Here is a 56,223-nt window from a genome sequence, read left to right as displayed (position 1 = left end):
TTGCGGGTCGGCCAGGCCGCGGTCCCGGTTGTCGCTGACGCCGTCGAACTTGAGCAGCCAGTAGCCGAAGCCGTCGCCGGCATCGACCTGACCGGACCGGACCTCGTTGGTCGCCGGATTCCAGGCGATGATCGCCTTGGCGCGGGCACCCCCGGCCGAGGCGCCGACCTGAAGAATTTCCCGCAGCGCGTCGGCCTTGTCCGGGTCTCTGAACGAGACCTGCAGGGTGTTGCGGTTGGTCAGCACTTCCGAGGCCAGCTCGACGAGGGTCTCGATGTGAACTCGCTCGGACTTGCGCGTACGTGGGCCGGCGGCGGGCGTGAACTCCAGGGCGCCCATGCCGCGAGAGGCCATGTAGCAGAGCCGTTCGACTGCGTCGGCGCTGTCCGGGGTTCGCCCCTGCGTCGCCAGCCAGGCGTTGATCAGTGTGTGGCCGTAGCGGTCGGGCAGGGCATCCGCGAGCATGCCTGGCAGGCCGTAGAAGCTTTCGGGGTTCAGGCCGGGAAAGCTGTAGATTCGGTCGCTGAGCGGCATGGACAGCGGCGCCACCTCGATCTGCGACCGCAGGAAGGCGGGTTCATAGGCGAAGGTCGCGACGTCGGCGCCCTCAGCCAGCGAGACGGCCCCGATCCGGCGGCCCCACAGATTGACGGCGGCGATGGTCACGCTTCGTCACCCCAACGCCAGGGTTGGGTCGCGTCGTCGTCCGGGCGCGCGTCAGGCCGGGCCCGTTGGCGAACCTTGCCTTGCCGCTCCAGCAGGTCGATCGGATTGGCCGGCGCATCCGGAAGGAACCGGTCGAGACCGTCCAGCTTCTCCAGCACCCGAAGCGCGCGAACCAGATTGATCAGTTGGACAGAGTCTCCGGCCTCAAGGCGCTCTACTGTGCGCTTCGACACCCCTGCGGCCTCAGCGAACTTCGATTGGGTCATGTGGCGTTGCAGGCGGTAGTCCGCCATCCTGCGACCGACCTCGGTCAGAACCGCCTGATCTGTGGTAAGATTGGTTACCTTCATAATTCGCCACCTTCGGCGACTTATATACCCCTTAAGGGGTTAATTCGTCAACAATGGCGACTTATAAGTAGGAAGTCCTTTCCTTCTAACTCGTCATAGATGGCGACTTCTGGTCGTTTAAGCCCTTAAGTCGCCAAGTCTGGCGACTTAAGGGACGTGAAAGCGATCAATGGGTCTGTAGCGTCCTGTCGCGAGCGGTTGTCTTTGGCCTTGCCTGTCAGGATGTTGGCGTCAGGGATGTTGGCGTCAGGGAGGACAAGGCGCCAAGCGCGATGGGAACTGCGGCGAATGGGGCAATCGGCAGGGCATCGGCGCCGTGGTCGATGGCGATGCCCCCGCCCGTGGAAGTCGCGGCGAACGCCACCGCCACTCCGATGAGACCCAGGCCCGAGTGCCGCAGCAGGATGGCGCTTTTCGTGACCCCTCTTCGTGCTGGGCTCAGAGGCTGGAGCTTGTCAGTGAACGCTCCCTTGAGTTGACGGGCGGTCGAATGGGGGACGGGCCTGGAACTTCTGCGAGGAAGCCCGGGGTTTCAGGACCAGCCGCCGCCGACGCCAAGCGTCCCCCGGCTCTCGGTCGGCCCCTATCGTTCCGGAACCCGTCGCGGCCAGCCTACAGGGTCGTGGCTACGACGCAATCGACGGCGCGGCTCTGAATGACGCATCGCGGGAATCGGTTCGATACGATAGGCGAAACAGCCGGACCGCGACCGACCTCGCGCCCGGCCGCGGTCCCGCGCCGACCCGCCGTCGGCCGGGCCGCACCCTTCCCGGCGAGGACCTCGAACATGAAACCCCTCATCGCGCTTTCACTCTCGGCTATCGTCCTGTCCGGATGCATCGGCATGACGCCGAACCGCGATAGGGGGAGCCTCAAGGTCGCGAGCTGGAATATCGAGCACCTCGCCGAGCGTGACGGCGAGGGCTGCAGTCCCCGTACCGAGGCGGACTACGCCCGACTGCGCGATCATGTCCGCGCACTGGACGCCGATGTGATCGCCTTCCAGGAGGTTCAGAACAAGACCGCTGCGGAACGGGTGTTCGACCCGGCGATCTACGACGTGGTCATGTCCGGCCGCCCGCCCAGCACGCGCAGCGGCGAATGCCGGGGGCAGCCGGGCCTGTTCATCCAGAACCAGGCCGTCGGCTTCGCGATCCGCAAGGGCGTGCCCTGGACACGCCACCCCGACCTCAACGCGCTGGCGCTCGGAAGTCCGGACCTGCGATGGGGCGTGGATGTGACGGTGTCCCGGGGGCGACCGGTTCGATTGCTGGCGGTGCATCTGAAATCCGGCTGCAACTCTGGCCGCGAACCGACGGATCCTGACTGCCCTGTCCTGTTCGACCAGCTCCCTGTGCTGGAAGGATGGACGGCGGCGCGGGCTGCGAAAGGCGAGGCCTTCGTCGTACTTGGGGACTGGAACCGCCGTCTCGCGAGCAGGAATGACGCCTTCCTGGCCGATTTAAACGATAGCGAACCGGCCGGATCGGGGCTTACGCTGGCCTCCGGCCAAAGGCCGGCGGGCTGCAAGGCCCGCTATCGTGAGTACATCGACTTCATCGCGACCGGATCGGTCGCGACCGCACGCGTAGAGCCGGAGTCATTCGAAGAGTATCGCTATGGCGGGATCGCGGAGACTGAGCATCCTTCGGACCACTGCCCGATCTCGGTTCGCATCACAGGCTGAGGTCCCGCAGAAATCAGGGAGCCGCGCTTTCAAGCGCATCCAGGTAGCCATCGCAGCCCGTGAAATAGCCATCTACGGCGTTCATGACATCGGCCAGGGCGACAAGGTCAACATGGTCCAGGGCGAGCGCGATTGGGCGGCCCTTGGTATCGACCGGATAGCGGTGAGAGAACGAGCCGGGATCTACGACCGCGAACTCCGCGACGATGCGGCCGACCGCCTCGTCGGCGCCGTCGGCGCCGTCGGGGTCGGCGACGCCGAAGCCCTCGACGACCGTCCTGAACCGCGTCCAGAGAACGGAGAGGTCGTGAGATTTCCAGATCGCCTCGACCTCGACCGAGGGGCCATAGGTCGCGGTCAGGTACTTCAGCGACAGCTCGATGAACTGGCGGTAGTTGAACAGGATCGGAAACACGAGCGTGTCCCGATCGCAGCGGTCGTCAGTGGCGTGGGCCACCATCAGCTCCGCCGCCCGCTTGTAGCCGGTCATCATCAGAACCATTCGGCTGTGAGGCGGCTTCACGAGCGTGGCGTTGCCGTCCCAGTCTGGTGAGACCGTGAACAGTCGATCACCGGCCTGTGGCCAACGGAATGGTTTGCCGAGAAGCGCTTCGAAACTCATCCTGTCCTCCTGTCGAACCTTCGCGTCATAATGCGGAAATGGATCTTATTCCGGAGAACATGCTCCGCATCATCGCCCTTGCCCTGCCGGCCGGGCACGGTTTCGGCGACCGTGTGCCCATCGGCGCCTGGGGCGATCCTGAGGGAGCCACCTGCGGGATCGTGACACGGCATGCCGAGACCGGCGAACTCGGCGTCATCGCAATGCGGCGTCGCGTCGATGACGTCTGGACCGAGACGGCGCGCGAGCTCGGATTTCGATCGCTCAAGCATGCGCAGGAGCGCCTTGAAGCCCTGCTGCGCATCGGCGCGCCTGCCGAACCGCTGCCGGCCAACACCGCCCCACGGGCAGGCCTTCACGACCTTCAGGGCCGTACCCCCAGTCCCATCTTCGACTCCCTGCGCACGCCGTCGCATCATCTGGCCGCGTGGATACTAAACCAGCTCTACCTCGCTCTCCCCAATCCGGACTGGAACTGGGCCGGAGATTGCCAGACCGGGAATTTCCATACCCGCATGTGGGAAGCCCAATTGCTGGCGGCGTTTCGAGAGCAGGGCCTGCATGTCACCCAGCCGTTCGAGTCTCCGGACTTTCACATTCGCAATCGCTACGGTGGCGAGGCCTGGGTCGAGGCCGTGACCGCCAACCCTGAAAAGCGTTTCGACCACCTCAACGCGCCCAGGGTCGCGCCGCCAGCCGACCGGGATGCCCTGTTCTTCGGCCCGGCGGCGCTACGCTTTGCCAAGACCATCGGGAACAAGCTCCAGCGGCGTTATGACCAGCTGCCGCATGTCGGGGGCAAGCCCTTCATGCTCGCTGTCTCGGACTTCCACGCGGCCGGCTCGATGCGTTGGAGCCGGGAGGGCCTCGCGGGCTATCTTTACGGCGAAGGCGCTGAGGTCGTCATCGAGAATGGACGCTCCGTCGCGCGCGCGACGCATGCGACCCATCTCCGGGGTCCTTCCCGATTCCCTGCGGGTCTCTTTGCAAACGCCGACCACGCGGAGCTTTCGGCCGTCATCTTCTCCAATGCCTGCGCGATGTCGAAACTCAGCCGCGTGATGGTGTCGGCCGGCGCCGACCCAAAGGGGATGCGGTACACGCGGATCGGCAAATTCTTCAACCGCACCGAGGGCGCGCTTCAGGGGAACGACTTTTGCCTGGACGTCGCCAGCGCAGCCTATCGCGCCCTATGGCCTCAGGGCTACGAGCCCTGGTCGGCGGAGATGGAGGTTTTCCATAATCCGTTCGCTCACCATCCCGTACCGCATGCGTTGCTGCCGGAGGCGACCCACTGGTTCGATGTCGGCGGCGAGAGGATTTGCAGCTCGCACTACGCGACCGGGATCCTGTGGTCGGAGACCTGGATCACCGACGCCGCCAACCCTCCCATCCGGCTCGAAGACATCCTGTCCGGCAACGGCGCTGCGTTGCAAAAGAGCCTAAGGGCTCCGCCCTCGCGCGGGTCAGGGTGAAGCGGCTTCGCCGCCGGATCGGCCGGTCTCCCCGGCCTTCCGCGCCGGCGACGTCTGCGATGTCCGCGATCGATGAGAGGCTTGTGCAGGCCGGGCGATCCCCCTCCGGCCGATCCGCCCTGGCCCTTGCTACCCCGGTCTCGCCGACGGGCAGGGTTTCAGGCGCGCCTTTCGCGTGCCTGCAACCCTTGCCCAAAGGAGGCAGACATGACTGCTCAATCCACCCAAACCCGTATCCCTGCGGCGGCTGACGCCGCCGCGCCCGGAGCGGAGCCGGTTCACGGCGCGGAGATCGTGGTTCCGCTGAACCGGTTGAAGGCGTCCCCGAAGAACGCCCGGAAGACGCCGCACAACGCGGCGACCATTGAGGCCTTTGCCGCCTCCATCAAGGTCAAGGGGGTGTTGCAGCCGCCCGTGGTCGAGATCGAGCGCGGCGAGGACGGCGCAGCGACGGGAAACTTCCTCGTGACCATCGGGGAGGGGCGCCGTCAGGGGCTGCGGCTGCTGGCCAAGCGCAAGCAGATCAAGCGGACTCATCCGGTGAAGGTGATCGTCGATACCGAGAATGACGCCCATGAGATCAGCCTCGACGAAAACACCACCCGCGAGGCCATGCATCCCGCCGACCAGTTCGAGGCCTTCAAGCGGCTGGCCGACGAAAAGGGCTACGGTCCCGAGGAAATCGGCGCCCGGTTCGGGGTGACGGCGACCATGGTGCGTCAGCGGCTGCGGCTGGGCGCAGCGGCGCCGGAATTGATGGCGGCTTACCGGGATGGAGCGATGGCGCTGGATCAGCTGATGGCCTTCTGCGTCAGCGCTGATCAGGACCGGCAGCGGCAGGTGTTCGAACAGATGGGCGACTACCGCCCCGTCCACGCCATCCGTCGCGCCATGACCGAGGCCAAGGTGCGGACCGATGATCGTCGCGCGATCTTCGTCGGCGTCGTGGCCTATGAGGCCGAAGGCGGGACGGTGCTGCGCGACCTGTTCACCGAGGACGGCGGCGGCTGGCTGGAAGACCCGGCCCTGCTGGACCGGATGGTCAGCGACAGGCTGGCCGGTCTGGCCGAGGAGGCGCGCCAGCGCGAGGGCTGGAAATGGGCCGAGGCCGTGTCCGACTATGCCGAGGTGAGCGCCCTGGGCCGGGTCTATCCGGTCGAGCTCGTCCGCTCCGAGGCCGACGCGGCGCAGATCGCGGTCCTGTCCGAGGAGTATGACGCACTCGTCTCGGGATCGGATGGGCAGGAGGTTTTGCCGGACGCGGTGGACGCCCGGCTGGAGGAAATCGACAAGGCCCTCCAGGCCTTCGGCCCGGACTTCGACTATACGCCCGAGGTCAAGGCGCGGGCCGGGGTCATGGTCCTGCTGGGCCATGACGGGCTGGCCCGGTTTGAGCGCGGTCTGGTGCGGGCCGAGGACGCCGTGGAGGAGCGGCGCGCCGATCCCGAAGCGCCGGAGGGTTGGTCCAAGAGTGACGAGCGGGAAGGGGAGGCGCCGCCCGCCCCGGAAGTCGAGGCCGACGAAGGGCTGGCGCCCCTGTCGGAGCGGCTGGTGATCGACCTCACCGCTCACCGGACCATGGGACTGCGCGACGCGGTTCAGGCTGACGAAAACATCGCCCTGACGGTGGTCGTCCATGCTCTGGCCCTGCAGGTCTTCTATCCGGCGTGGGGAACGTGGACACCCCTGCAACTGCGCATGAGCGTCACCGGTCTGGAGCGGTTGGCGCCGGGGGTTAGCGACAGCCCCGCCGGGCGGCGCGTGGCCGACCGGCTGGAAGCGTGGGGTGCCCGTCTCCCGGAAGAGGCTCGCGACCTCTGGGGCGTCCTGATCACCCTGCCGCCTTCGGAGCTTCTGGACCTGATGGCCTGTTGCGCGGGCGTGGGGCTCTACGCCGTGCGCGATCCGCATGACCGCAAGCTGGACGCCCTAGCCCATGCCGAGGTGCTGGCGACCATCACCGGTCTGGATATGACCGGGACGTGGTCAGCGACGGCGTCGTCCTACTTCTCCCGCGTGTCCAAGGCGCGTGTGCTGGAAGCCGTGATCGAGGCGACCACGGCCGAGGAAGCCGGGCGGATCGCCGGGTTCAAAAAGGGCGACATGGCAGAGGCCGCCGAGCGGCTGGTCGAGGGTAAGGGCTGGCTGCCGTCCGTGCTGCGCACCACGCCGGCGGTTGATCCGAACACCCCGGAGCCGGAAGAGGAGGCGACGGAGCCGCCCCAGCCTGACAACGATGCCTATCGGTTCGCCGCCGAATAGGCGACGGCAAGTCCGGAAACTCGCCGCGCGCCCTTTGAGGGCGCGCGGCTTTTTGTGTCGCGAGCGCCGGCCACCCTTGGCGAACACGGGAATGTCTCCCCATCTGCGCAAAGAGCCATGCTGGCTCGTTTCTCAGTTCTCGGAGCCAGCCATGCCCGGACACGTCCGGTTCGTCGTCGACACCAACCTCTTTCACGAATTCAAACTGCTGAGTTCTCCGGACATTGTCTGGAGCCTGCTCGGCGATTTCGATGAGATCGAACTCACCGTCTGTGATGTCGTACAGAGCGAACTCGACCGGCAAAAGAAGGATAACCGGTCACGCGTGAAGAAGCGCGCGATCGAGGCTGTCAGGTGGTTTCGCGGCATGCTGCTGGCCGGGGCGTCCGAACACGTCTTTCGCGAAACCGGCCCCCGGGTGGTGATGACCTTGACGCCCACGGCGGCTAGCCGCGACCATCCCGAGGTGCTCGATCCGTCTGTGGACGATGACCGCATCGTGGGCGTCGCCGTCGCGCTGCGGCAGGCAGATGCCTCCGCCGACATCCGGCTGCTGACGGACGACACACGCCCGGCCGCAAAGGCGAAGACCCTCGGCATTCCCTTCCAGTTCATCCCGACGCCTTGGGCGCGGGAACCGGAACTCGACGATCAGGCCCGCGAAACCGAGACCCTGAGGTCTCAGCTCGCCGCCATCAAGGCGACCCACCCCAAACTCGGCGTCTCCGCCGACGGGGCGGTGAACCATCGCGTGACCGTGGACCGCGCGGCGTGGGCAGCTGTGACGTCCGACGAACGGGCGACGGCTCGGACGGTGGTCGCCGAACAGTTCCCGCTGTCAGCCCTCGAAGAGCGGTTCGCGGCGGATGCGATCCGCCGGAGGCCCAGCACATGGCAACTCGGCCGGGGCCAGGTCACGACGGTTCCGGTGCCGCCCGGCGCGCTGGCGAAGTATCGTAACGTAACCTATCCCGATTGGCTGGACGCCTGTGTCAACGCCGCCGAAACTCTTCCAGACGCGTTCAACCCGGCGATCGCCGGTGCCCCGATCACCGTGCGTCTGACCAATAACGGGACCCGGCCAGCGGAGAATGTGCGTATCCGCTTCCGCGCCCGAGGCGGGTTCCGCATTGCGCCCGAAGGGGTCGAAGTGGCGCCCGACCTGCCCAGCCTGCCGAAGGCTCCCGCGCCGCCCGAAGAATCCTATGTCTCCGCAGATGGCAATCCGATCGGCAGGGTCACGGCTATCCACCCCCTTCAGTCGCCGTTTGACAGCCTTATGCCCCTCACCCGATTTCCAACGCCCCACGAAGAGGAAGACTGGTACTACGAACCGGGCAGGCCGACCGAGCCGACCGACGTCTACGATCTCGTCTGCGCCCGATTCCGGCACGGCGGCGAGGAAGAGACCTTTACGTTGCTCGTCTATCCCCATCAGCAGCAGGACGTGGTCGCCGCATCGCTCGAAGTCGAGATCAACGCCTCCAACCTCCCTGAACCGGTCAAACAGGTGTTCCCGATCGAGATCGCCACGCGATTCCTGCCGTCCGGTCCCGCCATCGAAGCGTTCATCAGGGACGAGGATCCGATCGGCCGTGCGTTGAAGTCGCCCTGAAGCCTGACGCCTGCTGGGCGGTTTGGTGTTCAAGACGACGCTCCTCAGAATTGAGCGCCTGTCTAACCCTGATGCAGGTCCGCGATCTCTTCGGCGTTGAACGCGAGGAATTCGAGCAGCTCTTTCAAGGCCTCGATGAGCGCCTTCATTCCTGGTATCTCGTGCATCGCTTCGAGAAGACTGCTGACAATCGCGGCCGCCAAGTCGAAATAGCGCTGCCAGGCCCGAAACCGTTCGCCGAGTTCCTGCAGTTCCTGGCGAACTGAGTTTCGGCGACCGGCCATGCGGGTCTTGTAGACGACAGGTTGTCCGGTCAGGCCAACGGCCGCCAGTTGCGGTTGGCGCAGCGGATAGTTCTCGGTCAGGTCACGGATGAGCACCTTGACCCGCGGTCGCGCATCCTCGAGGGCGAGCTGACCGCCCATAAAGGAAAGCCCCCCAAGTCCCGGGAAGGCGAAGTCATAATCGACATCTTCGAGGTTCTGGAGCTCGCCGCCGACCTCGCGGAGGGCCACGTCCAGATCGACCAGAAAGCCGATCAGACCGCCGCCTTCGTCCTCCGGACGCTCCGGGCCACGACCGCCACCACCGCCGTCGTTCCCGCCGTCGCCGAACGCGCCGAAGTCGAGGTCCACTTCATCCGGTTCCATCATGATTGCACTCTCCCCGCGAATCCGCCTTTGAAAGAATAGGGGGATAGGCGTCATGCAGCCAGAAGCGCCGACTATCGGTAGTCGCACCACCCCTGTCGATCATCGTCGATGTCTTTACATCATCGGCAACGGCTTCGATCTGCATCACCAGATACCGTCGAGCTACGCTCACTTCGGGGCGTATGTGAGAGCGACCGACGCTCGCCTCGCCGACACTGCCGAGGATTTCATTCCAGCGCCGGTCGGCGAGACCCTCTGGTCGCGGCTGGAGGAAAACCTCGCCTGGCTCGATACCGACCAGATCACCGATCAGGCCTCGATCTTCCTGAACAGCCCCGGCGCCGACGACTGGAGCGACGCCGACAACCATGCCTACCAGTATGAGGTCGAGCAGATCGCCACGGCCCTGTCCTCACGGCTGAAAGCGAGTTTCCAAGCCTGGCTGAGGACGCTTCCGATTCCCTTGGGCGACAGCTGGAGCGGACCGCGTCTCGCGATTCCGACGGCGGCGCGCTACCTCTCTTTCAACTACACTCCGACCCTGACCAATCTCTATGGAGTGCCCGAAGATCGCATCTTGCATATCCATGGACGCACGACGGATCCGGAAGATGCCGTCATCCTAGGTCACGCGAGAGAGTATGAACCCCGCAAGCGGTCGGAAGCCGACGCCGACATGGATTTCCGGGTGCTGGAGGGTGAGGACATCCTCGACCGCTACTTCGCGGCGACCTTCAAACCGGCCGAGACAATCCTGTCCCGGCACTCGGAATTTTTCGACGCATTGTTTGACATAGAGGTGGTCAGGGTGCTCGGTCATGCCCTGTCCGAGGTCGATTTCCTTTACCTCCTTCGGATTCGGAGCGCTGCGCCGAACGCCCGCTGGCGCATCAGCTATTACCAAGACCCGCAGCCAGTGGCGGAGCGCGCTGAACTGCTCGATCTGGCCGGCGACCAGCTGGACCTCGCGCCGATCGAGGAGATCGCCCGTGACTGAATCGTATTGGTGGATGCCACGCGGAAGTTGGGTGGCCGATAGGCGGGCTCTTTCCTGAACACGTAGCGAGGTCGCACTTCGTCGCGACCTGGTCGTCACCCTCTCAGGCGATCCCGGGGGCAACGTCCTTCAGGGCAGGGAAGTCCGCAATACAGGCGCGGGCGCTTGCGACCAATTCCGCTTCCGCCGATGTATGAGGAGCCACAAACAGATATCGCATTCCGTCAGCGGTTCTGGCGAAAACCAGATGCTCGCCAGTGAGTCCCCATCGCGGCCCCTTGGCGCGCTGCGCGGCGCGGCGCTCGAAGCTATCGGTGACGAAGGCTTCGGTGATCAGACCCAGATCCTCTTGGGTGAGCCGTCGTCCATCGACAGCGGCATAGGATCCGTGACGCCTGATGAGCTTGCGATAGATCGCGCCAGGTCCTGCTTTTCTGCTCTCGTTCAGGAGGTTCTGGGCCATGAAGCTGGCCTGGAAGAAGTGTTTGTACTCAAGGCCTCGTAGAGGGCCCTTCGTGAAGCGGGACGGACCCTTGGTGATATCCCGACCGCCCTTGCCCTCGAGGACTTCGATGGTCTGGCAGATGGCGGCGGGATCGTAGAGATAGCGATCGTTCGCAGGCCCCATGGCCACGTCGGCGGCGAAGACCACCATCTGATTTCGTAAAAGCCTGGAGGCTCGGCCTCGACGCAGGGCGCGTGACAGCAGAACGTCGACGTAGACGCAGTCCGCCGGAAAATCTCGCTCGATATCGAGCTCTACTGTTTGTCGCGTTTCGCTGGACATCGTTGCCTAAGAGCCCCGATCTAGAGTTGGCGGCAAGAAAGCCGCAGAAATCTATTGCCGCAAGAGGCTGGCTCGGGGAGACTCATACTGTGAAGAAGACCCTTGATCATCTGCCGCTGCCCAAGCAATCCGAGCTGCGTCACGTCGTGGGCGTGATCCGCGCCTCCTTCGAGGAAGCGATCGCGACGCGCCGCGCCGAGCGCCTGAAGAACGGCAAGATTCTCAAAGTCATTCTCTACGGATCATATGCGCGTGGCGATTGGGTGCACGATCCGGTTGGCCGCTACTTCTCGGACTTCGACTTGCTGGTCATCGTTGATCATGAGGACCTGACCGACGGCGAGTTCTGGTTCGACGCGACCAACCGGACGATGCCGGGCGAGGGCGAGATTCGAACGCCGGTCAGCATCATCGTTCACAGTCTTGATGACGTGAACGAACAGCTCGACCGGGGCCGCTACTTCTTTGCCGATATCCTTCGCGACGGCGTTCTTCTCTACGACACGCCTGGCGCCAAGCTGCACAAGCCGGCTACTATCAGGGCTAAGGCCGCGCTTCTTGAGGCTGAAGGCTTCTTCTCGAAATGGATGCACAGCTCAAAGGAGTTTCAGGCCGGAGCTGCCTTTTACGCCCATCGCGAAAGTAACAACCTTGCGGCGTTCAGCCTGCATCAAGCGTCCGAGCACCTTTACCATTGTGTCCTGCTGGTGGTGACCCTCTACAGCGGGAAGGCGCACAACCTCGCTTTCCTCAGGAAGAAAGCGGAAGCGATCGACCCCCGCTTGGCTAAAGCTTGGCCGCGAGAGACCAAGTTCGAGCGCCGTTGCTTCGAGCTTCTGCGCGAGGCCTACGTCAAGGCTCGCTACTCCGAGCACTACAAAATCAGCCGCGAGGAACTTGACTGGCTCACGGAGCGGGTGGAAATTCTGCGCGGCCTGACGGCGACGGTCTGCGAAACTCGCCTCGCCGAACTTCGGCTTCAAGCGGAAAGCGACGCTTAACGCGGGAAGACCATCGGCATGATTGATATCCAGCCGGAAGACCAGGTGGTCTTCGATCGTCTGAAGTCGACCGGCAGGGTCACCCACTCATTGCGAAGGCTCATGACCGCGCAGTGGAACACCTGCGGTGTTTGCGACCACATCGCCTTTCCCGGCCGTCCGCTGTTTGCCGGATACGGAAAGGACGACGAACCTCTCTATACACGCGCCTGCTGCGCGGATCGGCTCATCGAACTCGCAACGCCGGTCTATCCCCATGGCACATTGCAGCTGGCGGTTCCCGACCAGACGCCGCTGTGGCGATACATGGATCTCGCGAAGTTCGTCGCGCTCCTTGACCATAAGGGGCTCTACTTCCCGCGGGCCGACACGCTGGAAGATCGTTTCGAGGGCGCGATCGGTCTCGCGAGCCGCGAAGCGGAGTGGGATAATCACTACATCTCGCGGTTTCGGGACGTCGTCGAAGCAGGCGGTCCCTACCCACTGGTTCCGGACCTGACACGTGAGCAGATCGAGGAAGACGCTCGGAGGCTGCTGTCCGAGACGAAAGCCGCCGCGCGGCGGTCTCGCGACAAGCTCGTGAGCTGCTGGCACGCAAACAGCGGCGAGTCGGAGGCGCTATGGCGCCTCTACTGTCCGCCGTCGATCGCCGGGATCGCGATCCAGTCGTCGGCGGCGGCGCTTTGGGACGCAACGGCGAGTGAGCCGACGGCAATCGTCGGCAAGGTTCACTACATAGATTTCCGGACATCCTTCGCGAGCCGGGAACAGGCGATCTTCTGCAAGCGCGCATCTCTGCAGCACGAGCGCGAGGTTAGAGCCGTGTTGGAGAATGACACTGAGGAGCCGGCTTCGGGGCGAATAATCGCCTGCGATCTGGAGCGGTTGATCGACTCCGTCGTGCTGTCGCCTTTTGCACCGGTTTGGCTCGCCGACACCGTTTCAAGCCTGATCCGTGCCTATGGTTTTTCCCTCCCGGTGCGCAGATCGGAACTGCTCGACGCTCCGTTCTACTGATCCAGCCGTTCGTAGGCGAAGGCCCTACCTAAAATCGCGGGTCCGTAACTTGATCGCCTCCAGCGACATGTTGGGGATGTAGATGTCCCGGGGCTTGGGCGATCGGGCGTCGGGTGCGCTGCCCCGATAGACTTCGTCGCCGCGGCCGTGGGGCAGGGGGAAGGGACCGCGTTGGCCTAGCGAGGCTAGGAGGTCTGAGCCGTCGTGCAGGCGGGTCGCCACAATGTGGACGACCTCGCCCTCGCGCTGGACGTTCCCGTCGACGATGAGAAGGCTGGCGCTAAGGACGATCCGGCGCTGCTCCTCATAGAGGCTGGGCCAGATGACTAGGTTGGCCACGCCCGTCTCATCCTCGATGGTGATGAACATCACGCCTTTGGCCGAGCCCGGCTTCTGGCGAACCAGGACCAGGCCAGCGACGCGGGTCAGTCGGCGATCGCGCATAGCCGATGCGTCGGCGCAGGTCATGACATGACGAGACTGGAGCGTATCGCGCAGAAAGGCGACCGGGTGATCGCGGAGCGTCAGACCAACGTGGCTGTAGTCCTCCACCACCTCCTGACCGGCGGGCATGGCCGGCAGGGTCAGCCACGGTTCAGCGACCTCTGGCGTCGTCGCGCCATCGTCTTGGACGACGGCGAACAACGGCAGTGGATCGTCGCGAAGCGCCTTGATAGCCCATAGGGCCTCTCGCCTTTGCAGGCCGAGGGCGGGGAGGAAAGCGTCCGCTTCGGCGAGGCGTGTGAGCGCGCCCACCGGCGTTGAGGACCTTCGCCAGACATCCTCGACGCTGCTGAAGGTTGCGGCCTGTCTGTGAAGGACGAGACGCCCCGCGTCGGCGTTCGCCAAGCCGCGCACCATGCGCAGACCCAGGCGGACGGCGAACCGGTCTTCGCGGTCCGTGGGCTCAAGGGTGCAGTCCCAGCGGCTGGCGTTGACGCAGACCGGACGTATCTCGACGCCGTGCTCAAGCGCGTCACGAACAATCTGGGCTGGGGCGTAGAAGCCCATAGGCTGGGCGTTCAGCAGGGCGGCGCAGAAGACGTCGGGATGGTGGCATTTGAGCCAGGACGAAGCGTAGGCGATCAGAGCGAACGAGGCCGCATGGCTCTCGGGGAAGCCATAAGAACCGAAGCCCTCGAGCTGGCTGAAGGTCTTCTCGGCAAACTCCGCCGAATAGCCTCGCTCGACCATGCCGCCGACCAGCTTGTCTTTGAAGTGGCTGACCCCGCCGGTGAATTTGAACGTTGCCATGGCCCGACGCAGCTGATCGGCCTCGGACGCCGTGAACCCCGCGCATTCGATAGCGACGCGCATCGCCTGTTCCTGAAACAGGGGTACGCCGAGCGTCTTGCCGAGCACCCGCTCCAGCTCCGGCGTGGGATAGTCGACACGCTCCTTGCCCTCGCGCCGACGCAGGTAGGGATGGACCATATCGCCCTGGATCGGGCCGGGTCGAACGATCGCCACCTCGATCACCAAGTCATAGAAGGTGCGCGGCTTGATCCGGGGAAGCATGGCCATCTGGGCCCGGCTCTCGATCTGGAAGACCCCGAGCGTGTCCCCCTTGCGGATCATGGCGTAGGTCTTCGGGTCCTCAGCCGGGATGGTTGCCAGGTCGAGTCCAATCCCCTTGTGGTCGCGAAGCAGATCCAGACCGCGCCGCATGCAGCTCAGCATTCCCAAGGCGAGAACATCGACTTTCATGAACTTCAGGGCGTCGATGTCATCCTTGTCCCACTCGATGACCTGTCGATCCTTCATCGCCGCGGGTTCGATGGGAACGAGATCATCAAGCCGCTCGTCTGTCAGCACGAACCCGCCGGGGTGCTGGCTCAGGTGACGCGGAAAGCCGATCAGCTGGCGCGACAGGTCAAGCGCCAACCGTAGGCGACGGTCTTGGAGATTAAGGTTCAGCTCCTGGACATGCTGATCTTCGACCCCTTCGCTGGAGTAGCTCCAGACCTGGGACGACAGGGTCTTGATCAGGTCCTCGGACAGGCCGAGGGCCTTGCCGACGTCGCGCAGGGCACCGCGAGACCGATAACGGATCACTGTGGCGCAGAGCGCCGCGCGGTTCCGACCGTAGGTCTCATAGATCCACTGAATGACCTCCTCGCGCCGCTCGTGCTCGAAGTCGACATCGATATCCGGCGGCTCCTTACGCTCCTGACTGATGAAACGTTCGAACAGCAGGTCGTTACGGCCGGGATCGATGGAGGTGATGCCGAGCACGAAACAGACCGCCGAGTTGGCGGCGGACCCGCGCCCCTGGCAGAGGATGTCCCGGCTTCTGGCGAAGCGGACGATCGAGTTCACCGTAAGGAAGTAGGGCGCATATCCGAGCGCCTCGATCAGCGTCAGTTCATGCTTGAGGCTGGCCCGGACCTTGTCGGGCAAGCCGTCAGGATAGCGCTCTGTCGCGCCCTCCCAAGTCAGCTGCTCCAAGGCCTGCTGTGGCGTCAACCCAAGGAAGGCAGCCTCCTTCGGGTACTGGTACGATAGCTCGTTCAAGTTGAACCGACAGCGATCCGCGATCTCGACCGTTTGATGGAGAGCCTCGGGGTATCGGGCAAAGAGCCGGTGCATTTCTTCGGCGGGTTTCAGGTAGCGGTCGGCGGAACGCTCGCGCTTGAAGCCGACGTCATCGATCGTGCAGCCTTCGCGAATGCAGGTCAGGACGTCCTGGAGAATGCGGCGGTCAGGATGATGGAAGAGCACGTCGTTGGTCACGACGGTCTTCACTCCGATCTCGATGGCGAGCTCGGATAGCTGATGAAGGCGCATCTGATCGCGAGGCCGGCGGCGCAGCGTCAGGGCGCAGTAGGCATCAACTCCGAAGATGCCGGACAGAGCGGAGAGACGTCTGCGGCATAGCGCATCGGCGCGATCGGTCACGAGTACGGCGATTAGGCCGTCGGCATGGTCGGCCAGATCGGACCAGTCTAGATGACAGGCGCCCTTGCCGGCCCGGGACTTGCCGATGGTGAGCAATCGACACAGCCGGCTGTAGGCACCACGATCGGTTGGATAGACCAGAATGGCGGTCTCGTCGGTAAGTTGGATGCGACAGCCAATAATGAGACGGATGCCGGTCGCCTTGGCGGCTTCATGGGCCCGGACCATCCCGGCGACACTGTTCACGTCGGTAACGGCGAGCGCCTTCAGACCACTGACGGCGGCTTGGGCGAAAAGCTCGTCGCATCCGCTCGCGCCGCGCAAGAACGAGAAGTGGGAGGCGCACTGGAGCTCAGCATATTGCATCGGCGGGCAAATGTTTACGTTTTGTTCCGTTACGGCATCCGCGTTGTCCTTGCAATCTGCAAGATTGGGCGCGCGCACACGCTCCGCGCGATCCTTGTCTTTGATAAAGTTGAACATCACTCCATGATTGGAGTGATCCGGGAACGAGTCGCGAGGGCCCCCAGACGTGAGCGCAACATCAGATGCAGGCGGCGTATCTGCGCGTCTGGGGTTCAAGTACCAGGACCATGTCGCAGCTATGTTTGTTCTGCAGATGATCGGTGATCGCAGAATGGCGCAGGTGGAATGTGAAACGAGTGATGATATTACGCTTGTGCATCGCCGTACCGCGGAAACTTTTCGCGAATATGTTCAGGTCAAGAGTACAGACCGAGACAATAAGTGGACCTTCAAGGAACTCACGGATCGTGATCCGTCGGGAAAGGAGCGTCCGACTTCGATCGCAGAGAAATCACTCCTCACGGACACCGACGGGCACAACGCCCGATTCCGGATTGTCACTCGTCGGCCAGTGAACCACACCGCTGCTGCGCTCCTGGATCCTGTTGATAAACGCGCAACAGATGGTCCCGTCGAAACGCTTGCAGTGAAGCTTCTGGCGAAACATAGCGGCACTAAGTCGGTGATGGGCCATGATCTTGCCTACTGGGGCCGGAATGCGCACTGGGAAGTGCTGCCCGGGGTCGACCATGTCGAGCTGAAGAACCTGCAGGTGATCAACACGATGGCCGAGGGAGCAGGCGCCAATCCCACCAACTCGCACGTGAAGGCGATCTACACTGACCTGCTCGGGATCGTGGACGCCGCCGCCGTGGCGTCTCGCAAGAGCACCGACCAGAAGACAATCACGCGTGAGCAAGCTGTGGCTTGGTGGGACAAGCATTTGGCGGACACGAGCGCCGCCCAAGCTCGAACATCCAAGCCCTACAGAACTAAAGGCGATCGCTTCTTCGCAGAAGTTCATCGCATTGAGGACGCATCATTTCGTCGATCATCATCAGGCTATGACGCGCGGTACGAGCGTAAAATCTGGCGCTCAAAGCAGTTGGCTCGCCATCTCGCCGACTGGGTTCCGGAACTGACCCTCAAAGCCAGCGAACTCGTCGAAATCACAGCCCTGAATATGCGGGAAAAGCTCGAGGCCGGTCTACGCGCCGTTCAGGCCGAGCGAGCGTTGGATGTTTCGAGTTTGCTGGCGGAGACCTTGCTCCATGCGGTGTTGCGGCACTGGTTCGGCAGTGAGCCCGTGCCCTGCAAGTTGTTTCACCGTTCGGTTCATGGCGACCGGGTCACGAAGAATGCTCACTTGGTGCACGGTGAGAAGGGCGATGAGCTCTGGATCGGGCGCACGCATCTGTTCGACGAAAAAGACCCTGCGCCTCTGTTCGCACGCATCAGCGCCGAACTCACGACGGCGCTTGACACTGAACTGCTCGTTGAGGAGCGAGGGATCATTCTGCAGCTGAGGGAGCCTCAACATTACACAGACCACGCCATCGGCGAGGCCCTCGCGCCCGGCGCGCCGATTGATGACTTTATCAAGGTCCTCTGCCTGCCCATCTTGGTGGCCTATGACAGCGAGGTGCTCTCGAGAGGGCACGCTGATGATTACGAAACCCATCTCCTGACCGAACTCAGCGCCCTTGGGGCAGGGGTGACGGCAAGCCTCCCGGCCTCAGTGCAGGAAGTCCGGGTCCACATCTTCCTTATCCCGGTGGAGAAGCTTTCGGCGCTCCAGGACCAGTTCGCCGAAAATCTGGGGCTGTCATGAACTATGCGCGTGTGAGAGCGGCCCTGGCCGAGCAGGACTTCGACGGCATCCAGCCGTTCGATCTGCTGCGCGCGATCGCAAACCACGTCAATGACAAGGAGGCCGCGCAGGATGGACGGGACTTGGTGATCCGCGCACTGGCGCGAAGTGACGCCTTTGACGAGTTCGAGATGCAGGTTCTGACGTCGCTCGTCCGGGCGGTCGGTCTCTATCCCTATATGAGCGAAACGCTCCGTTTCGCCCAAGACGATGATCGCCTCGCCTATGAGCTTCACCGACCGGACGGAATGGACGAGGTCTTTCACAGCCTCCAGGCGAAAGTCTATTACCAGCTCCGGACCGGCTCGAATGTGGTGCTCAGCGCTTCAACGAGCGTAGGTAAAAGCCTGCTGATCGATGCCATGATCGCGCTGGGCAAGTTCAAGAAGATCGTCATCGTGGTGCCGACGCTGGCTCTGATCGACGAGACCCGGAAGCGCCTCGTTCGCCGTTTCAGGGACGCGGTTCATGTGATCACACACCCGACCCAGACGGCAGACCTGAAGACGACGAATGTCTACGTTCTGACGCAGGAGCGTGTCCGTCAACGCATCGACCTGTCGAATGTCGACTTTTTCGTTATCGACGAATTCTACAAGCTCGACTTGCGCCATGAGACGGACAAACGGCGCGCCATCGAACTCAATCTCGCGTTTCACCAACTCGCGGGGACCAAGGCGCAGTTCTATCTGCTCGGACCCAATATTCACGCGATCAAGGGCCTAGATCGCTATGAAATCCACTTCATCCCTTCCGAGTACTCCACTGTCGCGGTGGATGTGGTCAACTTTGACCTCCCGACCCGTGGTGATGAACGGGACCAGAAGCTGGTCGAGCTCTGCCGTAAGCTCGATACGGCGACCTTGATCTATTGCCAAGCACCCGGGAGCGCTGCGCGCGTTGCCGGAACCTTGATGCGGGAGGTGGCCAAAGAGGACATTCCCGCGTGCGCCGAGCATGCGGAATGGATCGACGAGAATTTTCACTCCGAATGGGTTGTCTCAAAGGCGATGCGAAGAGGTATCGGATTGCACCATGGAGGCATCCCTCGCGCCCTCCAGCAGCACATGGTTCGGCTATTCAATGAGGGCATCATTACGCGCCTCATATGCACCTCGACGCTTATCGAGGGCGTAAACACTGCCGCAGAGAACGTGATTGTCTACGATCGCCGTCGCAATAAGAACGTGCTCGACTTCTTCACATACAAGAACATCCAGGGCCGGGCCGGTCGCATGGGCCGCTACTTCATCGGCAAGGTCTACATGTTAGAGAAGGCCCCCGCGGATGAAGAAACCGTGGTCGAGTATCCGGTGGGCGAGCAAGATCAGGAAACGCCGCTCTCGCTGATCATGCAGCTGGAGGATCGGGACCTCACAGATATATCCCGATCTCGCGTCGCAGCCGCGCTCAAGGACAGCTTCCTGAGCGAGGACACCATACGCCTGAACGGCTCGGTCGAACCTGACACGCAAAATCTCATCGCTCGCGCCCTCTACGACGAGATGGTTGAGAGGTCAGATCTCTATACTTGGCGCGGGTTTCCTAAGAAGCAGCAGCTCATCGCAGTCGCACAAGTGATCATGGACTTTCTCTCGGGCGTTCCGATGCAGAACCTAGGTATCACCTCGGCCAGCCAGCTCCATTGGCATCTGTCCCGCCTAAGCCAGCCCGGTGGCTTGCAGGCTTATTTGTCGGACGTCGCCGATGGCGTGCTTCCGCACCAGGACATATCGTCGAAGATCGACGAAGCGTTGAAAATCACCCGAAACATCGTCAGCTTTAGTTTTCCGCAAGACCTCATGGTCATCCACAACATCCAGCTCGAAGTGGCCCCAATGTTGGATTTACGGGCCGGTGATTATACCGTCTACGCCGAAGCAGCGAGCCATCTGTTCCTTCCCGCAACCGTGGCAGCGCTGGACGAATATGGTGTTCCACTTCAAATCGCCGGGAAGATTTCGGCGCGTCTCGAACCGCACATTGTGCTCGACGCCGTCATTTCGAAGCTCCGCGGACTCGAAGTCGATGACGTTGACGAACTCACCGATTTCGAGCGGCGATGGATACGCACTGTTCAAGAGACGCTTTGAGGCTTCCCGTCTCGCATCTGAAACCGCTGGGCCGATTAGGGCTTATCCGAAACGCCCGTGGATGAACCAGCCCTGCGATCCGGTCGTGGTATCCTCGCCGTCGCCGGCGCGGAACAGCCAGAAGCGTTCGCCTGCGTCGTCCTCGACCTGGAAGTAGTCGCGGACCGCCCACATCTCGGCATCGCGGCGACCCCATTCGCCGAAGATCCGTTCAGGGCCGTCCGCCCGGCGGACACGGCGGCGGACCCCGCGCCAGGTGAAATGGGTCGGCGGGTTGTCAGGCAACAGCGCCATGGTCTCGATCGGCTCGGGTCTCCGGAACAGCCGCGTCGGGCGCGGCCAGTCCGGCATCCAGGCCGTTCCGGTCGGCGCCGCCAGAGGCGCGACCTTGCAGGTGGAACGCTCCGGGACATCGCTCTCCACAGGGGCCAGTCGATAAAGCCGTTCAGCACCGATGCGGTTCGACAGGGTATCGATCAGCAACGACACGTCCGGCGCGGCCTCAGCGCCGAGACGCGTCGCGGCGGGCCGCCAGTTCAGCGGCTCGGCCGCGCTGGCCGCGAGCGTCATGCGCTCGATGCCGAAGCCCGGCTCGATCGTTTCGATCTTGTCGGTCAGCAGCCGCGTCAACCGGCTTGCATCCCTGATCGGCTGGGCCAAGCCGATGCGAACGGCCTCGATCCGGTTGTCGACGCGAAAGCAGAGCCAGTCGAGGCGGCGCGCGCCAAGGCCGCGCGTTTCGAGCTGTCCGCACAGGGTTTCGGCGAGGGCTCCGGCGTAGCGGGCCAGCGTCTCAGGCGCTCCGATCGGATCGGCGAAGACCCGTTCTACACGGGGCATCTCGGGTGCCTCTACAGGGATCAGAGGCTCGCCCGACCTGCCATAGGCCTGGTCGAGTCGTCGTCCCAGCGCCGCGCCGAAACGCAGCTGAAGCGGCGCGCGCGGCCGGTGGGCGATGTCGCCGATCCGCTCGAACCCCATGCGCCTCAAGTCGGCAGGAAGGTCCACCGGGAGGCGCAACGCCTCGAGCGGCAAGGGGGCGAGGGCCACATCGATGCCGTCGTCTGCGATGAGGGTCTGGTCGTCGCGAAAGCGTGCGACCGCATGGGCGGCGCCCCAAGTGGGGCCGATGACGCAGCGGCCGCCTATGCCCACGCTTCGGAGCCGCGCTGTCAGATCGCTCAACAGCGCCACCTCGCCCCCCTGAAGGTGCGCGGCGCCGGTGATGTCGATCGCCACGCCATCCGGTGGATCGGCCTGACATACCGGCGCATATCGATGCATGGCCCACAGAGCGAGACGATCCAGGGCGTCGGCGTCGCCGTCTGGGTCGGCGTCTTTCACGTCCAGGCTGGGGATCAGCGCCTGGGCATGGGTCGCCGCCATGCCGACACGCGCGCCGCATGCGGCGGCAGCGGCATTGCAAGCCGTTACAACCCGCTTGCGACCCATCCTGCCAGTGAGGATGAGGGGCTGATCAGGCGGCGGCGCGTCGGCGCCCAGTCGCCGGCGCAGCCGATCGACGGACCAGTTTGGCAGGAAGAGCGAGACGACCCGTCTCATCGCAAGCGTCCAGAATGAAATCCGCCGCGTCGGCGCCGCGGCAGCGCATGAGTTCGATCCGCCACCGCGCCCGGCCAACGCCGGGAACCGGCAAGGGAGCCGACGGCTCGGCACTGACGCGCCACCGTGTGGCGGCGGCGGTCGGCTGGCCGAAGTCGGCCGCCTCGGCCGCCCGTCTCCATCGGCGGACCGCCACACCGACGACCCCTGACGCCTCTGCCGCGAGCTGAAGGCGTCGGGAGGCGGTCATGGTCAGACGCGAGGTCTCGCAAACGACACCAGCCAGTCCGCCATGCCGCAGACCCTCCTCGAAACAGGCCATCAAAGACTTTTCGTCCCCGGCCTCGACATAGATGACCCGGTCTGGATTGAGCCCGGCCTGGCTAAGCGCCGGGGCGAACAGGTCCGGTCGGGTGATGCACCACAGCACTTGTCCGGGCAGGCGGGCGACGATGCCCGCCGCGAACAGCGCCGCTGCAGCGCCGCCCACAGCGTCGTCTCCGCCGCCGGCCACTTCGTGCAATGCCCCCAGTGCGAGCCCCCCGCCCGGAAGGACGGCGTCCAGCGCAGCCACCTTGAACGGAAGCACGCCGAACGATTTGCGATCGGCCCGCTCTAGGGTGCGCACCTGGGCGCGCAGGTCTTCAAGATCGGCCGGGCAGACGGCCTGCATGGTCGAGATCCTCCTTAGGCCATAAATGTTCTTGAAACGTTCTGGTTCTAAGGCGACGTCAGAGTCAAACGGTTTGACGCCTTATCCCCGGATTGCGGAGACGCCGGACCCGTGAAATCCTCGTCAGGACGTCACTGGAGGTCCGGCCATGTGCAACGAGTATCAACTCATCCTGCCGTTCGATGACGTCATCGCAGCCTTCAATGTGACCGGCGACCGGCTGGCGTTTCCCGGCGGCATGCCGAACTTCGGCCCGATGGCCTCGGTGCGGATCGGCGACCGGGCGCCGGTCATCCACATTGGGAAGGCCGGGCCGGAAGCGGTGATGACGCCATGGGCCTGGAAGGGACCGGGCGGGCGACCGGTGTTCAACTTCCGATCCGATGGGCGGTCCTTCGAGGGATCGCACCGGTGCCTGATCCCGGCGGACGGATTCTTCGAATTCACCGACCCCGAGCCCGGACAGAAGCGAAAGACCAAATGGCGCTTCACCCTTTCCGGCCAGCGACTTTTCTGGGTGGCGGGACTGGTCAAGGATGGTGCCTTCGCCATGCTGACCACGGAGCCGGGAGCGGATATCGCCCCCTATCACGACCGCCAGATCGTGCTGCTGCGTCCCGAGGACGGCGCGGCCTGGCTCAATCTTCAGCGGCCCCAAGCGGACCTGTTGCGAGCTTTGCCCGCAGGGAGCCTCGACGTCGAGAAGGTCTTCCCGATCGCGGCCTGAGCCCCGGACGTCTGACGGGTCCCAACCGACCGAGGGGGGCGCCTGTGATGTCGGGGTGCGAGGTGACCATCGTCTCGCATCTTTCTCGCGCCAGCCGGCGCGGCCTCTCAATGAGGCGGATCTGACCGAAACCCGGTCGGCTGGCGCAACCGCTATCGCGACTTTCATCCCCGGCCTGACGGCCTTCCTCGCGCGACAAGAAAGTCTCTTTCCGCGGTCCTCCGCTTCGCTGCGGGGGCTCGTTTCTCTCTCCCTGCGCGCCGCCCGCGCCCCGGTCTCCCGATCGCCATCGAGGCCGCGGCAGGCGTGGCCCGAAGCAATGGAGAGACTGACATGGCCACCATCGGCACCTTCACCGCTCAAGGCGACGGCTACACCGGTTCGATCAAGACCCTCACCCTCAACGTCAAGGCGGCGGTTCTGCGGCCCAACGAGAAGACCGACGACAAGGCCCCCGACTTCCGGATCTTCGCCGGCCAGACCGAGTTCGGCGCCGCCTGGAAGAAGACGAGCCAGCAGAACCGCGAGTACCTCTCGGTCAAGCTCGACGATCCCAGCTTCCCGGCGCCGATCTATGCCTCCCTGGTGGAGGTCGAGGGCGGACACAGTCTGATCTGGTCCCGCTGATCCAAGAGCCGCGGCGGCGCGGTAACCGCGCCGCCGCTCCTTTTTCCCACAATCCGTTTCGAGGAGGCCGCCATGACGCGCCCCGCCGATCCCGCACGCCCGAACGTTCATTCCCGGATCACCCAACAGATCATCACCCAACTTGAAGCCGGCGTTCGTCCTTGGACCCAACCCTGGAAAGCCGCCGCCTCCGTCAGCCGCCCGCTGCGACATGACGGGACGCCCTACAAGGGCATCAACGTCATCCTGCTCTGGGGCGAAGCCGCCGGCCGCGGCTATACCCGGTCCACCTGGATGACCTTCCGGCAGGCGCTGGCGCTGGGCGCCCACGTCCGCAAGGGTGAACGCGGTGCGACAGTGGTCTACGCCAACCAGGTCGTCCGGACCGAAGCCAATGAGGCGGGCGCCGATGTTGAACAGCGCATCCCGTTCCTGAAGGCCTATACCGTCTTCAACGTCGATCAGATCGACGACCTACCCGACCGCTATGGCGAGCTGGATATCGTCGAGATCAATCCGGACGATCGTATCGTTCGCATCGACGCCTTCTTCCGCAACTGCGGCGCAGACGTCAGACATGGCGGCGGGTCGGCCTACTATGCGCCCGGCCCGGACCACGTGCAGATGCCGCCGTTCGAGTGTTTCGAGAGCGCGGACACCTATTACAGCACCCTCGGTCACGAGATGACGCATTGGACGCGGCACCCAACGCGTCTGGATCGGGACTTTGGTCGCCAGCGCTTCGGCGATCCCGGCTACGCCCGCGAGGAGCTGGTCGCCGAACTTGGCGCCGCCTTCCTCTGCGCGGATCTGGGCTTGGTGCTCGAGCCCCGCGAAGACCATGCAGCCTACATCGCCAATTGGCTGAAGGTCCTGCGCGACGACAAGCGGTTCATCGTCTCGGCGGCTTCGCACGCGCAGAAAGCTGTTGATCATCTGAAAGGGTTGCAACCCGTCATCGAGTGAAGCCAGGGCGCGCCGCCATGGCGGCGCGCCCTCTCCGACGGCCGTGGGGTCGGCGGTTCTGGCAGGATCAGAAAAGTCGGCTGTCTAGGCTCGCATCTTCGCCAAACCACTCCGGCGGCATCACCGGATCTGGCCCGAGCAGATGATCGACCGTAGGGACTGCGCCGATGATCCGGTCTCGGAAGTGATCATCATCGAAGGGGTGACGCACGAACTCATAGCGCGGCGCGGTTCCGCCCAAGGTGATGTCGAGAAGCTCGCCGCCCGGGCTTCGGACGACGGAGTGGGAATGGAATCGCAGCCGGTTGTCGAAGGTCTCACCTCTCGCGTTGAGCCAGCCGTGAACGACGGCGTAGGTGGGGTTTGCCTCGACCCATCGCCGGGCGTTCTCGTGGCATCGACCTGACTCAGGGCTCCACCCCGGCGTCTGATCACCGATGTTCGACAGTCGGGTTCCAGGAAGTCCGTACGCGAGGTGTGCCGCCAGTTTATCTCGGTCCATTTGGAAAATCCGGTTCGTGACTTTGGACGCCTCCGCAGGCGGCTGCGTCCGAGCGGAACCGCGAGGATATGGGTTGGTGAAGGATCGGCCAAGCCCCTCGGCGACGGACGATGCGGGATGGGTCGGGATGCAGGTCCCGCCATCGGTTGGGGCGCCCTTCAGGGCGGCGGGCGAGCGACCGGAACCGGCCGCCGAGGGGAGGGCGGGCAGCCCCGTAGGCCTACGGGGCGAAGGGGGTGACGGTCTAGGGCAGGATAGGCTTTGCGCCGGCAATGTCTGACAGACCGACACCTTCATGGATCGCCTCACCCTCCGCGTCCCGCCCGATTTGATCCGCCGCTTCGACGCCGCTGCGGCTTCGAAGGGCGGCCGGTCGCGGCTGCTCCGGCGGTTGATGGAAGAGGCTGCAAAGGCGCCTTTTCCTGAGCCGCTGCAGGCGCCATCGGGAAGGCTTGAAGCTAAATTAGGGTTGCGGCTGACCTTCGCCGACCTGGCCGTGCTGGAGCGCGAAGCGGCGTCCAGAGGGCAGTCCCGAACGCAATGGGCGGTCGCACTGATCCGCGCGCGCCTTCATGGCCGCCCGCAGCTAAACCCGGACGAGGCGATAACCTTCGTCGAGGTCCAGCGCGAGCTGCGACGCATCGGCGTCAACATCAACCAGATCGCCCGGGCGCTGAACACCGCCGTGATGGAGGGGGCGGTGCTGGACCTGGAGGTCGCCCAGCTCGCCGCCTATTCGACAGAAATCCGCGCGCATCTGATCGGGGTTCGGGACGCCTTCGAAGGCAATCTCGCCTACTGGGCGCCAGGCCCATGAATGACTTTCGCGTGCCGGTCGGTTTTGAGGACGCCCTGCGTCCGCCGGTCCGAATGCGCCGGGCAAGGCTCGCCCCGGCCGTCCTGCGGGTCGGCCGGGGCGGGGAGGCCGGCACGGCCCGCGCGAAGCTCGAACGCATGGTGCGTCGGACACCCGAGGTCATGGTCAAGATCACCGGCCGGACGCGAGATGGAGGCCACCTCCAGCGTCATCTCGACTACATCACGCGCAATGGGAAACTGGTCCTCGAGGGGCCTGACGGTGAACGTCTGGTCGGCCGTCCTGAGGTGCGGGCGCTGGCCGAGGACTGGCGTGCCGAGCTGGCTGTGGTGACGTCCCGCCGCGACGCACCGGTTTCCTTCTCGATCATTCTGAGCATGCCGGCAGGCGTCGATCCCGGACGGGTCCATGATGCGGCCCGCGCCTTCGCCGCCACCCTGTTCGGGGATCGGCATCCCTATGTGTTCGCCCTCCATACAGATGATCGCCACCCCCATGTCCATCTGACGGTAAGGGCGCTCGGACGCGACGGCGAGCGGCTCAATCCGCGCAAGGCGGATCTTCAGCTTTGGCGGGAGACCTTCGCGGCGGCGCTGCGGGATCGCGGCGTCGAGGCCGAAGCGACGCCGCGACGGGTGCGGGGCGTCGTGCGCAAGGCCGAGCGTACGCCGGTGAGGAAACTGCGCGAGCGGTTCGAACGGGGCGAGGCGGCGATGCCGGAAACCGTAAAGAGAGCGCTCGAGTCGGCGGCCAAACCGCCTCCGGTCGAACCACCATGGGAGACCCGCTTGCGCGAGAAGCAGGCGTACATTCGACGGACGCTAGTCATCGAGGCACTGCGACTGCAGGCCTCCAAGGCCGGTGATGATCGTCAGCTAGGTCAGGATCTGGAGCGCTTCATCCGCAGCCTCCCGCCAGTGGCGACACGCAGGGAGATGCTCGCCCGGGCGCTCGCCGTTGATCGTGAAAGGCCGCAGGCGCCCCAAGGGCGGTCGCGCTAGCAGCGCCTTCGCTCGATCCTTGCGGAACGCGCCAGCGCCGGATCCTTCTGCTAAGCTTTCTACGCCATGTCCAAACTGAGCATCCACACCATCAACGCCCGCGACAACATCATGCTGGAGGTGATGCGCAGCTATTTCAGCGTGTCATCGACCGGCATGCACCGGGAAATCCGCAGGATGGTCGCCGAGACGGTTCGGCTGCTGGCGGAAAAGGGCATCGACTACAAAAAGCTGCAGAAGGCGCTCGTGCCTCAGCCGGGTCGGCGCGAGATCGCCCTGATCTTTGACACCCTCGGCATGACAGAGAGCTTCTACGCACTGCCGATCCACAAGCGGTTGCTGCCGGCTCTGCACCGCAAGAGCAGCCGGTCGATCCTGCACGGCGACTACATCGGCAAAAACCAGGACGTCATGTACCAGAACCTGGTCGATGTCCTGCAGCCGGTTCGGGACATCGACTATCGGCATAGCAACCAATTCTACATCGTCTACATCAACAACCTGACGGACCAAATGATTGGCGCCGTGACGAAGGCCTTCGAGGGCTATCACCCTTTCGTCGGCTGCGTGGACACGACCTTCTCGTCGCCCTTCAAAACCCACCTGTCATTCAGCATCGGCACCTCCTACATCCAGCATGGTAACGTTATTGTCGGTCAGCATGAGGACGATGCGCCGTCGGACGAGGATTGGAACCTTCCCGGCTTTCCGTTCGAGGAGGCCGGCTACAAGCTTCGCAGCATCGCCGGAAATCCGTTCAGTGTGCTGCTGAGTTACAAGATCGAGCGCCCCGTCTATCAAGGGTTCGAGGAGGACACGGAGTTCTCGCTGAACGCCTTGCACGCCACCCCGCTGAAACTCGGCGATCTCGAGGTCTACATCAGCCCGGAGCGCTTCGAATATCTCCGGACCACACCCGGTCACGGTGTCCGGCAGGGCGAAGTGCAGTCGACATCGGAGCTCACGGCCTTGATCAAAGCCAAGATCGGTCAGAACTACCTTTACGATATGACCCACGACAGCGATTGGAACGTCAGCAAGTTCAACGTCGTACTGGAGCTGGGGGAGAGCGCTTCCCGATATCGGGCTCGGCTAGGTCTGATGTATCAGCCGGATGCCGAGCGGATTGAGGTTCTGACGCTGTACTAGTCGAGGCGGCTCGCCTAGCCGATCTGGCAGAGGCGCGGGAATAGGAGAGGCGGACGTGGCGACGAGATCCAGGGCCAGAACCCCGCCCGCACCGCTGGAGCCGATGCAGGCCGCATTTGAAGCGAGCGCCCGGCGCCTGCCTGAGCTTCAGCTGCAGAAGATCATTGCGAACCGCGCTGCGGCCTCCGGGTTTGAGCTGGACCCCGGCGAGTCAGAGGCTCTAGCGAAGCAACTGCTTGCCGGCAGCAAAGGGAGCGTCACGCTCGACGAACGCTCAAGTCTGACGGAGGCGACGATAACGCTCACGGACGAGGACGTGGACGAAATCCGTCGGCTGCCAGATCGCATAGAGGCCGCGATGACAGGCGCCGCAGAGAACGTCGTCAAAAAGTCAGCGGACGTCCTGCTGAAAGCGATCCGCCGGCAGTGGCCTGCCATCAAGGCCGCGCATGAAGAGGATCGCGCGGCGTTTACCGAAACCATCCAGCTGCTTTGGGGTGACGCGCTCGACAAGCTCGACATGCTCATCGCGACGGCTGAGAGCGTCGGCGGACAGGCCGTCGCAGTGGCCAGAGCGTCGCGCTCCAAGAAGCGTATCGCGCTGACCGCGGCGCTTGGTCGTCTGCATATACGCGGGGTCCAGGTCGCCAATGAGGTCCTGACGCTGCTGCGCGAGGGCTATGCCGACGCCGCCTTTTCAAGGTGGCGGACGCTTCATGAGATCACAGTCGTAGCGATCGTCCTGGGCGACCACGGTGAAGCGTTGGCAATCAGATATCTCGACCATGACCTGGTGGAGGCGGAGCGGGCTGCGGAGGTCTATCAGCGATGTCACCCAAAGGACGCCGCAAAGCGGAACAACACCAAAGCGCTGAAGCAAACGATGGAAGACTACGAGGCGGTGGTTGCTCAGTATGGCTCGGCGTTCAGGTCGCCCTACGGATGGGCGGCTGAGGCCCTTGGAAAGGAGAAGCCGACTTTCCAGCATCTGGAGGAAGCAGCGGACCAGGCGCAGATGCGGCTTCAATACAAGGCCGCCAGCTTTGGCGTCCATGCAGGTGCCAAAGGGCTTACAGTGTCCGTGGCGGACGTGTTTGGAGAAGGGCCGCCCGGCGCCGCCAGTATCGGAGGCTTGCAAGAGGCCGGCGCAGAAACCGCCTACAGCCTGGTCCGCTTGACCGGCCCGCTCCTTGGTCCGACGTGGTCAGTCGACAAACTCGCGGGGCTGAATGTCTTGATCCGCCTTCGGGACGCGGCCGCCAAAGCCTTCACCCGAGGAGGCCAAGCTATGCGCGACGCGACCTGGGTGACTGAAGAGGAGGTTGAGGCCTGGACAAGGGCCGGGGAGAGTGTGCACGCCGAGCCCAAGGATCAGAGCTAGTGGACCGGCTACTTCGGGCCCGCAGTGCAATCTATGACCACTTCCACGCATCAGGGATCCGGGAAGCGTATTTCCTCCAGCCCGGGCAACGAGATCGCTTCGCCCAATACGAAACGGCGATGCTCTTGCTGCAGGATACCGGCGAAGCCTTATGGACCCACCGGCGTCGCGGGTTCTCCCCGTCAGCCATGATGGCCTACATCGAGTTCTGGGGCGTCGTGCAGGCGGTGATCATCCAGCAGGATGCGCTCGTCGAGTTGGCGGCGTCCGTGGGCGCTCCCGAAGTACCCGCAGCCGCGGCCTGGCGAGAGATACGAGACTTCCGAAATCTTCTGGTCGGCCATCCCGCCAACAAGACATCCGGCCCGAAAGTGCTCGGCGCGAGAAGCCCGATGCGCAGCTTTATGGGGCGGCAGGAAAAGACCTACAGCGACCTGACCTATGAGCTCTGGGATGGTGGGGCTCAGAAGGTGAGCCACCCGAGAGTCGACCTCGGGAATATGATCGATGCCTATGAAGCGGAAGCCTCCGATCATCTGGAGGTCATCCTTGCCCACATCCGCCGGGAATGGCCGGCACCTGACTCATGCGCTGGCACGGCAAAAGATCCGGTCGTCTTGTCCTTCAGCCCGCTTCCGATTCCGGGCGCGGCACCAACGTCCGCTGCTGACGCGAATCCGATATGCGCCGCGTCTTAGGTCACGCTGCAAGTCCTCAGGATACTCTGAGCAGGGGACGTCCTGTTTCGACATAATGGTCCTATCGGTCCCTACGCCGCTCCGCTCGCTCGTGTTGCTTTTTCGTGGCAACGTTATGAGGCCGGTCGGCCTCCGGCTGCACGCGAGACCAAGCTCTTTGTATGAGCCGTGCTTGGGCGGCGGGGTCGGCGATTAGGGTGCGGACGACCACAGCAGCCATTTTGAGGCGTCGTTTGACATCGTCGCGCGAAGGCTCCTTCTCGCGAGAAGCACGACCTCCGGTGTTTTGTTCAGGGCGGACATTCGCCGCCTGCCGATCGCGCTCCGTCGGCTTGTATCCAGCGACTTCCAGCCCGAGTGTCCGCGCCTGCACCCAGACCTCGCGACGGAAGGCGTCGTCGCCTGCCACCTTGATCCGCGCCCATCCGCGGTGCTGAGCAATACGTAGCATGGCCGCGACCGAGTCCGGATACGCCTGCGGGGAGGACAGGGCGCGGCCATGATCCCGGAACGCCGGGTCCGCCGTCTTGTGATCGCGGTAGTAGCGCTCCGGGCGGCCCTGCCGATCCCGCTCTATCAGATAGCGATCCAGGAGCGGGGCCGGCACGTCGCCCTTGTCGAGCGAGCGCCGCTCGCGGGGCTCGGTGGTCCGGGGCGATATCCGGTTGGTCGAGGATGTCGACGAACGAGCTGCGGTCACGATCTACGTCCCCGCGAAGGGAGTGCGGCGGCCGGAGTGGTGACCACCCGATCGAGCCACGCCTGCACGTCCTTCTCGGAGGCGCCGGGCGGTGGAGGCGTCAGGCCCTCGGTGGCGAAGCGGCGAACGATGCTGTCGAAATCCATGTCTGTCTCCCCATCTGACGACATCGTTGTTGGTGGGACGGTCGCTGTCGAACGCGGCGGCGCGGGCGCGATCGGCACATCGGGCGGTGGGCGCTGCCTGGCGGTGAAGCGGCGGTCCGAGAAGTAGACGAGCTTGCGTCCGCGCGTCGGAGCAAGGCCCGCCTTCAGCACGATCAGGGTGTGTTGCGGGAACTGCATCAGCTCCTGCGGCAGCATGAGAGCGCGCTTCTGATCGGAATCGGTGAGACTTCGCCGGCCCTGCCCCAGTCCCATCGGTCGGCTGCGGCTGCGCCCTCGGTAGGTGTAGTAGCCGAGCCGTTCGCTCAGCTCCTGCGCCACCTTGAGCTCCTTGGGCGCGAAGACGATCTCCAGCCCGCAGTTGGTGAGAATGTCCTCGGTCACGTCGGGACCATAAAGCGCCCGGAGTTGGGAGGGGCTCTGGATGACCGGCAGCAGACGCAGGCCGTATCCCGCAACCCAGGCGAAGGCGTGCGCCAGCACAGGCGCGCGACCGAGCCGCGCGAACTCATCCAGCAGCACCAAGGTCTGGGGATCGCTCGCGTCAGGCAGGGCGCGGCTGTTGAGATCGACGAGCTGCTGGAACAGAAGGGCGTACAGCGGAGCGACCCGATCCATGTTCTCAGGCGAGGCCGCCAGATAGAGCGACAGCCGGCCGCTGCGGATCGCGCGCAGATCGAAGTCGCTGTGGCTGGTCGCAGCATCCACCAGCGGATTGAGCCAGAGTCCCATGCGGGTGGTGATCGACTGCCGGATCGATGCGAAAGTGTTTTCGCCCGAACTGCAGAAGTCGTTCAGGGCCGTCACCGCTCCGGCGGGCAGGGGATCGCCTTCCTTGCGGCGCTGCTCCAGCAGTTTGGGCAGCCGGTCGCGCGGGTCGCCGTCGGTCAGCTGGCGGTAGATCTCGCCCAGGGTGAAGGGCAGGTCCGGGGTCGCGGCGACATAGGCGCCCACACCGATGAAGCCGGTACGGGCCGCTTCAGCCCAGAACGGGTCGGCATGACTGTGTGCGGGAAACAGCATGTTGGCGATCCGCTGCAGCTCGTCCAGAACGACAACGGGTTCGCTGCGATCGATGTGGCCGAGTGGGTTGAACCGCGCGGTGCGGCCGTCCGGGGCCAGCGGGTCGAAGAGATGGACGGTCTGACCCGCGCCCGCACGAAAGCCTGCCGTGGCGTTGAAATTCTCTCGCTTGATGTCCAGCACCACGACGGAGGACGGCCAGGCCAGGAGGTTGGGGATGACGACCCCGACACCCTTGCCGGTCCGGGTCGGGGCGTAGAGAAGCAGATGGTCGGGGCCGTCGGCGACCAGCAGGCCGTCCGATGTCTCGCCCAGCAGGATTCCGGTCCGCGCTCTTAGCCGGTGACGGCGTTGCTCCGCCCGCGTCGACCAGCGGGCCGCGCCGTGCAGGGGGCGACGTATTCCCAGCGCGACAGCCGTGGCGAGGATGAGGAGGAAAAGGGCCATGACGCCGGCTCCGATCGCCAGCCAGCGACGCACCTCCGGATCATGACGGTAGTAGATGAACCAGGCCGGGACGCGGGCCGGGTCGATGTCGCCCGAGAAGCGGCCCAGTCCGATGAGGGCGATGACCAGCACGCCGACGACGAAAAGGACGACGGCGGCCACCAGCCCGGCTGCGATCAGTTTCCCCCTAGTCTCCGGCGTGGCGCTTGCGAAGCGGGTCATGCCAGACCTCCGTCATCTGGAAGCGGCCGCCGCTCTTCTTCATCTGGACCACCACGTCCACCATCAGGTGCAGCATGGTGCGGATGTCGTCGCGCGGCAGGTCGCGCCCGCCTTCGGATTCCCGCACCAGCAAGGTAAGCTGCTCGAACGCCAGGGTCGCGGAATCCGCGTGGACGGTAGTGATTGACCCGGGGTGCCCTGAGTTGACGTTGCGCAGAAAGAAGAAGGCGGTGCCGTCGCGAAGTTCCTGGAGCAGGATGCGGTCGGGCCGCATCCGCAAGGCGCTCTCGAGCAGCGCCTTGGGACCGACCTTCGCCAGACCTTGACCATCCTTCGAATAGAGGAGATGTACGACGTTGCGCTGCGGCAGGATCAGCTCGCGGGTATCCTCGATCGTCAGCAGGCGCTCGTGTTCCGGAATGAGCTCAACCAGACCCTTGGCGAAGGTCGTCTTGCCCGAGCCGGTCGCGCCCGAGATCAGGATATTGCGGCGGCTTTCGACCGCAAGGCGGAAAAAGGCGACCCAGTCGCCGGCCTCGCGCAGACGAATTAGCGTCGCATCGGTCTCATCCGTCTCGCCGCCCCGGACAATCTCGGCAGAGGCGAACAGACCGGCAGCATGAAACTCGTCCAGACCCATGCGTCGACCTGAAGGCTTGCGGATCGTCAGCGACACCGTGCCGTTTGGAACGACGGGCGGCAGGACGATCTGGCAGCGTTCGTCGCCGGGCAGGACCGTCGAACATATCGGTCGTTCCGCATCGACATCCTGTCCGCTGTAGGCCGCAGCCGCCACCGCCAGGGTTCGCAACCAGCCTTCGGTGAGCTCCGGGGTCTCATGCCAGCGCCAGCCCTCCGGTCCCTCCACGCCGACCTCGCCCGGCCGGTTGACGACCACTTCGGTCACCGTCGGCGGGTCGAGGAAGGGCCGCAGCGGCGCGAGATAGTGTTCGATGACGGAGGTGTCGCGCATCATCTCGGCCGGAGGCGGTAGACATCCGCGAAGTTGAGATCCTGTGCGACGAAGATCGAGACCTCTGATCCCTGAGCCTTCCGCAGGGTCGGCGGGATTCCGATCGAGCCCTGCAGGGCGACCGCTGCGGCGTCGGAGGGGACGCGCGCGGTAGACTGGAGCTGCTGGCCACCGCCGGCTGCGGCGTAGGCAGCGTCATCGACGATCGACAGCAACAGGGCGCCGCCGAAGCGATCCCAGAAATGGGTGTCGATCGACCCTGACAGCCCGGCGCGGCCCAGCGCATCGGCCGCCGGGGAGGCCAGGGCGATGGCGACGCCATTGGGCGTGACCGCGCGGGTCCAGAGAACGAAGAGTCGACCCCGGCCGGGCTGAACCGCCCCACGGTACTCGCCCAGCACGCGCGTCCCGCGTTCCATCAGGACCACAGCGCCGTTCTCGGAATAGACATCCCGGGAAATCAGGCAGCTCACATAGCCCGGCGTGCTGCTGTCCATCGCCGTCTGCAGCACGCAGGGCACGCTCGCCCCTGCGGTGATGAGAAGATTCCGGTCTGGCAGCCGACCCGCCCGCGCCTCTCCGATGGGGCTGACCCGGCGCAACTCATCGAGCGTATGACCGGCGCCGTCGCCGCTGGCGGCGACGTGGAGGGGGGCTTCGGCGCGAGGCTGACCAGCCGGAGCGGCGCCCGGCCGGCTGTACGCCAGGACGGGAGCGCGTTGCGCGCTCTCGGCCAGCGCCCGGCGTTGTTCGGCCGGCGTGGGGCCGGACGGAGACGCTGGCGAGGAGGGCTCGATCGAGGGAACGGCGTTCCGCTCGTCCGCCAGGGTCGGTGCGAGCGGATCGGTCTGCGCCGCCTCCAGCAGGGGCGGGTCCGATCGGCGGGCCGGCTCGAACGGTGCCAGCTGCCGGGGCGGCGTGTCATCGGCCGGTTGCTCCCGTTCGCGCGCGTCGCCCCGATCCCAGGTCGCGAACAGAAACACGCCGCAGCCGGCGGCCAGCGCGGCGAGGGTGACCAGCCGGCCTTGGCGGCCTCCGATCCGGCCGGCGATCGGGGAGACGCCGCGGTCATGGGCGGGCGCGGGCTCTCGCGTCTCTTCGGTCGGCGGAGGCGGAGGCGGGGTCTCGGCGCTCATGACGGGTCTCCGGTCACGGTGCGGTCCACGACAGGCGAGGCGGTTCCGGTCCCTGTGGCCTCGCCGCGCGCATCGAAGGCGTCGTTGAAGATGCAAAGGACCGTCCCGCCGTGACGGAGCCGCAGACCCGCCACTACCCCGTGGATCACGACGAACTGGCCGCGGACATCATACGGAACGAGCCGTTCGGAACCGTCGCTCGTCACTTCGAAGATGGCCGGGATCGGTTGATTGCCGGGAAAGCGCATCACCGTGAACCGGCCGTTGTCCGTGACCTCGCTCGGCTGAAGTCGGGCGTCGCCCTGGACGGAATAGGCGAGGTTGCGCCGGCCTTCGACCGCGCCCGCCTGAAGTTCCAGTCCGACAAGCCGCTCCTCGGCGGCCTGGGCGGAGGCCGCCAGACTCGCGGCGGCGCGCGCCTGCTCATCCGCAGGATAGCGGAAGCGGATCTGGTAGGCTGCCGTACGCGCCGTGCGATCCTGGGCGAGCAGCTCGAAGACATAGTGCCGGGCGAGGCCGCCGCGCTCGGTCACGACCAGAAGGTTGGTGGACTGATGCCGTTCGCGGGGCTTCAGAAATAGGACCGAACCTTCCGCAGCGATCTCCCACGCCACGCTGTCGCCGATCGCGGCATGGCGGATCGTCTCCTCGGGAGAGAAGATGATCTGCGTCGCCGTGCGAAAGGCGCCCGAGACCTGGTAGACGCCGTCCGGCGCGTACGTAAACTCCTGGATGCGCCCGCCTGCGCCCGATTGGGCGAAGGCGGGCTGAGCCAGCGTCAGAACGGCGACGGCAACTGGAACGGTGAAGGCTTTCATCGGATGACCTCCGGGTCGGCGCGGTAGGATGTCACCTGGAAGCCGAGTGGGTTCCTGAGGCGATCGGATTCCGCCATCGGCGCGCGGGTGTAGGTGAAGGCGATCGTGGCGATCCAGTCGCTCTCGGTGACCTGCTGGGCGCGTCGCACCGTGCGGCGGAAGCGCACGTTGGCCACGTCGTCGTTGATGAAGCCGATGGCCCGGATCGACACGACGGCCTCGCCGTCCCGTCCATACAGGTTCTGCGGACTTTGCGGGTTCGAGCCTCGATAGAGATCTGCCCAGCGTCTCTGCTCGCCCGGGCCCGACAGGATCGAGACCTGGCGAAACGCGTCTTCGGCGGCCGGGTCGAGATAGCCCTCCCGGCTCCTCACGTACTGGCCAAGAAAGTATTTGCTGACCGCTTCGTCATACTGGAGCGGTCCGTCGTCAGCGGAGAGACCCCGGACCACATCGACGGAGCCCGTGGCCTGATCGACGCGGATGACGAAGGGCTCGCTCGTCTTCAGAGGCGTCAGGAAGGTGACGGCCGCCGTGGCCGCGATGGCCAGCGCCCCTGCGACGCCGGCGGCGACCCAGGCCAGCCGGCGCGACCGGAGCGCGCTGGCGAGACGGTCCTGATCCCAGCGTCTCGCGTCGGCGAAATACCGCTTCAACTCGTCCGAGGGGACGCCACTCATGCGCAGCCCCCCGAGGCCGGAACGACCGGAGCGGGCGTGACCGGGGTGGCCGACTGCGACGGCAGGAGGACCGATCCGTAAGGATTGGCTGGACGGCGATCACGGCCGTCGCAGGTCGGCGGCACGTCTCCGCGAGCGGTGGCGCAACCGCCGAGCAGGCCGCTCAGGATCAGAAGCAGGCGAAGGCTCATGTCAGGCTCCATTGGGTCGGATGGTCCCGCCGCCTTTCGGCGGCTGACGGCTGGCCTCCAGGGGACCCCGGGCGCGTCCGGACGAGCCAGAGCCCAGCGCGGCGGCATTGGCGAAGTCGGCCAGACCCGCGCTGGCGCCGCCCGCGACGCCGGCCGCGATGGCGGGTGTCTGGAGGAAGAAGATCGCGCCCAGGAGGCACAGGGCGATGAAGATCAGACCGCCGATCATGGGATCGGATCCCTGGATCGTGCCCCATTGATCGCGCACCAGCGACAGGACCAGCTGGAAGATCACGATGATCAGGGCGAACAGGACCAGATAGTTCACGGCCTGGCTGAGCCACCCGAAGAAGTAGCGGCGCGTGGCGTCGAACAGGGCGCAGGCGATGAAGATCGGGCCGAGGGTGACGAGCAGGGCCAGGGCCAGCTTGGCGATCAGAACTACGCCGAATCCGAGCGCCGCAGCCAGGGCGCCGGTGATGAACACGGCGGCGGCGACGATATAGGGCGCGGGATTGAAGGCCGAGGCATCGCGCGAAATGTCCTCGCCGAGCCAGGCGGCGTAGGCGAAGAACTGGTCGAAGGCGGCCCCGACGCTGGGCGTCTCGGATCCGCTCACCGCACGGGTCAGGGCGTTGGGCATGCTGGTGAACAGCGGTTCGGTGACGAAGGTCGAATAGGCCGGCGTCGTGGCGAGCGCGTAGAGCAGGGCCAGCTTGATGGAGCGGACGGCGAAATCCATCACGGGTTCGCTGATCGCCCCGCGCAGAATGGCGATGCCGTAGAGCACCACATAAAGCAGCAGGGCAACGCGCAACGGGCCATCGACCTCGGCGATGACCGACGAGAGCCGCTCCCCCAGAAACACATTGAGGCGTTCGTCGATGAAGTCGTAGCTGGGCTCGAAGACGCGGAAGGACATGATCAGGGCTCACCGAACGTCCGGGCGTAGGCGTCCATGCGTTCTCGACGGCGCGCTTCGGCCAGACCTTCGCGCGCGGCTGTGCAGTCGCGACGCCGCTCGCCGGCGTCACAGTCCGCGATCGTGCGCACGGCCGCTTCGGGGTCGGCGGCGAATGCTGCAGCGTCCCGTTCCGCAGGGGAGCAGGCAGCGAGGCTCAAAAGCCAGAACAGTCCAGGCACCGGGCCGCGGTTCACTGGAATGCCCGTTCGTAGGTAGCCTGGCGGGCGGCGCGAGCCGCCTCTGCGCGCTCGCGGTGTCTCTGTTCCTCAAGGCGGGCCTCGGCCGCCTGGGTGACCGCAAGGCCCTGGAGACGCAGCTGTTCGTTCTGGATCAGCGCCTGCTCGGCGGCGAGACGCGCCTCAAGGTCCATCACCGCCCGTGCATTTGGAGCGGTGTCGAGCGCCCGCCGCAAGGTCTCCAGGCCCTCCAGCCGTCGGTCGGAGGCCTCGCCGACAGCCTCGCCGATCGCGAGGTCACGGGCGGTCCGGGCGCCGGCCCGCTCGAGGCTGTCGCGATAATAGGCGTCGGCCTCGGACAGTTCGCCGGACGAGGGGGTAAACAGTCGGGTCTCGCGCCGGATCGCGCCGGCCCGGTCGGCGAGCGCGCCCAAGGCGGTTAGATCACCGTCGGCGGCGGCGCGCAGGGCGCGGCTGTCGGGCAGGGGATTACGGACCTCGGGCAGGCCGAGCGCCATCGCCAGGCCATTCACATCCGACAGGTCATTCAGGCTGTCGAACAGGGCGCGCTGTTCCTCGATCTGCGCCTGCAGGGCCTGGAGCTGCTCAAGACTGGTTCGCGCATCCTCGATCATCTGGACCAGCGCACGGGGATCATGAACGACGTACTGGGCGTGGGCGGCGGGCGCCCCGAAGAGCAGAGCGGAAGCGAGTGCGGCTGACGCCGCCAGATGACGGAGGGTCACAAGAGTCTCCTCTGGGCGTGGAAGGGGGCGCGCCATTGCGCATAGTCATCGCCGACCTCGGCGCGGATCCGGTCCAGCAGGGCGACCGTCTCGGCGCGGCCGGAGAGGATCGCCAGGACGTCCTCCTGACCTGCAAGGTCGAGCTCGACGACCACGCTGTCGTGGCCCTGCTTGACGAGAAAGCGGTGCGACTCGGGCGTAAGCTCCTCGCGCACGAGCCGGAATTCCTCCTGGGTCAGTCCGAATCCCTCGACGTAGTCGCGCGCCTGTCCGTGCGCATTCGGCAGGAAGATCTTGGTCGCGCACTGCTCGAGAATCGCGTGGGCGATCGGTGACCTGAGAACGTCGGCCGGCGACTGGGTGCCGAAGACCATGAAGGCGTTCTGCTTGCGCCAGGTCTTCAGCCCGTCCTGCGCAAGGTCTGTGAAGGCCGCGTCGCCCAGCGCCTTCCAGAATTCGTCGATGTCGAGAACCAGCCTGCGCCCATCGACGCGCTCGGCGATCCGGTGGAAGAGATAAAGCATCGCCGGCGTGCGGACCTCGTCGTGATCCAGCACATGGGTCAGGTCGAAGCCGGCGAAGCGGGTGTCGAGGCTGATCGCGTCCTCGTCGTTGTCGAGAACCCAGCCAAGGGGACCGCCCTTCTGCCAACGCTCGAGCCGCGCGCCGATCCCTCCAGCATCCGCCTGGCCCAGCAGGCTTCGCAGCGCCGCGATCGAGCGGCGCTCGCGGGGGAGGGCCTCGAGGGCGATGACGCCCTCGTCGATGGCCCGCGCCTGCGCCACGCTCAGGGTTTCATCCGGGCGCGTCACCAGGGTCCGGATCAGCCGGATCAGGAACGCCCGGTTGCCGGCGGAAGGGGTGAGCGCCTTGAAGGGGGCGAAACCGGTCGGCTCCCCGTTGCGCAGGGCGAGATAGGCGCCGCCGCTCGCGCGGACGAAAATCTCGGCGCCGCGATCCTTGTCGATGAACAGCTGCTGGGCTCCGAACCGCTCGAGCTGCGCGAGCATGAAGTTCTGGACCACCGTCTTTCCTGAGCCCGACGGGCCGCAGATGAAGGTGTGGCCGAGGTCGCCGACATGAAAGTTGAAATGAAACGGCGAACCGGCCGTGGTTCTGAGCCGGGCGACGGCCGGTCCCCAGTGATTGCCTTCCGCCTTGCCGACCGGATGAGCGTGCAGGGGCGCCAGAGCGGCGAAATTCCGGGATGTGATCGCCGCCGGCCGCGTCCGTTTCGAAAATACCCCGGGGAACTGGGACCAGAAGGCTGCTTCCAGGCCGAGATCTTCGCGGGCGACCACCAGTCCAGAGTCCGCCAGAACGGCGCGCGCCTTCGAAAGATGATCGGCGAGATCGGCCGGCGTGTCGCCGTGGACCACAATCGACGCCTGGTGTTCGCCCATGACGAAGCGGTTGCTGACGAGATCGTCGAGCGCCTCCGACAGGCCCGCGATCTGGGATCCGGCCCGGTCCCTCGCCGAGACCATCTGGTTCTGCTTGCGCTCCATGACGGCGCGCGCGGCCGGCTTGGAGAGGAAGGCGAACGACTGCGACATCACGAAGCCGAACCGGGCCTTGAGCAGGGCGTCCCAGAGGCCGGGGCGCGTCGTGGCCGGGTACTCCTTGATCGCGAGGATGCCGCCGAACCGTTCTCCCGCGGTATCCCGCAACTCCAGCGTCTCGCGTCCGAAGATCGCGCGGACAGTGTAGGCGGCGGCGCCGAGATGGCCGAAAACCAGAGGGGCGGGGGAACGCCGTCCTGTGAGGATCAGGGCCATGATCTCGAGAGGCTCGGAGAACCAAAGCCCTCCCCGCTCGAAGAGCCCCAGCCGCCGGGGCGAATAGCGGTCGAGATACTGGGCGAGGTCACGGCCGGCCTCTTCCAGCCGACGGACCTGGGCCGTCATCAGCTCTCCATCATCGCGCCGCGCCTGACGCAGCCGTCGCATAAGGGCGGCGGCGCGGTCTGCGCCGTCTCGTCCGGGATGCAGGACGAGGATAACGAACAGCTCGTTGACCCAGAGGCGGCGGCCCGCCATCTGGGCCTCGTAGTCGGCGGCCAGTCCGGCGGCGAAGGCCGACCGGTATCCCTCGGAGGTCGTGGCAGCGACCTCCCGGCGGACGATATGGTGCCAGACGGCGAGCCGGTCGTCTGCGAGATTGCGCCAAGCCTGGTTCAGCTTGACGTGCCAGTCGTTGAGATCGCGGGCGTCGGCCGTCTCAAAGCTTGCGCCACCGACCTGAAACACCATCATCAGGGCGCCGCTGTCGAGGGCGACGACATGGTCGTTCAAATGCCGGGCATAGGGAAGCTGGGAGCGGACCTCGGTTTCTCGTCGCAGGCGGGCGGGGGAGATGCTGTCGTCAGCCACGGATGAGCTCCGCAGGACGGTAACGGCGCACCAGCGGCAGAGGGGAAACGGAACTGCCGCCCCACAGGGCGGCGTTGCGGCTGCGTCCCTTGGTGTCGACGTAAACGAAGAGAAGACGAAAGGCGTTGTGGTCGGCACGACAGATGGCGCGGAACACCAGATGCAGTGCGGGCGCGACCAGCAGGTAGAGCAGGCTTCCTCCGATCAGGAAGACCACGCCGGAGACGATGACGTTGACGCCCATCGCCTCCATCGGCACGCCCATCACCATCGCCGGGCGGGTGCAGGCGAGGAAGAGGGGATCCTCGGTCAGCCGTTCCTCACCCATGGCCGCCTCCATCGGCGAGCCAGACGCCCGTGCAGACAAGGGTGAGGCCGCACGCCGCGCCGCCGAGCAGCTGGGCGAACCGCTTCGGCGAAATCAGCCCAAGGAACTGAGCCAGGCCGAGCGCCACGACCACCAGGGTCGCCGTTCCAAGAGTGATGGCCGCAGGGGTCGGCATCAGGCGCCCCCGGTGATCAGATTGACGATCTCGGCCGCACCGAACACCACGACGATCCCGAGGACGACAATCGCCGCGCGTCTGAGGTCGAAAAGACCGAACATCCAGAGGATGCCGACGACGACGACGGCCAGGACCGCCAGCAGTCGGGCGGTGTTGCCCGTCAGCATGTCCACCACGTTCTGGAGCAGGCCCTCGACGTTCGCCGACGCCAGGGCCGGCTGGGCCGTGATGGCCGTTGTGGCGAGGGCGATGCAAACGAGCGCCCCGAGATGCCGGGCCGGCCGGCGAGCATGCACGTTGGAGGTCATCGGGTTCACCGTTCGACTGAGGTTGAAAAGACGACGAGTTCGGCGGCGGGGCGGCCGAAGATGTCCCAGGCCGGCGAGGGCGCGACCGTGAACGGAACTGGGGCGGGCTGGGCACCGACGGCAAAGAGCGTCGGCTGCGGCTGTGGCCTTGGGGGCGCGGCCAGCCGCAGCGTTACGGACGCCGCTTCGACCCGTCCGACATAGCCGTTCCGGAAGCCTCTGCCGGCGTCGCCCGTGTTGTAGCGGGACAGGGCGATCCGTAGCGCGGACTGGCGGTCAGCCGCTGTGTCGCCAGAGACGCGATAACCGGCTCTCAGGACCGTCGAGGCCGCTTCGAGATTGCGGCACGGGTCGAACGCGTCTTCGACTGACAGGCCCAGCCAGGACAGGTTGCTGCTGTTGATCTGCGCCAGACCGAGATCGATGTTCGCGCCACGGGCCAGCAACTCCCGGGCGACCCGCGAAGCTTCCGCCGCGTCGCGTGCGCGTCGTGGCCGCTGTCCGCCGCGGTTCACTCCGATCGCAAGCGGGTCGAAGCGGCTCTCGACGTGAGCGATCGCCGCCAGGGTTTCAGGCGCCACCGAGGGGGCGCAGGCCTGGGCAAGGGCGAGAACGGCGGCGAGTTCGAGCATCGGGTCCTCCGGCGAGCAGGCTCCACCTCACCAGATGCGCGACGCCCCCTGCGACCCGTGAGCGCTCCGTCGGAGATCTACGGTAGGAAGATTCGGGGCTCCCCCGCGGCGCGGGCGTCCATGGCGAGGCGCGCGACCGCCTGGATGCGGGTGCGAACGCCGAGCGCCTCGCAGGCGGCGGCCAGATGCTCGTCAACCGTGCGAGGGGATATGCCGATCCGCTCGGCTATGCCGGCGGAGGCGAGGCCGGACGCCGCCAGGCAAAGGCATTCGAACTGGCGGTCCGAGAGGGCGTCAACGAGGGAGGACGTCGAGCCCTTGGGGATCGGGACGCGGGTCATGGACCATCCAACCGCGCGGAACCGGTCGGCGAAAAGTCCGCAACCTTACGACCGAAGGCCTACGGTGGAGCGGATCGACCTCAGCTGCCGTCTTCCCGCACGGGCCGCATCAGCTTCGCCCGGCGCTCCTCGAGCCAGGCGTCAGCCTCGGCGTCGCGATGGACGGACTGGACGGCCAGATCCTTCAGGGTCTTGGTGAAGGTGTTGATCAGGGTGCGGGCATCGAGATCGATGATGGCGTCGCCCGCTTCTTCGTCAAACTCCTGCAGCACCACGGCCATAATGGTCGCCAGTTTGTTGTCGGCGCACCGCAAGGCGAAGGCGGGCGATCCGATCGCGAGTGCGGCCAGGATCCCGTGTGGATCGCTGTCGGTCACCTCGGCGAAGCGGTGGATACGTTCGATGTTGATACGGCCCGCCCCGGACTCGAAATGCTCGTAGGACCGGAGCGCCATGTTCATTCCCTGGGCGACGTCGATCGTACGCATGCGCCGATGGCTTCGGATCAGCCGCAGGCTCGAGGAGAGGACGGCGTTGGGGGATGAACGCTGCCGGGAGTCCATCTGTCGATCTATGCCCCCGTCATCCACAACACGCGATCAGTACCTCTGCACCCCTACAGGTTGAAAAATGCCTCAGACCTGCGTCAAATGAAAGCCTATAAAGATCAACAGCATAAAAGCTGCGGCCATGACGCAATATTCTTGCGGAGACCAGTATAGACGCCACTCTCCCGCGTGCGTGCCCCCGAATCCGCCGGTCGTCCGTCTACGGGGACCTGTGCCGAACGTTGCGAGGCCTTGGTGAGACAGCGTGATCCCTTCGGCATGGCGCTGGCGAGTCTGCGCACGGCCATTGAGGGCGGTCTCGCGCCGGGCCAACACCTGTCGGTGGCTGATATCGCCGCTTCGCTCAGCCTCAGCACCAGTCCTGTTCGCGAAGCGCTTTCACGGCTTTGCGGCGAGGGCCTTGTCGAGGATCGCAGAGGCCTTGGTTACTTCACCCGCCCAACGCCGCTCGAGGACATCCTCGGCCTTCTGGACCTGGAAGCCATCCATGTCAGACTTGCTGCGCGGGACACCGGACTGGCCGATCCGATCGACGCGACTGATCCGACGATTGAACTGTGGATCGCCGATGTCATGGCGCATTGCGAAAGCCAGCCGCTGATCGAGAGCCTCCTGCGCGTCCGCAGCCGGCTGGCGCCCCTGCGTCGCCTCGGCGAGGCGCCGGCGCAACCAGCGGCCGCGGAGAGCGACGATCGTCTGGGCGCCTACTACGCGCGGTGGCGGATCGCTGCCGGCATGCTGGCCGCCCGCGTCCGCCGGCTCGATCCCGGCCACTCGGAATATACGCGCAATATCGTTTGAATCGATTTGGGATCGGGCGCTGATGGTCCGTCGTCGACCTTCTGTCGACCTTCAGAAAGAGGAGACGACTATGACCACCAAGAGCATCTCGCGCCTCGTTCGCCTGGGCGCCGCTCGCCAGCTCACCCGCGCTGGCGTCGAAGGCGAGTTCGTCGAACTGAACGGCATCGAGCGCTACGACATCACGCCGGGCGCCTGACGGAGAGGGCCGTCCGCGAGGGCGGCCCGGACGCCCGGAATGCCCCGAACGAGGCGTCGAACATGAGGGGTGTCACGACAACACGGAGAATGGCGATGAAAGCCACCAACCGAGTGCTGCGGCTGGGTCACGCGCGACGCCTGACACGCGCCGCATTGGACGGCGAGCTGGTCGAGCTCAACTCCCACATGAAGTGGGACATGCCGGTCGGCTGACTACGGACGGGCCGTCATCGTTGACGGCCCGATCTGCCCCCCTCCCGCGAAGCCCAATGACAGTCAGATCTCGTTCGGGACAACCACATGCAGACCGCCATCTCAAATCCATTCCAGGATCATCTCGAGCGCGGAGAGCTCGACGAGGCGGTTCACGCGGTGAAGGTAGGGTCGGATCTGGTCCTGCTCGATCTGGCGACGGACGGTTATCTTCTCGTCCCGGAGTGCGGCGACGTGCGTGTCGAGGGAGGGAACCTGCAGGCACCGATGGATCTGATGCTGGATCTGGCCGCCGGCGAGCTTCTCCAGTCGGGCCGGACGCAACGTCATCGCCTGCCGCCGCCGTCAGTTCCGCTTCGACGACTTCCGGAGGCGCCGGTTGGCAGACCCACTGCCGGGGACATGGCCACATTCGCCATCCTTTGGGCAGACACGGTGCGACGCAAGCCGACGCTTCAGGATCTCTCACGCCAGGTCTCCGGGCGACGTGGCCGTCGGGATGACCTCATGGCCCTCTCTTCGCGCGTCGGCCTGTTTCGTCAGATGCTTCCCTATGCGCCGGCCGTCGGCGCCTGCCTGTTTCAGGCTGAACTCCTGCTTCGGTTCCTGAACGCTGCAGACCTGGATGCAGAGTGGGTCTTCGGCGTCAGGGTGTGGCCGTTCCTTGCGCACTGCTGGCTCCAGGTGGGCGAGCATTGCGTGAGCCAGGCTCCGGATACCCTGACGATATACCGTCCCATCATGGCGATCTGACCATGACCGCGGACGCCTATGTCGTTCTGGTGGGGGACAATGCCGCAGCGCTGGAGGCGCTGTCCCGGTCCAACGCTCGCCGCCTCGCCGGGGCAGGGTGGAGCCGCCGCGTGGCCGACCCCTTCATCGCGGTCTATGCGCCCTCTACCTCCAGGCTTGATATTGTGGCGGCTCTCGACGGCCACGGCGCCATCATCGGCGAGATGTTTGATCACGCCGGGCGACCGCTCTCGACCGCCGAGAGGGGCGTCATGGCCTGCCGCGCTCTCGACGCAGACCGCGCGACGGACATCGTGTCCTCCTGCTGGGGCCGCTACGTGCTCATTCGTCGGACCTCAGGCGATGTAGCGATCCTGCGCGATCCATCCGGAGCCGTCGAGGCGGTGACCTGGCGAAAGGACGGCGTGAGCGTAATCGCGCCGAACGCCCCGCCCGCCCTGAACTGTCTTATGCCTGATGACCTCGCCATCGACTGGGGCTCGGTGAAAGGGCTCATGCGAAGGAGCGGCGGCTATCGCCACGAACTGGCTTTGTCAGGGTTCACGCCGGTGGCCTCCGGCGCACTGCTCAGCATCGGTCCAGCCGGTGTCCGGTCCCGACAAATCTGGCGTCCATCCGAAGTCTACCGGACCGCGCGGGATCGGCGTCGACCAGATCTTCGCGAGGTGGTCGATCGGGCGGTGCAAGCACTGGCGGGGGACCGAAACTGGGTCGCAGAAGTCAGCGGTGGGCTGGACTCGGCGATCGTGGCAGGCGCGCTCAGTGATCACCAGCGGGCCCGGGTCACGCACTGGGTCAATCATTTCGTGGACGACCCGGAAGGAGACGAACGCGAGTTCGCGCGCCCTGTGGTCGAGCGATACGGCTACCGGCTCACGGAGGTGAGACGGGATGGATTGACGCTTTCGGCGCCCCGCCTCGCGGAGTCGGCCGACAGTTTTCGGCCACCGGTCAACGACCTCGACACCGACTACAACGATGACATTGCGGCCAGGGTGCAGAGTTCGGGCGCCTGGGGCTCTCTAACGGGGCAGGGTGGCGACGTGGTCTTCTTTCAGATGCCGACCTTCCTGATCGCGTTCGACGAAGTGCAGGAGAGGGGTCTGCGAGCGCGTGCGGAAGTTCTCCATGGCGCGGCGCGCTGGACGGGCCAGTCGCTGTGGCCGAAGACCTGGCTCAGGGCCCGCCGAGCCCATCACACACTGATGAGTGACCGGAAACACCCTTGGCTCGACGACCTCAAGGGCGTGCCCCCCGCGAAGGCGATGCAGATACTGGGGCTGGTCAAGGGCCAAGCCTATCAGGGAGGCGCCGTGCGTAGCCGGCACGGGCCATGCGTCAATCCCCTCCTGAGCCAACCGGTCATGGAGGCCGGTCTGGCCTGGTCCTCGGTTGATCTCACGTGGGGTGGGCGAGACCGTTACGCGGCGCGAGCCGCCTACGCCGACGTTATCCCGCCCTCCATCTTCAACCGGCGATCCAAGGGAGAGCTGGGCACCTTCTATGGTGAAGCCGTAGCCCGGAACCTCGACTTCCTCCGAAACTACCTGCTCGACGGCGAGCTGGCCGGTGCGGGACTCCTGCCGCAGGGTCTCGCGGACGAAATGACGCGCGAGGCTCTGGTCTGGCGAGGCGGGTTCTCGCGATTGCTCACTCTGGCGTTGACGGAAGCGTGGCTGCGGCGATGGCAGGCCCGGATCGCGTCGTCTCGGGTTTGAGGTACCGGTCGAACCAGGCGGTCAGCTGCTCATAGTAGATCCGGGCGTTGCCCGGATTGTGGATGCTGTGATCCTCACCGAACAGGTAGGTCAGGGCTGCCGGTCGCTGGAGACGCACAAGTGCGGCATACATTTGCTCTGCCTGTACGGGCGCGATGTCCATTTCACCATGGAACAGGAGGATAGGCGCTGTGATCCGGTCGGCGTGTTCAAAAGGGCTGCCCCGTCTGTAACGCTCTGGATCACTCCAGTAGGCCTGGACCATCCCGGCCTGGCCGGTCTCAAGCCACCGCGCACCCCCGATAGCGTCGATGGTGTTTCCACCCTGCATCCTCTGGTGCGGAGACATGCCGGCGAGAAAGAGCGGCAGATTGTAGGGGCCATTGACTGCAACGACCGCCTTGAAACGTGAGGACTGCGCGGCGCTCATCACGACTGACCATGCTCCGAAGCTGTGGCCCCAGAGGCCAATACGATCGCCATCGATCAAGCGATCCGTGGCGGCCGCATCGACGACGGCCAGGATCCGCTCCGCGAGGCCGGCCGACGGTTCGGCGTTCGTGGGCAGATCCGGATAGATCACCGCATAGCCCGCTGCGACCAGTAGCCCCCCATTCAGTGTCATCTGGACCGCCTGGGGACTCATGGCCCGAGGGGCGGTGGGGTAGGCCTTGCCCGGGTAGGGAATGACGATCACCGGCGGGGGCTCGCCCGTCGCGGTCTCGGGCAGATAAAGCCAGCCTCGCGCTCCGGTCGGGCCCGTGATCAGGTGGGGCTCCGGAACATATACATTCTCCAGCTCCGGATTGAGACGTCGAATGATCTCCGATCCTGCATCTCTGCGGATTTCAAGACGGTCGAGGGCGCGGCCTTCCCGTCCAATGCCGACACTGATCTGGCGGTCCCAATTGATGCTGGCGCCGGGCGACGCGGCGACGCACGTGGACGGTGAGGGTTGGGCGTCCGCGAAGACGCGACACAGACGGCCGCCTTCTGCAATGACCTCCGCCTGGTCGGCGCCCATTGGATCTGTCGCGCGCCGATGTCCGAAGATCCCCAAAGGGCGTGACAGGCTGCCTGTCGGGCCGAGGTCTTCCGATGACAAATCGGGTCGAAGGCGAAGAATACGGCCGCGATCTTCGAGAAGAGCAGCCTCTTGACCCTGTGCTAACACCCGGCCGCCCTCACTCAGACTTCTGACAGCGGCGACTTCCGTCCCCTGTTGAGCCCACCAGCCCAATTGTCCGTTTCGTCTTCCGCGAACGATGGCGCCGTCGCCCAGCCAGGCGGCATGCGCCGTGGGGCTTGCGAAGACATCGACTGTCGTATCAGGCGTAACCCCGGCCGGCGTCCGATCCCGAACCGCGCCCAAAGGGGTGACTGAGAGAAGACGGGCGGGCGCTGCGCCGATGTCCATCACCAGAAGAGCCGAGGAATCCGCAGACCAGCCGAGCAGGCTGGTGGAAATGTCTGCGGCCTCGGGCGGATCGACTGACAGTCCCGTCTGCGTGTCGACAAGACGCAATGAACGCGCCCTGCGAAGCTCGGTCGACATGTCCAGCCCGGGGGGAGGCGCCAAGGGACCGTCTCTCAGCACAGCAACCTGGCTTCCGTCCGGCGACGCTTCGAAATCCAGGAACTCGCCCTTTGTCAGAACGACTGCATCCCCCGTGTCGGCGTTCACTCGCCACAGGATGCGGGTCTCGCGGACCTCCGCCGAGGCGCCCTGTCCGACCGAGACGAAGGCGGGCTCTCCTCGAGCGGCTTGCGCCCAGAGACCAGGGAGGCGGGTCTGGGTGGCGTTCTGCATCGCGAGACGGGGCGGCAAGGCGCCGTCCGGCATGCCGAGTACGAGAAGCTCGTTGTCCGAAATCCATTGGACCGATCGCCCCCATGCACCGCTCTCAGGCGAAAGATCGCTCCAGGCGACGGTGCCAGCCCGCAGGTCCACAATTCCGAGCCGGAACGCCAGGTCCTGAAGGCGAAAGACAACCAGCCGGGAACCGTCCGCGGAGAATGGCCCCATGGTGTAGCCCGCGTCGTCTTCCATCGGCAGAAGAGGGCGGATCTCCGATGGGGCCTCAGTGTTGAACCGGTAAATTCTCGCGTACCGGACAGCGCCCTCGGGCTGCAGGTCGTAGCGCGGAAGATCGCCTCTCGAGCGGCGCTCCTCAAAAACGGCGACGGAGCCGGAAGGGTCAATCTCGATGCGTCCGAAGGTTTCAAGGCCGAGCAGGATTTCGAGCGTCAGGGGTTCCGAAAGCACCGACGACGGGCAGGCCAGGGCAAGCGCGCTCAGCGCGCTGATCAGCTTGATGCGCATGATCGATCACCAGCGCTTGGTGAGCTGGAGCGAGATCTGCCGCCCGAGCGCGTTCGTATTGGCCCCGTCGAAACCGACCCCGTTGGGCGAATCGTAGAATGGCGGCGCCGCGTTGGCGACATTCAGAATGTTCAGGGCGAGGGAGAGCCCTTCGCCCCAATCTGTCGCGAAGTCGTAGCGGACCTGACCGTCGAAGGTCGTCCAGTCGTCGATCTGACGGTTCGTCAGAGGGTCACGGCCCCCGCCAACGTAATTCGCGATCAATCCCAGGCTCAGCGGCCCCCGCACCCATTGGGTCCCGACGCGACCGCGCCATTGCGCCGGAAAGTTCGGGTCGCCGAGAAGGTCTTCAACCGGCGCGGCCGTGGTGACCTTGCGGTCATTGGTCAGGAGATGAGTGACCGTTCCGTCGATCGTTGCCTGCCAGTCCGACACTTCGAAGCGGTAACGCGCCGACAGGTCCAGACCTTCAACATCGACACCTGCAGCGTTGACGAAGCGGTTATCGACGATCACGCCGTACGACGTCGCCGGGAAGACCGTCGGATTGAAGTTGCCGGGATGATCGAGCAGCGACTGCACGAGCGCCCGGTCGTCGGCGGACGTCGTGGGCGAGACATTTCGAACGAAGGGCGCAAGGGACGGATCGTTCAGGGCATTGGCGAGATTCTGGATGATGGGATTGCCGATACGGTCGTTGAACCGCGTCCTGAACCAGCTTCCTTCGAGCCGGAGGCCTTCATAAGCCGCCGGTGTCCAGACGAAGCCCGCCGTGGTGGACTCCGCAGTCTCCGGTCGGAGGTCGGGGTTTCCGCCGTACTGGATGAGCGTCAGGATGTTCCCCCCACCTCTGCTCAGGAACGACGGGCCGATCTGGTAGGTGCTCTGCAGCTCCCTCAGGGATGGCGCGCGAAAGGACGTACCCCACGACGCGCGCAGCAGCAGATCGGACGTTGGGCCGTACAACAAACCGACTTTGGGATTGCCTGTGCTCCCGACCCGCTCATGGTCCTCCACCCGGCCAGCCAGTGACAGCTCCAGTCGCTCGATGCCGGCGCGTGCGTTCTCCGGACCGACGAACGGGATCCGGAGTTCGGCAAAGGCCGACGATACATCCCGTTCGTAGGACACCGGCGCGGTCACGCGAGGCGCGGTGCCTGACAGAAAGCTTTCGCCCCCCGTCTCGAACTGCTCAGCGCGGAAGTCCAGGCCGAATGCGGCCCGCAACGGACCGCCGGGAAGATCAAGGATTGTGCCATCAACCTTGACGTTGAACGAGGCGACCGTGCTCACCCATTCGGTGTCGGTGTAGCCGGAGCCAATGTGCGCAAGGATCGCCGCCGAGTTCGCGGCCGGGCCACCGAAGGGGTTGAAGAAGCCGTCTGCCGCTGTCGTGAAAGACGTGGTGGGGATGTCAGCCCGAGCTCCCAGAGCCTCCTGGAGGAATGTGGTCTGGACCCGGTTCGAAAGACGACGGCCAGTCGTTTCCTCCGCACCACTGGCGTAGGCGGAAATGTTCCATCCGACCAGTTCGCCGGAGACGCCAAGCGCGCCGCCCAAACTCGTCGAGGTGCCATCCGAGCGACCTGGTCCGAGGTCGTTGATCCAGGAGTAGGCGATGTCATGGGAGGCCGAGCCGTTCGGCGAGACGAAATACGGGTTGGCGCGCGTGACAGTCAGCGTTCCCGCGTCTGCACTCGTGCTCAGGAAGAAGTCACGTTGGGTGTAGCGGATATCTCCGTCGACGCTGAATCCGGCGGGGAGGTCCTGTCGGGCGGCCAGAAAGAGGCTCTGGCGCTCCTGCCGTGGCAGGAACCACTGACCTTCGAGCTGGTTGGTGCGGTTTACCTGACCTGGGATAAAGTCTCCGGGGGTGAGGCCGACACCGTCCTGTCCGGCCGGGATTGCGAAAAGGGGCACATAAGTCGCCGTGGCCACATCGAGGCGGACGATGTTTCCGGGCGAAGCCATGACGGGCCGGTGATCGGTCCCGCCGAACCGCCGCAGATCGGCGTCAGAAGTCGCGTCCCGGTCTGCCCCCCTGAGCTCGCCGCGTTCGTGATACTCGTAGGCGGCCACCACGCTCCCGCTCCCCCAGCTAAGCCCCCCGGCATGAGAGAAGAGGATTTCCTCCGCTCCGCCGTCACTGGTTCCGCCGACCCGGACACGGGTCTCGGCGCCTTCAAAGCGGGACTTCAGGATGATGTTGACGACACCGCCTACGGCGTCCGCGCCGTAGAGCGCCGATGCGCCGTCGAGAAGCACGTCCGCTCGGGAGATGGCGCTGGACGGTATGTTCGAGATATCGGCGAAGTCTCCAGCGTTCCCGGTTCCCGCGACCCGCCGGCCGTTGACGAGGACCAGGGTCGCATCCGCACCGAGACCGCGAAGGTTGACGCCGGTTGCAGAGCCGACATTGCGCCCCGAGCGATCGGCTCCGGTGTTGGTCGATCCTTCATGGGCCGCGCCGGTGAAGTTCTGAGGCATGGCCGCCAGGGTTTCGGCGACTGTGCCGCGCCCCTGCCGGTCGACATCCGCCTGGGTGACGATCGTCACAGGCGAGGGACTGTCGGCGCCGCGCAGATAGGTGCCGGTGACCACCACCTCATCCAGTTCGGTCGTCGGACCGGTATCGGCGCGGGACGAAGGATCGACGAGAACGAAGACTGTGGGACGGCTCTGCCGGTAGGTCAGCCCGGATTCCCGAAGGATCAGCTGGAGAGCTGCCTCCGGCGTGTAGTCCCCGCTGACGGCCGGGGACTGGCGACCGGCGACAAGCGCACTCGGATACAGAATCTGAAGCCCGCTTTGGCGACCGAAGGCGGGCAGGGTGCGTTCGAGCGGCCCGGCAGCGATGTCGAACCGCCGGACGCTGTCCGGCGACTGTGCGATGACCGGCGTCGTGACTGCCATCATCAGCGCGGCAAGCGCGGTTGAAGTGTATCCGTGGCCCATGGTTTCCCCCGTTAGTTACCCGCGAACTTGCGGGGCGGGGAGGAGACGTTGGGTCGCGGGCTTTCCCCTAAGTCCGGGGGCAGATTATTTTTTCAGGTGCCGCCAGCTAGGACGATACGACCGTCGGGGCTTCGGGTCGCCTCAAGCGGATAGAGATCTGTCAGTGCGGCGACGAATCCGTCGATGTCCCCTGCGTTGAAGACACCGCTGACCCGGATTTCAGAGATTCGGGGGTCGCGCAGTTCGATCGGCTCGCGGCTGTAACGGTTCACTTCCGCGACGGCGACCGAGATGGGCGTGCTCTCGAAGGTTAGCCGTCCCACCGTCCAGCTGGTCGCGGCGGGGACGTTGGCCGCGATCACGCGTGGCTTGTCGGCCGATGTGGTCACCTGCTGGCCCGGCTCGAGGGACCACCCGGAAGGACGCGCCACCTCCTGCCGAACGGCCACGCGACCATAGACGAGAATGACACGCGCCCCGGACCCGGATCGACGGACGTCGAACCTCGTACCCAGGGCGGTGACACGGGTGTCGCCCGCCGCCACGATGAAAGGACGCTGGGGATCGCCTTCGACCTCGAACATGGCCTGGCCGGACGTCAGGGTGACCGAGCGGCTTTCCCGCGTGTATCGGACCGCGACGGCCGAGTTTGTATCGAGAACGATCCGCGAGCCGTCGTCCAGCTGGACGGTTCGCTGCTCGCCAATCTCCGTCGTGTAGGATGCTGGGCGTTGCTGAAACCAGACGAGGCTGACCACGCAGACCGCCACCGCCCCCGCCACGCCTAGTGGAACGAGGAGGCCGGATGTCGCCCGTCTGCGCCCCTTGCCGCTGCGAACCGCCTCGGCCGTCAGGGCGGCCATGTCGGGATTGCCGGCGAGGGCGCCCGCCGCCTCCCACATCGTCTCAACCTTCTGGAAGGCTCGCGCGTTTTCGGGGTCGCGTCGCCAGTCGCTGAAACCGCGCACGTCGGCCGTCGTGACCTTGCGCTGATTGAGCCGAGCGAACCACTCGACGGCTTCCTTGCGCCTGATGTCGGCATCCGCCTCGATCGTCATCCGTCCTGCCTAAAGGTCCAGCCGAGACGCGCAGTACTCGAGCGCCCGGGCCATCCGCCACTCCACGGTCTTTACGCTGATGTCGAGCGTCCGGGCGATCTCGGGATAGGTCATACCGCCAAAGCGGTTGAGAACGAAGACGTTCCGGTAGAGCGCCGGCATCGAACGGATCATCTCCGATAGCAGCAGCGCGTCAATCTGCGACGCGGCCTCGCTCTCCGGGGCCGCCGTGGTTTCGGTATAACGCTGGTGCCGGCCCTGCCGACGGCTCTCGTCGCGCAACAGATTCATGGCGATCCGCAGGAGAAAGGCCTTCGGGTGCCGGATGTCGGCGAGCGCGTACGGCGCGGCCCGGATGTAGGTTTCCTGGACGACATCGGCCGCCGCATCGGCGCCGATCCGCGCGCGCAGGCGTCGCCGCAGCCAGACGGCGTACTGACGGTACAGACGGTTCAAACCGTCCTGCCCCTCCACCCCCAGCTGTTTCGTGTCTGCCACCACGGCTCTCCGGCCTCTTCAAAAGAGGTCCGGAATCCGGGCGAGACGGCGCGAGCGGATACGCGCGCGTCAGCACACGCCCCCTCAGGCGTCGGTAACCGACATCCGCGCCACGCACGGGGTCGTCGATGATTTGATGTCGCACAGGGGATTCCAGGCCCCACCAACGCAGGCGTCGGCGACGGAAGCATGAATCAAAGGGGCTGCATGTGCAAGCCGCACCCGGTCGCAACCCGCATCGCTCCCGCTCCGCAAGTTTTTGGCGGGCGCTCCGCAATTCACTGTCGTTGCCAGAAACCGCGATTCCCGCCCAACGTGAATCATGAACACCCAAGGAGCTTTCATGGAATGCGGAACCTCACCCCAGCCCCGTGACCCGGCGCCGTTGAGCCCGCGCGAATCCGAATGCCTGTTGTGGGTCAGTCGGGGCAAGAGCTCCGCCGACATTGGCCAGATCGTCGGTCTGTCACCGAGGACTGTGGACAGCTACATCGAGAAGACCTGCGCCAAACTCCGTGTCAGGACCCGGATCGAGGCCGTCGCCTTTGCGGTTCGCACTGGTCTCATCGACCCGGAGACTCCTTAAGCCGTTTGGTGCGTTGACGAGGAAGGGGGCGGGCCTGGAACTTCTGTACGGAAGCCGGACGCTTCAGCCCTGGTCGTCGCCGACGCCATGCGTCCCCCGGCTCAGGATCGGGGCCTATCCGTTCCGGAGCCCGCCGCGTCGCAGTCTATGATCGCACTCCGACCGGAGTCGATCCTCCTGTTCGACTTCGTGCGGGACGCTTTTGCCGGCTGGTCGCCTGCAACCGGTGCGGGACGGCCCCAGCCAGTTCGCCTTCTCCTCTCGACCGCTGCGAATCAGTTCAAGCAGAACCCTGTTCTCACGGAGAAACCATCTTGCCGTCTGCTCAGGCCCTTCACTTCCTGAAACTTGTCCGGGATGCCCTGCCCGGGACCGGGGATATCGACGCAGCCGTGCTCTCGGTGCGCAGAAGTCTGGAAGGGGTGTTGCCGCCCGACACACCGGCGTGGGCGGATCTTGCGGAGGCCGCAGAGCTTCTGAAGCAGGAGTTCCGGATCACCATTCTCCGCCGCAATTCGATCCTGCGCGAGCGGCCGGAGTGGTATCACGGACCCCAGCCGGGCGATCACCACTGGAGCGCGCTCAAGACCTATCTGACCGGGGCGAAGGGCTGGGACGAAGATACCGTCGATGTCATTGACGAAGCGTCGAGCGAGGTGGTCTCGCTGCTGGAAAATCCGCGGCAGCAAACCTTCTCGTCGCGCGGTCTCGTCGTCGGATATGTACAGTCTGGCAAGACCGCCAATATGACGGCGGTGATCTCCAAGGCGGTCGATCGCGGCTACAGTCTGATCCTCGTCTTCGCCGGCCTGACCGACAAACTGCGTCAGCAGACCCAGCGCCGGCTCGAGGCGGACATCGTCAAACGCCATCCCACCCTGTGGCATCTGCTGACGACCACGGACATCAAGGGGGAGTTCCAGATCCCGGCGCAGGGCCACCTGATGGGCATGGACCGCGCCCAGATCGCCGTGATGAAGAAGAACGTCGCACCGCTCGAACGCCTGCTGAAGGTGATCGCCAAAACGCCTGCATCGGACATGCGCCGGCTGAAGGTTCTGCTGATCGATGACGAATGTGACCAGGCGACGGTGAACTCCGCCTCGCGGGAAATGGACATGTCCCGGATCAATGAACAGATCCGTTTGATCCTGAAGGCGCTGCCGTCGGTGTCCTACGTCGGCTACACCGCCACGCCCTTCGCCAATGTCCTGATCAATCCCTACGCCGACCAGACCGACACACTGGACGATCTCTATCCGCGGGACTTCATCACTGCCCTGCCGCTGCCCGATGGTTATTTCGGGACCCAGAAGCTGTTCGGGCGCACGCCGGTCGATCCGGCGAACCCGCAGCCGGACGAGGACGGCATGGATGTCGTGCGCGAGGTGACGGCCGACGAGGAAGCCAGGCTTCAGGCGCCCAGTCAGAAGGCCCAGGCCACTTTTGTGGTTGAGATGACCGCAAGCCTCGAGAAGGCGATCCTGTACTTCATCGCATCCTGCGCTGCCCGGCGGGCGAGAGGTCAGGAGCAGGAACACATGTCGATGCTGGTCCACACATCGTCGGCGATCGTCATGCATGAAAGGGTCGCCGCACTGATCGAGGCCTGGCTGGACGAGAACCGCAAGGCGCTGGTGAACGGGACGGGCGCCGTCTGGACGGCGCTTGAACAGGTCTGGAACGAGGAGGCCGGGCGCGTCGCCCGCTCTGGCGGCGCCGAGAGCTTCAGCCAGATCAGCAGCT

53 protein-coding genes (2 of these 53 cut by a window edge) are annotated in these 56,223 nt (G+C 65.2%); 23 read left to right on the top strand and 30 right to left on the bottom strand.

Annotated features, from left to right (window positions below):
• A protein-coding gene (locus AACZ75_RS00555; RefSeq protein ID WP_339870589.1) for a HipA domain-containing protein crosses the window boundary here: on the bottom strand, nt 1-666 show its 5' portion. 633 nt of this gene lie to the left of the window's left edge; 666 of the gene's 1,299 nt are visible here — the first part of the coding sequence; it begins with the start codon at nt 664-666; its stop codon lies off the left edge, out of view.
• On the bottom strand, nt 663-1,016 hold the full coding sequence (locus AACZ75_RS00550) for a helix-turn-helix transcriptional regulator (protein WP_339870588.1): 354 nt from the start codon (nt 1,014-1,016) through the stop codon (nt 663-665). Before AACZ75_RS00550 ends, AACZ75_RS00555 begins: the two co-directional genes overlap by 4 nt.
• Nucleotides 1,017-1,803: 787 nt before the next feature.
• Between AACZ75_RS00550 and AACZ75_RS00545 the strand changes: the two genes are divergently transcribed.
• Nucleotides 1,804-2,703, top strand: a complete 900-nt coding sequence (locus AACZ75_RS00545) for an endonuclease/exonuclease/phosphatase family protein (protein ID WP_339870587.1) — start codon at nt 1,804-1,806, stop codon at nt 2,701-2,703.
• Nucleotides 2,704-2,716: 13 nt separating this feature from the next.
• Here the strand turns inward: AACZ75_RS00545 and AACZ75_RS00540 are convergent, their stop codons facing one another.
• Complete coding sequence (locus AACZ75_RS00540; RefSeq protein WP_339870586.1) at nt 2,717-3,325, bottom strand: hypothetical protein; 609 nt, start codon at nt 3,323-3,325, stop codon at nt 2,717-2,719.
• A 38-nt stretch (nt 3,326-3,363) separates the two neighbouring features.
• On the opposite strand from AACZ75_RS00540, the gene AACZ75_RS00535 reads away from it, so the two are divergent.
• The 3 genes from AACZ75_RS00535 (at nt 3,364) to AACZ75_RS00525 (ending at nt 8,677) form a co-directional block, all read left to right on the top strand.
• Nucleotides 3,364-4,800: a hypothetical protein gene (locus AACZ75_RS00535; protein ID WP_339870584.1), complete on the top strand. Its 1,437-nt coding sequence runs from the start codon at nt 3,364-3,366 to the stop codon at nt 4,798-4,800.
• 207 nt (nt 4,801-5,007) lie between these two features.
• Nucleotides 5,008-7,062: a ParB N-terminal domain-containing protein gene (locus AACZ75_RS00530; RefSeq protein ID WP_339870583.1), complete on the top strand. Its 2,055-nt coding sequence runs from the start codon at nt 5,008-5,010 to the stop codon at nt 7,060-7,062.
• 151 nt (nt 7,063-7,213) lie between these two features.
• Complete coding sequence (locus AACZ75_RS00525; RefSeq protein WP_339870581.1) at nt 7,214-8,677, top strand: PIN domain-containing protein; 1,464 nt, start codon at nt 7,214-7,216, stop codon at nt 8,675-8,677.
• A gap of 62 nt (nt 8,678-8,739) precedes the next feature.
• On the opposite strand, the gene AACZ75_RS00520 is transcribed toward AACZ75_RS00525, so the two are convergent.
• Nucleotides 8,740-9,330 (bottom strand): hypothetical protein, encoded by a 591-nt coding sequence (locus AACZ75_RS00520; RefSeq protein ID WP_339870580.1) that lies wholly within the window; start codon nt 9,328-9,330, stop codon nt 8,740-8,742.
• A gap of 52 nt (nt 9,331-9,382) precedes the next feature.
• Here AACZ75_RS00520 and AACZ75_RS00515 point away from each other — a divergent pair, with 52 nt between their 5' ends.
• Nucleotides 9,383-10,327, top strand: coding sequence for a bacteriophage abortive infection AbiH family protein (locus AACZ75_RS00515; RefSeq protein WP_339870579.1), 945 nt, complete (start codon nt 9,383-9,385; stop codon nt 10,325-10,327).
• 103 nt (nt 10,328-10,430) lie between these two features.
• On the opposite strand, the gene AACZ75_RS00510 is transcribed toward AACZ75_RS00515, so the two are convergent.
• A complete protein-coding gene (locus AACZ75_RS00510) occupies nt 10,431-11,114 on the bottom strand; it encodes a hypothetical protein (protein WP_339870578.1) in 684 nt (227 codons plus the stop codon).
• A gap of 89 nt (nt 11,115-11,203) precedes the next feature.
• Here AACZ75_RS00510 and AACZ75_RS00505 point away from each other — a divergent pair, with 89 nt between their 5' ends.
• Nucleotides 11,204-12,115 (top strand): HEPN domain-containing protein, encoded by a 912-nt coding sequence (locus AACZ75_RS00505; RefSeq protein ID WP_339870577.1) that lies wholly within the window; start codon nt 11,204-11,206, stop codon nt 12,113-12,115.
• Between the two features lie 18 nt (nt 12,116-12,133).
• Nucleotides 12,134-13,132, top strand: coding sequence for a hypothetical protein (locus AACZ75_RS00500; protein WP_339870576.1), 999 nt, complete (start codon nt 12,134-12,136; stop codon nt 13,130-13,132).
• Between the two features lie 24 nt (nt 13,133-13,156).
• Here the strand turns inward: AACZ75_RS00500 and AACZ75_RS00495 are convergent, their stop codons facing one another.
• Nucleotides 13,157-16,396, bottom strand: coding sequence for an error-prone DNA polymerase (locus AACZ75_RS00495; protein ID WP_339870980.1), 3,240 nt, complete (start codon nt 16,394-16,396; stop codon nt 13,157-13,159).
• 166 nt (nt 16,397-16,562) lie between these two features.
• Here AACZ75_RS00495 and AACZ75_RS00490 point away from each other — a divergent pair, with 166 nt between their 5' ends.
• Together AACZ75_RS00490 and AACZ75_RS00485 are read left to right on the top strand one after the other, a co-directional pair.
• Nucleotides 16,563-18,167: a dsDNA nuclease domain-containing protein gene (locus AACZ75_RS00490; protein ID WP_339870575.1), complete on the top strand. Its 1,605-nt coding sequence runs from the start codon at nt 16,563-16,565 to the stop codon at nt 18,165-18,167.
• A complete protein-coding gene (locus AACZ75_RS00485; protein WP_339870574.1) occupies nt 18,164-20,299 on the top strand; it encodes a DEAD/DEAH box helicase in 2,136 nt (711 codons plus the stop codon). The genes AACZ75_RS00490 and AACZ75_RS00485 overlap by 4 nt, the downstream gene beginning before the upstream one ends.
• A gap of 42 nt (nt 20,300-20,341) precedes the next feature.
• On the opposite strand, the gene AACZ75_RS00480 is transcribed toward AACZ75_RS00485, so the two are convergent.
• Nucleotides 20,342-21,862 (bottom strand): DNA polymerase Y family protein, encoded by a 1,521-nt coding sequence (locus tag AACZ75_RS00480; RefSeq protein WP_339870573.1) that lies wholly within the window; start codon nt 21,860-21,862, stop codon nt 20,342-20,344.
• On the bottom strand, nt 21,777-22,535 hold the full coding sequence (locus tag AACZ75_RS00475; RefSeq protein ID WP_339870571.1) for a damage-inducible protein: 759 nt from the start codon (nt 22,533-22,535) through the stop codon (nt 21,777-21,779). The genes AACZ75_RS00480 and AACZ75_RS00475 overlap by 86 nt, the downstream gene beginning before the upstream one ends.
• A 148-nt stretch (nt 22,536-22,683) precedes the next feature.
• Here AACZ75_RS00475 and AACZ75_RS00470 point away from each other — a divergent pair, with 148 nt between their 5' ends.
• The 3 genes from AACZ75_RS00470 (at nt 22,684) to AACZ75_RS00460 (ending at nt 24,855) form a co-directional block, all read left to right on the top strand.
• Entirely contained in the window at nt 22,684-23,262 is a 579-nt protein-coding gene (locus tag AACZ75_RS00470; protein WP_339870569.1) for an SOS response-associated peptidase, read from the top strand.
• Between the two features lie 333 nt (nt 23,263-23,595).
• Nucleotides 23,596-23,889, top strand: a complete 294-nt coding sequence (locus tag AACZ75_RS00465) for a DUF736 domain-containing protein (RefSeq protein WP_054765292.1) — start codon at nt 23,596-23,598, stop codon at nt 23,887-23,889.
• Nucleotides 23,890-23,961: 72 nt separating this feature from the next.
• Nucleotides 23,962-24,855 (top strand): zincin-like metallopeptidase domain-containing protein, encoded by an 894-nt coding sequence (locus AACZ75_RS00460; RefSeq protein ID WP_339870567.1) that lies wholly within the window; start codon nt 23,962-23,964, stop codon nt 24,853-24,855.
• A 67-nt stretch (nt 24,856-24,922) separates the two neighbouring features.
• Here AACZ75_RS00460 and AACZ75_RS00455 read toward each other — a convergent pair whose 3' ends face one another.
• Complete coding sequence (locus AACZ75_RS00455) at nt 24,923-25,357, bottom strand: hypothetical protein (RefSeq protein ID WP_339870566.1); 435 nt, start codon at nt 25,355-25,357, stop codon at nt 24,923-24,925.
• Nucleotides 25,358-25,652: 295 nt separating this feature from the next.
• Here AACZ75_RS00455 and AACZ75_RS00450 point away from each other — a divergent pair, with 295 nt between their 5' ends.
• The 5 genes from AACZ75_RS00450 (at nt 25,653) to AACZ75_RS00430 (ending at nt 30,403) form a co-directional block, all read left to right on the top strand.
• Nucleotides 25,653-26,174, top strand: a complete 522-nt coding sequence (locus AACZ75_RS00450) for a MobC family plasmid mobilization relaxosome protein (RefSeq protein WP_339870565.1) — start codon at nt 25,653-25,655, stop codon at nt 26,172-26,174.
• A gap of 161 nt (nt 26,175-26,335) precedes the next feature.
• Nucleotides 26,336-27,175: a relaxase/mobilization nuclease domain-containing protein gene (locus tag AACZ75_RS00445; RefSeq protein ID WP_339870563.1), complete on the top strand. Its 840-nt coding sequence runs from the start codon at nt 26,336-26,338 to the stop codon at nt 27,173-27,175.
• 66 nt (nt 27,176-27,241) lie between these two features.
• Nucleotides 27,242-28,324 carry a hypothetical protein gene (locus AACZ75_RS00440; protein WP_339870561.1) on the top strand — a complete coding sequence of 361 codons (1,083 nt, stop codon included), beginning with the start codon at nt 27,242-27,244 and terminating at the stop codon, nt 28,322-28,324.
• A 103-nt stretch (nt 28,325-28,427) separates the two neighbouring features.
• Nucleotides 28,428-29,705, top strand: coding sequence for a DUF5677 domain-containing protein (locus AACZ75_RS00435; RefSeq protein ID WP_339870559.1), 1,278 nt, complete (start codon nt 28,428-28,430; stop codon nt 29,703-29,705).
• Nucleotides 29,705-30,403, top strand: coding sequence for a hypothetical protein (locus AACZ75_RS00430; protein ID WP_339870558.1), 699 nt, complete (start codon nt 29,705-29,707; stop codon nt 30,401-30,403). Before AACZ75_RS00435 ends, AACZ75_RS00430 begins: the two co-directional genes overlap by 1 nt.
• Nucleotides 30,404-30,464: 61 nt before the next feature.
• Here AACZ75_RS00430 and AACZ75_RS00425 read toward each other — a convergent pair whose 3' ends face one another.
• The 17 genes from AACZ75_RS00425 to AACZ75_RS00345 all read right to left on the bottom strand — a co-directional run bounded on the left by AACZ75_RS00425 (nt 30,465) and on the right by AACZ75_RS00345 (nt 43,290).
• Entirely contained in the window at nt 30,465-31,103 is a 639-nt protein-coding gene (locus tag AACZ75_RS00425; protein ID WP_339870557.1) for an LPD7 domain-containing protein, read from the bottom strand.
• Complete coding sequence (locus tag AACZ75_RS00420) at nt 31,100-32,959, bottom strand: type IV secretory system conjugative DNA transfer family protein (RefSeq protein ID WP_339870556.1); 1,860 nt, start codon at nt 32,957-32,959, stop codon at nt 31,100-31,102. The genes AACZ75_RS00425 and AACZ75_RS00420 overlap by 4 nt, the downstream gene beginning before the upstream one ends.
• The gene (virB11, locus tag AACZ75_RS00415) at nt 32,925-33,932 is read right to left on the bottom strand and encodes a P-type DNA transfer ATPase VirB11 (RefSeq protein ID WP_339870555.1); all 1,008 of its coding nucleotides are present in this window, start codon (nt 33,930-33,932) and stop codon (nt 32,925-32,927) included. The genes AACZ75_RS00420 and virB11 overlap by 35 nt, the downstream gene beginning before the upstream one ends.
• On the bottom strand, nt 33,932-35,068 hold the full coding sequence (gene virB10, locus AACZ75_RS00410; protein WP_339870554.1) for a type IV secretion system protein VirB10: 1,137 nt from the start codon (nt 35,066-35,068) through the stop codon (nt 33,932-33,934). The genes virB11 and virB10 overlap by 1 nt, the downstream gene beginning before the upstream one ends.
• Nucleotides 35,065-35,886, bottom strand: a complete 822-nt coding sequence (locus AACZ75_RS00405) for a TrbG/VirB9 family P-type conjugative transfer protein (RefSeq protein ID WP_339870552.1) — start codon at nt 35,884-35,886, stop codon at nt 35,065-35,067. Before AACZ75_RS00405 ends, virB10 begins: the two co-directional genes overlap by 4 nt.
• Nucleotides 35,883-36,566, bottom strand: a complete 684-nt coding sequence (locus AACZ75_RS00400; protein WP_339870551.1) for a virB8 family protein — start codon at nt 36,564-36,566, stop codon at nt 35,883-35,885. Before AACZ75_RS00400 ends, AACZ75_RS00405 begins: the two co-directional genes overlap by 4 nt.
• The gene (locus AACZ75_RS00395) at nt 36,563-36,757 is read right to left on the bottom strand and encodes a hypothetical protein (RefSeq protein ID WP_339870550.1); all 195 of its coding nucleotides are present in this window, start codon (nt 36,755-36,757) and stop codon (nt 36,563-36,565) included. Before AACZ75_RS00395 ends, AACZ75_RS00400 begins: the two co-directional genes overlap by 4 nt.
• Before the next feature lies 1 nt (nt 36,758).
• Complete coding sequence (locus tag AACZ75_RS00390) at nt 36,759-37,679, bottom strand: type IV secretion system protein (protein WP_339870549.1); 921 nt, start codon at nt 37,677-37,679, stop codon at nt 36,759-36,761.
• Nucleotides 37,680-37,681: 2 nt separating this feature from the next.
• Nucleotides 37,682-37,810: a hypothetical protein gene (locus AACZ75_RS00385; RefSeq protein ID WP_339870548.1), complete on the bottom strand. Its 129-nt coding sequence runs from the start codon at nt 37,808-37,810 to the stop codon at nt 37,682-37,684.
• A gap of 101 nt (nt 37,811-37,911) precedes the next feature.
• A complete protein-coding gene (locus tag AACZ75_RS00380) occupies nt 37,912-38,643 on the bottom strand; it encodes a type IV secretion system protein (RefSeq protein ID WP_339870547.1) in 732 nt (243 codons plus the stop codon).
• Nucleotides 38,640-41,015: a VirB4 family type IV secretion/conjugal transfer ATPase gene (locus AACZ75_RS00375; RefSeq protein ID WP_339870546.1), complete on the bottom strand. Its 2,376-nt coding sequence runs from the start codon at nt 41,013-41,015 to the stop codon at nt 38,640-38,642. Before AACZ75_RS00375 ends, AACZ75_RS00380 begins: the two co-directional genes overlap by 4 nt.
• Entirely contained in the window at nt 41,008-41,343 is a 336-nt protein-coding gene (locus AACZ75_RS00370; RefSeq protein ID WP_339870545.1) for a type IV secretion system protein VirB3, read from the bottom strand. Before AACZ75_RS00370 ends, AACZ75_RS00375 begins: the two co-directional genes overlap by 8 nt.
• Entirely contained in the window at nt 41,336-41,518 is a 183-nt protein-coding gene (locus tag AACZ75_RS00365) for a hypothetical protein (protein ID WP_339870544.1), read from the bottom strand. Before AACZ75_RS00365 ends, AACZ75_RS00370 begins: the two co-directional genes overlap by 8 nt.
• Nucleotides 41,518-41,829, bottom strand: a complete 312-nt coding sequence (locus AACZ75_RS00360) for a TrbC/VirB2 family protein (protein WP_339870543.1) — start codon at nt 41,827-41,829, stop codon at nt 41,518-41,520. The genes AACZ75_RS00365 and AACZ75_RS00360 overlap by 1 nt, the downstream gene beginning before the upstream one ends.
• 5 nt (nt 41,830-41,834) lie before the next feature.
• Nucleotides 41,835-42,461: a lytic transglycosylase domain-containing protein gene (locus AACZ75_RS00355; RefSeq protein ID WP_339870542.1), complete on the bottom strand. Its 627-nt coding sequence runs from the start codon at nt 42,459-42,461 to the stop codon at nt 41,835-41,837.
• Nucleotides 42,462-42,538: 77 nt separating this feature from the next.
• Complete coding sequence (locus AACZ75_RS00350) at nt 42,539-42,802, bottom strand: helix-turn-helix transcriptional regulator (protein ID WP_339870541.1); 264 nt, start codon at nt 42,800-42,802, stop codon at nt 42,539-42,541.
• Nucleotides 42,803-42,882: 80 nt separating this feature from the next.
• Nucleotides 42,883-43,290 carry an XRE family transcriptional regulator gene (locus AACZ75_RS00345; RefSeq protein WP_339870540.1) on the bottom strand — a complete coding sequence of 136 codons (408 nt, stop codon included), beginning with the start codon at nt 43,288-43,290 and terminating at the stop codon, nt 42,883-42,885.
• 339 nt (nt 43,291-43,629) lie between these two features.
• Between AACZ75_RS00345 and AACZ75_RS00340 the strand changes: the two genes are divergently transcribed.
• From AACZ75_RS00340 to AACZ75_RS00325, 4 genes are all read left to right on the top strand, one after another.
• On the top strand, nt 43,630-44,172 hold the full coding sequence (locus tag AACZ75_RS00340; RefSeq protein ID WP_339870539.1) for a GntR family transcriptional regulator: 543 nt from the start codon (nt 43,630-43,632) through the stop codon (nt 44,170-44,172).
• 70 nt (nt 44,173-44,242) lie between these two features.
• Nucleotides 44,243-44,371, top strand: a complete 129-nt coding sequence (locus tag AACZ75_RS00335) for a hypothetical protein (RefSeq protein ID WP_293826810.1) — start codon at nt 44,243-44,245, stop codon at nt 44,369-44,371.
• A gap of 302 nt (nt 44,372-44,673) precedes the next feature.
• Entirely contained in the window at nt 44,674-45,339 is a 666-nt protein-coding gene (locus AACZ75_RS00330) for a lasso peptide biosynthesis B2 protein (RefSeq protein ID WP_339870538.1), read from the top strand.
• Between the two features lie 2 nt (nt 45,340-45,341).
• Nucleotides 45,342-47,057: an asparagine synthase-related protein gene (locus tag AACZ75_RS00325; RefSeq protein WP_339870537.1), complete on the top strand. Its 1,716-nt coding sequence runs from the start codon at nt 45,342-45,344 to the stop codon at nt 47,055-47,057.
• Here AACZ75_RS00325 and AACZ75_RS00320 read toward each other — a convergent pair.
• The 4 genes from AACZ75_RS00320 to AACZ75_RS00305 form a co-directional block, all read right to left on the bottom strand.
• On the bottom strand, nt 46,990-49,380 hold the full coding sequence (locus tag AACZ75_RS00320; protein ID WP_339870536.1) for a prolyl oligopeptidase family serine peptidase: 2,391 nt from the start codon (nt 49,378-49,380) through the stop codon (nt 46,990-46,992). The genes AACZ75_RS00325 and AACZ75_RS00320 overlap by 68 nt on opposite strands.
• Nucleotides 49,381-49,386: 6 nt before the next feature.
• Nucleotides 49,387-52,335 (bottom strand): TonB-dependent receptor, encoded by a 2,949-nt coding sequence (locus AACZ75_RS00315; protein ID WP_339870535.1) that lies wholly within the window; start codon nt 52,333-52,335, stop codon nt 49,387-49,389.
• Nucleotides 52,336-52,427: 92 nt separating this feature from the next.
• Nucleotides 52,428-53,393, bottom strand: coding sequence for a FecR family protein (locus AACZ75_RS00310; RefSeq protein ID WP_339870534.1), 966 nt, complete (start codon nt 53,391-53,393; stop codon nt 52,428-52,430).
• Nucleotides 53,394-53,402: 9 nt separating this feature from the next.
• Entirely contained in the window at nt 53,403-53,891 is a 489-nt protein-coding gene (locus AACZ75_RS00305; RefSeq protein ID WP_339870533.1) for an RNA polymerase sigma factor, read from the bottom strand.
• 322 nt (nt 53,892-54,213) lie between these two features.
• Here AACZ75_RS00305 and AACZ75_RS00300 point away from each other — a divergent pair, with 322 nt between their 5' ends.
• Together AACZ75_RS00300 and AACZ75_RS00295 are read left to right on the top strand one after the other, a co-directional pair.
• Nucleotides 54,214-54,477, top strand: coding sequence for a helix-turn-helix transcriptional regulator (locus tag AACZ75_RS00300; RefSeq protein ID WP_339870532.1), 264 nt, complete (start codon nt 54,214-54,216; stop codon nt 54,475-54,477).
• 314 nt (nt 54,478-54,791) lie between these two features.
• Nucleotides 54,792-56,223 carry the 5' portion of a Z1 domain-containing protein gene (locus AACZ75_RS00295; protein WP_339870531.1) on the top strand. 1,190 nt of this gene lie beyond the right edge of the window, so 1,432 of the gene's 2,622 nt are visible here — the first part of the coding sequence; the start codon lies at nt 54,792-54,794; its stop codon lies beyond the right edge, outside the window.

Source organism: uncultured Brevundimonas sp. (assembly GCF_963975535.1).
Lineage (GTDB): Bacteria > Pseudomonadota > Alphaproteobacteria > Caulobacterales > Caulobacteraceae > Brevundimonas.
Note: the sequence above shows the minus strand (reverse complement) of the source record. Positions and strands in the feature narration are given on the sequence as shown.

Excerpts from the sequence above, each read along its gene's own strand:
- AACZ75_RS00530 (WP_339870583.1), top strand. The coding sequence starts at position 5,008 with ATGACTGCTCAATCCACCCAAACCCGTATCCCTGCGGCGGCTGACGCC.
- AACZ75_RS00435 (WP_339870559.1), top strand. The coding sequence starts at position 28,428 with ATGCAGGCCGCATTTGAAGCGAGCGCCCGGCGCCTGCCTGAGCTTCAG.
- AACZ75_RS00525 (WP_339870581.1), top strand. The coding sequence starts at position 7,214 with ATGCCCGGACACGTCCGGTTCGTCGTCGACACCAACCTCTTTCACGAA.
- AACZ75_RS00515 (WP_339870579.1), top strand. The coding sequence starts at position 9,383 with ATGCAGCCAGAAGCGCCGACTATCGGTAGTCGCACCACCCCTGTCGAT.
- AACZ75_RS00365 (WP_339870544.1), bottom strand. The coding sequence starts at position 41,518 with ATGCCGACCCCTGCGGCCATCACTCTTGGAACGGCGACCCTGGTGGTC.
- AACZ75_RS00330 (WP_339870538.1), top strand. The coding sequence starts at position 44,674 with ATGCAGACCGCCATCTCAAATCCATTCCAGGATCATCTCGAGCGCGGA.
- AACZ75_RS00520 (WP_339870580.1), bottom strand. The coding sequence starts at position 9,330 with ATGATGGAACCGGATGAAGTGGACCTCGACTTCGGCGCGTTCGGCGAC.
- virB10 (WP_339870554.1), bottom strand. The coding sequence starts at position 35,068 with ATGAGCGCCGAGACCCCGCCTCCGCCTCCGCCGACCGAAGAGACGCGA.
- AACZ75_RS00445 (WP_339870563.1), top strand. The coding sequence starts at position 26,336 with ATGGTCAAGATCACCGGCCGGACGCGAGATGGAGGCCACCTCCAGCGT.
- AACZ75_RS00310 (WP_339870534.1), bottom strand. The coding sequence starts at position 53,393 with ATGACGATCGAGGCGGATGCCGACATCAGGCGCAAGGAAGCCGTCGAG.
- AACZ75_RS00460 (WP_339870567.1), top strand. The coding sequence starts at position 23,962 with ATGACGCGCCCCGCCGATCCCGCACGCCCGAACGTTCATTCCCGGATC.
- AACZ75_RS00340 (WP_339870539.1), top strand. The coding sequence starts at position 43,630 with ATGGCGCTGGCGAGTCTGCGCACGGCCATTGAGGGCGGTCTCGCGCCG.
- AACZ75_RS00350 (WP_339870541.1), bottom strand. The coding sequence starts at position 42,802 with ATGACCCGCGTCCCGATCCCCAAGGGCTCGACGTCCTCCCTCGTTGAC.
- AACZ75_RS00360 (WP_339870543.1), bottom strand. The coding sequence starts at position 41,829 with ATGACCTCCAACGTGCATGCTCGCCGGCCGGCCCGGCATCTCGGGGCG.
- AACZ75_RS00440 (WP_339870561.1), top strand. The coding sequence starts at position 27,242 with ATGTCCAAACTGAGCATCCACACCATCAACGCCCGCGACAACATCATG.
- AACZ75_RS00545 (WP_339870587.1), top strand. The coding sequence starts at position 1,804 with ATGAAACCCCTCATCGCGCTTTCACTCTCGGCTATCGTCCTGTCCGGA.
- AACZ75_RS00535 (WP_339870584.1), top strand. The coding sequence starts at position 3,364 with ATGGATCTTATTCCGGAGAACATGCTCCGCATCATCGCCCTTGCCCTG.
- AACZ75_RS00465 (WP_054765292.1), top strand. The coding sequence starts at position 23,596 with ATGGCCACCATCGGCACCTTCACCGCTCAAGGCGACGGCTACACCGGT.
- AACZ75_RS00315 (WP_339870535.1), bottom strand. The coding sequence starts at position 52,335 with ATGGGCCACGGATACACTTCAACCGCGCTTGCCGCGCTGATGATGGCA.
- AACZ75_RS00395 (WP_339870550.1), bottom strand. The coding sequence starts at position 36,757 with ATGAGCCTTCGCCTGCTTCTGATCCTGAGCGGCCTGCTCGGCGGTTGC.
- AACZ75_RS00420 (WP_339870556.1), bottom strand. The coding sequence starts at position 32,959 with ATGACCCGCTTCGCAAGCGCCACGCCGGAGACTAGGGGGAAACTGATC.
- virB11 (WP_339870555.1), bottom strand. The coding sequence starts at position 33,932 with ATGCGCGACACCTCCGTCATCGAACACTATCTCGCGCCGCTGCGGCCC.
- AACZ75_RS00405 (WP_339870552.1), bottom strand. The coding sequence starts at position 35,886 with ATGAAAGCCTTCACCGTTCCAGTTGCCGTCGCCGTTCTGACGCTGGCT.
- AACZ75_RS00400 (WP_339870551.1), bottom strand. The coding sequence starts at position 36,566 with ATGAGTGGCGTCCCCTCGGACGAGTTGAAGCGGTATTTCGCCGACGCG.
- AACZ75_RS00495 (WP_339870980.1), bottom strand. The coding sequence starts at position 16,396 with ATGCAATATGCTGAGCTCCAGTGCGCCTCCCACTTCTCGTTCTTGCGC.
- AACZ75_RS00475 (WP_339870571.1), bottom strand. The coding sequence starts at position 22,535 with ATGCAGGCCGTCTGCCCGGCCGATCTTGAAGACCTGCGCGCCCAGGTG.
- AACZ75_RS00510 (WP_339870578.1), bottom strand. The coding sequence starts at position 11,114 with ATGTCCAGCGAAACGCGACAAACAGTAGAGCTCGATATCGAGCGAGAT.
- AACZ75_RS00450 (WP_339870565.1), top strand. The coding sequence starts at position 25,653 with ATGGATCGCCTCACCCTCCGCGTCCCGCCCGATTTGATCCGCCGCTTC.
- AACZ75_RS00470 (WP_339870569.1), top strand. The coding sequence starts at position 22,684 with ATGTGCAACGAGTATCAACTCATCCTGCCGTTCGATGACGTCATCGCA.
- AACZ75_RS00325 (WP_339870537.1), top strand. The coding sequence starts at position 45,342 with ATGACCGCGGACGCCTATGTCGTTCTGGTGGGGGACAATGCCGCAGCG.
- AACZ75_RS00550 (WP_339870588.1), bottom strand. The coding sequence starts at position 1,016 with ATGAAGGTAACCAATCTTACCACAGATCAGGCGGTTCTGACCGAGGTC.
- AACZ75_RS00300 (WP_339870532.1), top strand. The coding sequence starts at position 54,214 with ATGAACACCCAAGGAGCTTTCATGGAATGCGGAACCTCACCCCAGCCC.
- AACZ75_RS00370 (WP_339870545.1), bottom strand. The coding sequence starts at position 41,343 with ATGGGTGAGGAACGGCTGACCGAGGATCCCCTCTTCCTCGCCTGCACC.
- AACZ75_RS00480 (WP_339870573.1), bottom strand. The coding sequence starts at position 21,862 with ATGAGACGGGTCGTCTCGCTCTTCCTGCCAAACTGGTCCGTCGATCGG.
- AACZ75_RS00335 (WP_293826810.1), top strand. The coding sequence starts at position 44,243 with ATGACCACCAAGAGCATCTCGCGCCTCGTTCGCCTGGGCGCCGCTCGC.
- AACZ75_RS00345 (WP_339870540.1), bottom strand. The coding sequence starts at position 43,290 with ATGCGTACGATCGACGTCGCCCAGGGAATGAACATGGCGCTCCGGTCC.
- AACZ75_RS00390 (WP_339870549.1), bottom strand. The coding sequence starts at position 37,679 with ATGTCCTTCCGCGTCTTCGAGCCCAGCTACGACTTCATCGACGAACGC.
- AACZ75_RS00485 (WP_339870574.1), top strand. The coding sequence starts at position 18,164 with ATGAACTATGCGCGTGTGAGAGCGGCCCTGGCCGAGCAGGACTTCGAC.
- AACZ75_RS00355 (WP_339870542.1), bottom strand. The coding sequence starts at position 42,461 with ATGCTCGAACTCGCCGCCGTTCTCGCCCTTGCCCAGGCCTGCGCCCCC.
- AACZ75_RS00455 (WP_339870566.1), bottom strand. The coding sequence starts at position 25,357 with ATGGACCGAGATAAACTGGCGGCACACCTCGCGTACGGACTTCCTGGA.
- AACZ75_RS00500 (WP_339870576.1), top strand. The coding sequence starts at position 12,134 with ATGATTGATATCCAGCCGGAAGACCAGGTGGTCTTCGATCGTCTGAAG.
- AACZ75_RS00540 (WP_339870586.1), bottom strand. The coding sequence starts at position 3,325 with ATGAGTTTCGAAGCGCTTCTCGGCAAACCATTCCGTTGGCCACAGGCC.
- AACZ75_RS00320 (WP_339870536.1), bottom strand. The coding sequence starts at position 49,380 with ATGCGCATCAAGCTGATCAGCGCGCTGAGCGCGCTTGCCCTGGCCTGC.